This window comes from Ornithinibacter aureus (assembly GCF_009858245.1).
Taxonomy (GTDB): domain Bacteria; phylum Actinomycetota; class Actinomycetes; order Actinomycetales; family Dermatophilaceae; genus Fodinibacter; species Fodinibacter aureus.
Genome location: NZ_VMSB01000001.1, coordinates 1,773,013 through 1,830,366, shown reverse-complemented (window position 1 = coordinate 1,830,366; position 57,354 = coordinate 1,773,013). Strand labels below are relative to the sequence as shown.

The following is a 57,354-nucleotide window of genomic DNA, read 5'->3' as shown; positions in this document are numbered from 1 at the left end:
GTCCGCACCCCTGTTCGTGCACCCCACCTCACCGACCGCTCACCCCAAGGAGGGCTGATGGGACTCGAGGAGAAGCTGCCCGCCGGCTTCGTGCTGACCACGCTCGAGAACGTCGTCGGCTACATGCGCAAGGCCTCGATCTGGCCTGCGACGTTCGGTCTGGCCTGCTGCGCCATCGAGATGATGGCCGTCGGCACCCCTGACTACGACATCGCCCGGTTCGGCATGGAGCGGTTCTCCGCCACCCCCCGTCAGGCCGACCTCATGATCGTCGCCGGACGGGTCTCGCAGAAGATGGCTCCCGTCGTGCGGCAGGTCTACGACCAGATGCCCAACCCCAAGTGGGTCATCTCCATGGGCGTGTGCGCCAGCTCGGGCGGCATGTTCAACAACTACGCGATCGTCCAGGGCGTCGACCACATCATCCCCGTCGACATCTACCTGCCCGGGTGTCCGCCCCGCCCCGAGATGCTCCTGAACGCGATCATCGAGCTGCACGCCCAGATCCAGGGCAGCAAGCTCGGCGTCAACCGCATCGCCGCGGCCCGGGCGGCCGAGGCCGCAGCCCTCGCCGCGACCCCGACGTCGCTGATGGCCCCGACCCACGACCACCTGGCCCACCTCGCGGCTCCGAGCGGGAAGAACCTCCTCGCATGAGCCCCGAGCAGAACTCCGGAGAGGTCGAGGGCACCCTCGACGAGGCAACCCAGGCCCACACCGCCAACATCGCCACCTGGCAGGACATCTCCGACGAGGCTCGCGAGCCCGTGAAGGTCGGCGAGCGCCACGGCATGTTCGGTGCGACCAAGGGCCACGACACCTCCGGCTACGGCGGTCTGGTCACCCCGACCCTGCTGCCCGGCGCGAGCCCGCGGCCCTACGGCTCGTGGTTCGACGAGGTGGCCGACCAGCTCGGCACCGCGCTCACGACCGGCGACGGCCCCGGGTACCACGAGGCCATCGAGCGGGTCGTCGTCGACCGCGGCGAGCTGACCTTCTTCGTCGCCCGCGAGCACCTGCTCGCCGTCGCCCGCGCGATGCGCGACACCCCGCAGCTGCGTTTCGAGATGTGCATGGGCGTCTCCGGGGTGCACTACCCCGAGGAGACCGGCCGCGAGCTGCACGCCGTCTACCCGCTGCTGTCGATCACCAACGGCAGCCGCCGCGTCCGCCTCGAGGTCGCCGCCCCCGACAGCGACCCACACATCCCGTCGATCATCTCGGTCTACCCGGGCAACGACTGGCACGAGCGCGAGACCTGGGACATGTTCGGCATCATCTTCGACGGGCACCCGGCCCTGACCCGCATCCTCATGCCGGATGACTGGCCGGGCCACCCGCAGCGCAAGGACTACCCGCTCGGCGGCATCCCCGTCGAGTACAAGGGCGGCGTCGTACCGCCGCCGGACCAGCGGAGGGCGTTCAACTGATGACGACCCACGACCACGACACCGAGGTCTTCGAGGCCCAGGGCACCCACGAGTCGTTCAGCGACGCCTACGGCGCCTCCGTCGACGAAGGGCTCGACGGCGCACCGGTCTTCAACGTCTCCGGCGGCGACTGGAACGACCTCGTCGACGAGGCGACCGCGCTCCACGAGGAGCGGATCGTCGTCAACATGGGCCCCCAGCACCCGTCGACGCACGGCGTGCTCCGCCTCATCCTCGAGCTCGACGGCGAGACGGTCACCGAGGCCCGCGCCGGCATCGGCTACCTGCACACCGGCATCGAGAAGAACATGGAGTTCCGCACCTGGGTGCAGGGCGTCACGTTCTGCACGCGCATGGACTACCTCACGCCGATGTTCCAGGAGACGGCGTACTGCCTGTCCGTCGAGAAGCTGCTCGGCATCACCGACCAGGTCCCCGAGCGCGCCAACATCATCCGCGTGCTCATGATGGAGCTCACCCGGATCAACTCCCACCTCGTCTGCCTCGGCACCGGCGGTATGGAACTGGGTGCCACGACGGTGATGACCGTCGGGTTCCGTGAGCGTGAGCGGATCCTTCGGGTCTTCGAGGCCGTCACCGGTCTGCGGATGAACAACGCGTACATCCGCCCCGGCGGTGTTGCCCAGGACCTGCCGCACGGCGCGGTCGACATGGTCCGCGAGGTCGTCGGCGAGCTGCGCCAGGGTCTGCACGAGATCGAGCTGCTGATCAACGAGAACCCGCTGCTCAAGGGCCGCACGGTCGGCATCGGCTACCTCGACCTCACCGGTTGCGTGGCGCTCGGCGTCACCGGCCCGGTGCTGCGCTCGACCGGCCTGCCGCACGACCTGCGCAAGTCCGACCCGTACTGCGGGTACGAGACCTACGACTTCGACGTCGTCACCCGCACCGGCTGCGACGCCTACGACCGCATCCGCATCCGCATCGACGAGATGTACCAGTCGCTGAAGATCGTCGAGCAGACCCTCGACCGGCTCCAGCGCACCGAGGGCCAGCCCGTCATGGTGCAGGACAAGAAGATCGCGTGGCCGGCCCAGCTGGCCATCGGTGGCGACGGTCAGGGCAACAGCCTCGACCACATCCGCGAGATCATGGGCACGTCCATGGAGTCGCTCATCCACCACTTCAAGCTCGTCACCGAAGGCTTCCGGGTCCCCCCGGGGCAGGCGTACGCCGCGGTGGAGTCACCCAAGGGCGAGCTCGGCTGCCACACCGTCTCCGACGGCGGCACCCGGCCCTACCGGGCGCACTTCCGCGACCCGAGCTTCAACAACCTGCAGGCCGTGGCCGCGATGTGCGAAGGCGCCCAGGTCGCCGACGTCATCGTCGCGGTGGCCTCCATCGACCCCGTCATGGGAGGTGTCGACCGCTGATGGCTCACGACTTCGGCCTCCAGACCGCATCCGGTCACCTCACGGTCAGTGAGGACTCCAAGGCACCGTACCCCGCCGACGTCGAGGCGCAGTTCCGCGCCGACGCCGCCGAGGTCATCGCCCGCTACCCGCAAAAGCGCTCGGCGCTGCTGCCGCTGCTGCACCTCGTGCAGTCCGTCGACGGCTACGTGACCGGCCGCGGCATCGACCTGTGCGCCGAGCTGCTCGACCTCACGACCGCCGAGGTGTCCGGCGTCGCGACGTTCTACACGCAGTACAAGCGCCACCCCAACGGCGAGTACACGGTCGGCGTGTGCACCAACACCCTGTGCGCCGTCATGGGCGGCGACGAGATCTGGGATGCCGTGTCGGATCACCTCGGCGTGGGTCACGACGAGACCACCGCGGACGGCAAGATCACGCTCGAGCGCGTCGAGTGCAACGCGGCCTGCGACTACGCGCCGGTCGTCATGGCGAACTGGGAGTTCTTCGACAACCAGACGCCCGAGTCCACCATCGCCCTGGTCGACGACCTCACCGCCGGCAAGCCCGTCGCGCCCACCCGCGGGCCGAGCTCGCTGTGCACGTTCAAGCAGGTCAGCCGCGTGCTGGCCGGCTTCCACGACGGGCTCGCCGACGAAGGGGTCGGCGCCGGCCCGGCGTCCCTCGCCGGCCTGAAGCTCGCGCACGAACAAGGCTGGACCGCCCCCGAAGGTGCGTCGGCCACGGCCCCCGCGCCGACGGCATCCGAGTCGGACGTGTCCGAGGCACCCGCCCCGGCCGGCCCGGCCGAGCCCGGCAACACCGAGGTCACCCCCGCGAGCGACGAAGCGGCCGCTGCCAAGGTGGAGCCGGCCGCGACCCGCGACCCCGACGAGCAGGCTCCGGCCGAGGACGACGCCAAGGCCCGCACCGCCGGGTCCGAGAAGGCACCGCGCAAGACCTCCGCCCCGAATAAGAAGGGTTCGTGATGGCCACCACGCTCACCCCGATCCTCAGTGCGTTCTGGGACGACCCGAAGTCCTGGTCCCTGGAGACCTACACCCGCCACAACGGGTACAAGGCGCTGGACAAGGCGCTCGCGATGGAGCCGGCGGCGATCATCGCGGCCGTCAAGGACTCCTCGCTGCGCGGCCGCGGCGGCGCCGGCTTCCCCACCGGCATGAAGTGGTCGTTCATGGCGCCCCCGGACGGCGGTCCGCGCTACCTCGTCGTCAACGCCGACGAGTCCGAGCCGGGCACCTGCAAGGACATCCCGCTCATGATGGCCAACCCGCACGTCCTCATCGAGGGTGTCGCGATCAGCTCGTTCGCCATCGGCTGCGAGCACGCCTTCATCTACCTGCGCGGCGAGGTCGTGCACGTCTACCGCCGCCTGCTGCGCGCCGTGGAGGAGGCCTACGCGGCCGGACACCTCGGCAAGAACGTCCACGGCACGGGGGTCAACCTCGACATCACCGTGCACGCCGGCGCGGGCGCCTACATCTGCGGCGAGGAGACCGCCCTCCTGGACAGCCTCGAGGGTCGGCGCGGCCAGCCGCGCAGCAAGCCGCCGTTCCCCGGCGCCGCCGGGCTCTACGCCCGCCCGACGTCGGTCAACAACGTCGAGTCCATCGCCTCCGTCCCCGGGATCATCCTCGAGGGCGTCGACTGGTTCACGGGCATGGGCACCGAGAAGTCGACCGGTTTCGGCATCTTCAGCCTGTCCGGGCACGTGAAGACCCCCGGCCAGTACGAGGCCCCGCTCGGCATCACGCTGCGCGAGCTGCTCGACATGGCCGGCGGCATGCGCGACCCCGACAGGGCCCTGAAGTTCTGGACCCCCGGAGGCAGCTCCACACCGCTGTTCACCGCCGAGCACCTCGACGTGCCGCTGGACTTCGAGTCCGTCGGCGCCGCGGGCTCGATGCTCGGCACCCGGGCCCTTCAGATCTTCGACGAGACCGTGTGCGTCGTGCGCGCGGTCGACCGCTGGACCGACTTCTACAAGCACGAGTCCTGCGGCAAGTGCACCCCGTGCCGTGAGGGCACCTGGTGGCTCAAGCAGATCACCGGGCGCCTCGAGCGCGGGCAGGGCACCGAGGAGGACCTCGACAAGCTGCTCGACATCTGCGACAACATCCTCGGTCGCAGCTTCTGCGCGCTCGGCGATGGTGCGACCAGCCCGGTCACGAGCTCGATCCAGTACTTCCGTGACGAGTACATCGCGCACATCACCCACGGTGGGTGCCCGTTCGACCCCAAGGCGTCGACCCTGTTCGCCAAGGACGCAAAGGACAGCGTGAACGCATGACCACCACGCCCAAGACCGCGCCCCCCGCGGCCGGCACCCCGGCAGCGGCGGTCGCACCGCCCGCAGCCGACCAGGTGACGCTGACCATCGACGACCGCGAGGTCTCGGTCGCCAAGGGAACGCTCATCATCCGGGCCGCCGAGCAGGCCGGCATCGAGATCCCGCGCTTCTGCGACCACCCCGGGCTCGACCCTGTCGGTGCGTGCCGCCAGTGCCTCGTCGAGGTGTGGATGCCGGGTCGCCCCGGCCCCGACGGCACCCCCGGCGAGCCCACCCAGATGCAGGGCCCTCCCGGTCGGATGAAGCCGCAGGCGTCGTGCACGATGACCGTCGCCCCCGGCATGGTCGTGAAGACCCAGTACACGTCCGAGGGTGCCGACAAGGCGCAGCAGGGCGTCATGGAGCTCCTGCTCATCAACCACCCGCTCGACTGCCCGGTCTGCGACAAGGGTGGCGAGTGCCCCCTGCAGAACCAGGCGATGAGCAGCGGCCGTGCGGTCTCGCGCTTCGAGGACGTCAAGCGCACCTACCCCAAGCCGGTCAACATCTCCTCGCAGGTCCTGCTCGACCGCGAGCGCTGCGTCCTGTGTGCGCGCTGCACCCGCTTCTCCGACCAGATCGCCGGTGACCCGTTCATCGCACTGGTCGAGCGCGGCGCACTCCAGCAGGTCGGCATCTACGAGGAGCAGCCCTTCGAGAGCTACTTCTCCGGCAACACGGTGCAGATCTGCCCCGTGGGTGCCCTCACCGGTGCCGCCTACCGCTTCCGCTCCCGTCCGTTCGACCTCGTGTCGACGCCCAGCGTATGCGAGCACTGCGCCAGCGGGTGCGCCCAGCGCACCGACCACCGCCGTGGCACGGTCCTGCGCCGCATGGCTCAGGCCGACCCGCTGGTGAACGAGGAGTGGAACTGCGACAAGGGTCGCTGGGCCTTCGCCTACACCGGCGTCGGTGACCGCATCGAGTTCCCGATGGTGCGCGGCACCGACGGTGAGCTCAAGGTCGTCTCGTGGCGCGATGCGCTCGCCGCCGCCGCTGCGGGCCTGCGTGGCGCCACGGCATCCGGCGTGCTCGTCGGTGGGCGGGTCAGCGCCGAGGACGCCTACGCCTACGGCAAGTTCGCCCGCACCGTGCTCGGCACGAACGACGTCGACTTCCGCGCCCGTCCGCACTCGGCCGAGGAGGCAGACTTCCTCGCCTCGCACGTCGTCGCGACCTCGCCCGATGGTGGCGCCGTGACCTACGGCGACCTCGAGACGGCCGGCACCGTGGTGCTCGTCGGCCTCGAGCCCGAGGACGAGAGCCCCATGGTGTTCCTGCGGCTGCGCAAGGCCTTCCGCAAGAGTGGCACCACCGTGTATGGCGTGTCGCCGGTCGCGACGCGGGGCCTGGCCAAGGTCGGGGGCACGTTGATCCCGACCGCTCCCGGCACCGAGCCGGAGGTGCTCGCCGCGCTGGCGGCCGGTTCCGGCTCCGACGTCGTCACCGCGGCTTCTGCCGCGCTGCGTGAGAACGCCGTCATCCTCGTCGGCGAGCGGCTCGCCTCGGTGCCCGGTGCGCTGAGTGCGGTCGCGACGCTGGCGCAGACCACCGGTGCCCGGGTGGCGTGGGTGCCTCGTCGGGCCGGTGAGCGCGGCGCGCTCGAGGCCGGTGCGCTGCCCACCCTGCTGCCCGGCGGCCGCCCGGCATCCGATGCCGCCGCCCGCGCCGCGGTCGCGACCGCGTGGGGCGTGCAGTCCCTGCCCGAGGTCGCCGGCCGTGACACGGCGGCGATCCTCGCCGCGGCCGCGTCGGGTGAACTCGGAGCGCTCGTCGTCGGTGGTGTCGACCCCGCGGACATCGGGGATGCCGTCGCCTCCGCCGCGCTGGAGCGCGCGTTCGTCGTCTCCCTCGACCTGCGGCCCTCGGCCGTCACCGCCGTCGCCGACGTCGTGCTGCCCGTCGCGGCGCACGCGGAGAAGGGCGGAACCTTCGTCGACTGGGAGGGTCGCGCCCGCGAGTTCGAGATGGCGATCGAGACCGGCTTCGACAGCGACTACCGCGTCCTGGACATGCTGGCCGACGAGATGGGTGAGTTCCTCGGCACGCGCACGCTGCGTGAGGTCCGCACGGAGATGAGCTCGCTCGGGGCGTGGGACGGCGCTCGCGCCGCTGCGCCGACCGTGCCTGCGGGTGACGTGCCCGTCGTCGAACCCGGCACCCTCGTGCTCGCGACCTGGCGCCACCTGCTCGATGCAGGCTCGCTCCAGGACGGAGAACCGTTCCTCGCCGGCACGGCACCCGCGCCCCGTGCCCGGGTGTCGGCAGCCACGGCCGCCGACCTCGGGGTGGTCGACGGTGACCACCTCACGGTTCGGGCCGGCGACCAGAGCGTCACCGCACCTGTCCTCGTCTCGGAGATGGCCGACCACGTCGTCTGGCTCCCGACGAACAGCGCGGGCTGTGACCTGCGCGGCGCCCTCGAAGGGTCGCCCGGAGCCTTGGTGTCCGTCACGAAGGAGTCTCAGTGATGAGTGCCCTGACCGCCCTGCCCGAGCTGGTCTCGGTGGCCTCGCTGGTCACCGCCAGCGTCGACAACCCGAAGGCCGACTTCAGCGACACGCCGTTCTGGCTCTCGGTCGTCAAGGGGTTGATGATCTTCGTCTACCTCCTCCTCTCGACGCTGCTCGTCATCTGGTTCGAGCGTCGGGTCATCGGCCGGATGCAGCAGCGTCCGGGCCCGAACCGCAACGGCCCCTTCGGCCTGCTCCAGACCCTCGCCGACGGCATGAAGGCCATGCTCAAGGAGGACGTGCGACCCAAGGCGGCTGACGTCTTCGTCTTCACCCTCGCGCCGATCATCACGGCGACGATGTGCTTCGTCTCGTTCTCGATCATGCCGCTGGCCGGCGAGGTGTCGCTGTTCGGGCACCAGACACCGTTGCAGCTCACCGACACCCCCGTCGCCGTGCTGCTCGTGCTCGCCGTCGCGGGCGTCGGCATCTACGGTGTCGTGCTCGCCGGCTGGTCGTCCGGCTCGACCTACCCCCTCATGGGTGGCCTGCGTGCGACCGCGCAGATGATCTCCTACGAGATCGCCATGGGCCTCTCCCTCGTGGCCGTGTTCATGTACGCCGGGTCGATGTCGACCTCGCAGATCGTCTCGGCCCAGTCGGACCTGTGGTTCGCCCTGCCGCTGTTCTTCAGCTTCTTCGTCTTCACCATCACGATGGTCGGTGAGACCAACCGACTGCCCTTCGACCTCGCCGAGGGCGAGGGCGAGCTCACCGGTGGCTTCCACACCGAGTACGGCTCGATGCGCTTCGCGATGTTCTTCCTCGGTGAGTACATCAACATGTTCACCGTCGCCGCGCTGGCCACGACGATGTTCCTCGGTGGCCCCGCGGCCCCTCCCGGCATCGCGGCGATCAACGACGGCATGTTCAACCAGGGATGGTGGGGCCTGCTGTGGTTCACCGCCAAGCTCTGGCTCTTCATGTTCTTCTTCGTCTGGCTGCGTGGCTCGCTGCCGCGCGTGCGCTACGACCAGTTCATGCGCTTCGGCTGGAAGTTCCTCATCCCCGCGACCCTGGGCTGGGTGGTGCTCATCTCGGTGTTCCGGGCCGGGCGCAACGGCTGGTTCGACGAGGTCGGCACCGTGGACTTCGCCAACCGTTCCTTCCCCGTGGTGACCCTGGGCCTCATCGGGCTCATCGCCGTGGCGGCCCTCGTCGGCGTCTGGCTGTGGGACATCCGGGCCGAGGCCAAGGAAGCCGCCGCCCACCCGCCCATCCCCGACGAGGTCGACCCCTACGCGGGCGGACACCCCGTGCCACCCCTGCCCGGCCAGCGCCTGGTCGAGCCCTCGCTCGCCGCCCCCGCGCTGACTGCGGACAGTGAGACCAAGGAGGCCGTTCGTGGCTGACGAGCAGAAGAAGAAGTCCGGCTTCTTCTCCGACCTGTTCGCCCCGGTGGGCGGATTCGGGGTGACCTTCTCGACGATGTTCCGCAAGGTCATCACCGAGGAGTACCCCGAGGAGAAGCGACCCACCCAACCCCGCTTCCACGGACGCCACCAGCTCAACCGGCATCCTGACGGTCTCGAGAAGTGCGTCGGCTGCGAGCTGTGCGCCTGGGCCTGCCCCGCTGACGCGATCCTCGTCGAGGGTGCCGGCAACGACGACTCCGAGGGTGGTTCGGGCCGGTTCAGCCCCGGTGAGCGGTACGGCCGCGTCTACCAGATCAACTACCTGCGCTGCATCTTCTGTGGCCTGTGCATCGAGGCCTGCCCGACGCGCGCGCTGACGATGACCAACGAGTACGAGCTCGCCGACAACAACCGGGCCGACCTGATCTTCACCAAGGACCAGCTGCTGGCCCCGGTGCAGGCGGGCATGCTCACCCCGCCGTTCCCCATGGCCCCGGGCATGGAGGAGCGCGACTACTACCTCGGGAAGGTGTCGGCAGCCACGGACGCGCAGCGTGCCTACGTCGCCGAGCACGCCCACTCCACCGACGCGGAGGTGACCTCGTGACCGGCACCGGTGAGCAGGTGCTCTTCTGGGTGCTCGGGCCCCTCGCGGTCCTGGGCTCCCTCGGCCTGATCTTTGCCAAGAAGGCCGTCCACGCGGCGCTCGGCATGGCCCTGACGATGATCATCCTCGGCATCTTCTACATCGCCCAGGGTGCCGACTTCCTCGGTGTCATCCAGATCTTCGTCTACACCGGCGCGGTCATGATGCTGTTCCTCTTCGTCATCATGCTCGTCGGTGTCGACTCCTCCGACAGCCTCGTGGAGACCCTGCCCGGCCAGCGCTGGGTGACCGCGGTCCTCTGCCTGGGGCTCGGCGGCATCCTCGCCGCTGCCATCGGGCGGGTCGCGTTCCGCGAGCCGGTCGGCGTCGGTGCGATCAACGCCGAGGTCGGCAACGTCACCGGCATGGCGCAGCTGATCTTCGGCCGCTACGTCTGGGTCTTCGAGATGACGAGCGCGCTGCTCATCACCGCAGCCCTCGGTGCCATGGTGCTGGCCCACCGCGAGCGGCTCGGCCGGGCGCCGAACCAGCGCGAGTGGAGCACCCGACGCTTCCGCTCCGGTGAGCACCTCGCCGGTCTGCCCGTTCCCGGTGTCTACGCCCGCCACAACGCGGTTGACACCCCGGCCCTGCTGCCTGACGGCACCCCCTCCGAGCTCTCGGTCTCCCGCGTGCTCACCGCCCGCGACCAGAACCAGTCGCCGACGCCGTTCATCGAGGCCGAGGCCGAACGAGACGCCGAGATCGCCAAGGGGGAGGAGCGATGAACCCCGTCAACTACATCTACCTCGCGACGATCCTGTTCGTCATCGGTGCGGCCGTGGTGCTCACCCGGCGCAACGCGATCATCGTCTTCATGGGGGTCGAGCTCATGCTCAACTCCGCGAACCTCGCCTTCGTGACCTTTGCCCGGATGAACGGCAACCTCGACGGTCAGGTCATCGCCCTGTTCGTCATGGTCGTCGCGGCAGCCGAAGTCGTCGTCGGGTTGGCCATCATCATGGCCATCTTCCGCTCCCGCCGCTCGGCCTCGGTCGACGACGCCAACCTGCTGAAGCTGTAAGGAGCACCAGTGACCTCACTCATCACCGAGGGCAGCGGGCTGGCCCCAGTCGACGCGAGCGGCGCATCCGCGTTCGTGTGGCTGCTCATCGCCCTGCCCCTGCTCGGTGCGGCCGTGCTGCTGCTCGGCGGGCGTCGAACCGACAAGTTCGGGCCGCTGCTCGCGACCGCGCTGTCCTGGGGATCCTTCCTCGTCGGCGTCGCGATCATCGCGCACCTCATCGGCCTTCCCACCGAGGAGCGGGCGCAGCACCTGACACTGTGGAACTGGGTCCCCGCCGGGTCCTTCCAGCTCGACCTCGGGCTGCTCGCCGACCCGCTGTCGCTGACCTTCGTCATGCTCATCACGTTCGTCGGTTCGCTGATCCACGTGTACTCGATCGGGTACATGGAGCACGACCCCGACAAGCGGCGCTTCTTCGCCTACCTCAACCTGTTCATCGCCTCGATGCTCCTGCTGGTGCTCGCGGACTCCTACCTCCTGCTGTTCGTCGGCTGGGAGGGTGTGGGTCTCGCCTCCTACCTGCTCATCGGCTTCTGGAACTGGAACCCGGCGTACGCGAGTGCCGCGAACAAGGCGTTCTTCGTCAACCGCGTCGGTGACCTCGGCCTGTCGATCGCGATCATGGTCATGTTCGTGACCTTCGGCGGGGTCGACTACGCCACGGTCAACGAGGGGGTGGCCACCGCCAACCAGGGGGCGATCACCGCGATCGGCCTGCTGCTGCTCGTCGGTGCCTGCGGCAAGTCCGCCCAGTTCCCCCTGCAGAGCTGGCTCGGCGACGCCATGGCCGGCCCCACGCCGGTCTCCGCCCTCATCCACGCGGCGACGATGGTCACCGCCGGTGTCTACCTCGTCGTGCGCTCCAACGTCATCTACGACGCCACCCCCGATGCCCGCCTGGCCGTCGCCCTCGTCGGTGCGATCACCCTGGTGTTCGGGGCGATCGTCGGCTGTGCGAAGGACGACATCAAGAAGGCCCTGGCCGCCTCGACCATGAGCCAGATCGGCTACATGATGCTCGCGGCCGGCCTCGGCCCCGTCGGCTACGCCTTCGCGATCTTCCACCTACTCACCCACGGCTTCTTCAAGGCCGGCATGTTCCTCGGAGCAGGCTCGGTGATGCACGGGATGAACAACGAGGTGAACATGCGCCGCTTCGGTGGGCTGTCCACGGTCATGAAGATCACCTGGGCGACCTTCGCCCTGGGCTGGTTGGCCATCCTCGGGGTCCCGCCGTTCTCCGGTTTCTGGTCCAAGGACAAGGTCATCGAGGCCGCGTTCGTCGGTGAGGGCTGGCAGCCGTGGGTGCTCGGTGGTGCCGCCATGATCGGCGCCGGCGTCACCGCGTTCTACATGTCCCGCCTGTTCTTCATGACCTTCCACGGCGAGCGCCGCTGGGCCGACGACGTGCACCCGCACGAGTCGCCCCGCACCATGACCATCCCGATGATCGTGCTCGCCGTCGGTTCGGCCTTCCTCGGCCTGGCCCTCGGCCCGACCGGGGTCTTCACCCACTGGCTCGAGCCGGTCGTCGGTGAGCACGGCGAGGAGCACCCGGTGCTGCCCATCCCCGTGATCATGGCGCTGACCCTGGCGCTCGTCGCGGCCGGTGCCTACCTCGCCTGGGTGCGCTACGCCAAGGACGTCGTGCCCGAGGTCGCACCTCGCGGTTCGGTGCTGACGCGGGCCGCTCGTCAGGACCTCTACCAGGACGCCGTCAACGAAGGACTGTTCATGCGCCCCGGCATCCACCTCACCCGCGGACTCGTCTACGCCGACGCCAAGGGCATCGACGGCGCCGTCGGCGGTCTCGCAGCGTTGGTCGGAGGCTTCTCCTCGAGACTGCGACGACTGCAGAACGGGTACGCCCGGTCATACGCCTTGACGATGCTCTCCGGTGTCGTCGCCATCCTCGGCATCCTGTGGGTGATCCAGTGAGCTCCCTGCCCCTGCTGACCCTGATGATGGTCGTGCCGCTGCTCGGCGCGATCATCGTGGCCGCGCTGCCGGGTGACTCGGCCAAGCTCGCCAAGCCGATCGCCCTCGGTGCCTCGCTGGTGACCCTGGTCCTCGCGCTGATGGCGTGGGCCCGCTTCGACACCGGCGCCAGCGAGCAGTTCCAGCTCGCCGAGGTCCACCCCTGGATCCCGCAGTTCGGTGTCTCCTACGCGGTCGGTGTCGACGGCATCGCCCTGTCGCTCATCGTCATGGCGGCCATCCTCACGCCGATCTGCCTGCTCGCCGCGTGGAACGACGTCAGCGACGAGGGCTACTCGCGCGAGAAGCGGTACTTCGCCCTCATGCTCGTCCTCGAGGCGTTCATGGTCGGTGTGTTCGCGGCCACCGACGTGTTCCTGTTCTACGTCTTCTTCGAGGCGATGCTGATCCCGGTGTACTTCCTCATCGGGCTCTTCGGTGGCGCGCGACGTCAGTACGCCGCGGTGAAGTTCCTGCTCTTCTCCCTCGCGGGCGGGCTCATCATGCTCGTCTCGGTCATCGCCGTGTACTTCGCGGGACCGGGTGGGTCAGCCGGCTTCCTCATCGAGAACCTCACGGGCAACCTCGATGCCTCGCCGGAGGCCCTGCGCTGGATGTTCGTAGGCTTCTTCATCGCCTTCGCCGTCAAGGCCCCGATGTGGCCGGTCCACACGTGGCTGCCCGACGCCGCCACCGAGGCACGCCCCGCGACCGCGGTGCTGCTCGTCGGCGTGCTCGACAAGGTCGGCACCTACGGCATGATCCGCTTCTGCCTCCAGCTGTTCCCGGAGGCCTCGCAGTGGGCGACCCCGGTCGTCATCACCCTCGCGGTGATCTCGGTGATCTACGGGGCGCTGCTCGCGATCGGCCAGACCGACATGATGCGGCTCATCGCGTTCACCTCGATCAGCCACTTCGGCTTCATCGTCCTGGGCATCTTCGCCCTGACGAGTGTCGGCGGCGCCGGATCCACGCTGTACATGGTCAACCACGGCTTCTCCACGGCCGGGTTGTTCCTGCTCGCCGGGTTCCTCGTGGCTCGCCGCGGCAGCAAGCGGATCCCCGACTACGGCGGCTGGCAGCGGGTCACCCCGGTGCTCGCCGGCACGTTCCTGATCGTCGGTCTGTCCAGCCTGGCCCTGCCGGGTCTGTCGTCGTTCGTCTCCGAGTTCCTCGTCCTGCAGGGCACGTTCATGGTCTACCCGTGGGCTGCCGTCATCGCAGCCCTGGGCATCGTCCTCGCGGCCCTGTACATCCTGCTCATGTACCAGCGCGTCATGACCGGCCCGAAGCCGACCTTCGCCGAGGGCGAGGCCCCACCGGACCTGTCCTGGCGGGAGAAGGTCGTCGTCGCGCCGATCATCGCCTCGTTCCTCTTCCTCGGCTTCTTCCCGAAGCCGGTGCTGGACCTGGTCAACCCGGCCGTGGACCGGACGCTTCAGATCGTCGGCGTCTCGGATCCGGCCCCCGCCAATGCCTCCGGGAGTGAGAAGTGAACCCCGAGTTCTCGGCAGTCGACATCGACTACGCCGCCGTCGCCCCGATGCTCATCGTCGTCGCGGGAGCCCTCATCGGCGTCGTCGTGGAGGCCTTCGCTCCGCGACGCGCCCGCCACGGCATCCAGGTCGGCCTCACCGTGCTCACCCTCATCGCGGCCTTCGTGGCCCTCGTGGTGTGGTCACGCGACAACCTCACCGTGACCCTCGGTGGCTCCGTCGTCATCGACGGGGTGTCGGTCTTCCTCATGGGTGCACTGCTGCTCATGGCCGCGCTCAGCGTGCTCATCATGGCCGAGCGCTTCGGCGGGGTCGGCTCGGACGCGTTCACCCCGATGGGGGCCTCGACGCCCGGCTCGTCCCAGGAGGACGTCGCCACGCGGGCGGGGTACGCCACCTCCGAGGTCTTCCCGCTCACGTTGTTCGCCGTGCTCGGCATGATGGTGTTCCTCACGGCCAACGACCTCATCACGATGTTCGTCGGCCTCGAGGTGCTCTCCCTGCCGCTGTACGTGCTCACCGGGTTGGCCCGCCGCCGCCGTCTGCTCTCGCAGGAGGCTGCGCTCAAGTACTTCCTGCTCGGTGCCTTCTCGAGCGCGTTCTTCCTCTTCGGGGCGGCGCTGCTCTACGGCTTCGCCGGTTCCTCGGACCTGCGGGTCATCTCCGCGGCGATCTCCACGACGTCCAGTGACTTCGACGGTCTCCTCGTGCCCGGGGTCGTGCTCGTGCTCATCGGCCTGTTGTTCAAGGTCGGCGCCGTGCCGTTCCACTCGTGGACCCCCGACGTCTACCAGGGTGCGCCGACCCCGATCACCGGCTTCATGGCGGCCTGCACCAAGCTCGCCGCGTTCGGGGTGATCCTGCGGGTGACGTACGTGGGTGTCAGCGCGAGCCGTTGGGACTGGTCGGACGGTCTCTGGGCGGTTGCCGCGATCACGATGGTCGTCGGCGCGGTGCTCTCGGTCACCCAGACCGATGTCAAGCGATTGCTCGCCTACTCCTCGATCGCCCACGCGGGGTTCATCCTCGTCGGTGTCCTGGCGTTCTCGCAGGCGGCCATCGGCGGCGTGATGTTCTACCTCGTCGCCTACGGCTTCGCGACGGTGGCCGCGTTCGGCATCGTCGCGATGGTTCGTCAGGGTGGATCGGAGGCCTCTCACCTCTCGCAGTGGGCCGGTCTGGGGCGGCGTCACCCGGTCGTGGCCGGAGCGTTCTCGTTCCTGCTGCTCGCGTTCGCCGGCATCCCGCTGACCTCCGGCTTCACCGCCAAGTTCGCGGCGTTCTCGCCGGCCGTGCAGGCGGGCACCGGAGGCATCATCCTCGTCGTCATCGCCGTGCTGGCCTCGGCGGTCACCGCCTTCGTCTACGTCCGGCTGATCGTCCTGATGTACTTCACCGAGGCCTCCACGGAGGAGGGTGACGAGGTCGTCGCTCTCACGCCGTCGATCCCGTCGACCATCGGCATCACCGTCGGTGTCCTCGTGACGGCCGTGCTCGGCATCGTGCCCGGCTTCCTCCTCGACATCGCGAGCTCGGCCTCCGAGTTCCTCCTGTGACGCCCGTGGCGGCCACCCCTGCCCAGCGCGGCACCCCCTCGGTGCTCGAGCTGCCGGGGGCGACCGCCGATCTCCGGGAGCGCCTCGGCGCGGGGCTCGCCGCGGTGAATGCGCTCATCGAGGAGCGCGTGGACCACGACGACCCGTTCATCGCCGAGGCCGGAGCTCACCTCACGGCGGCCGGAGGCAAACGCTTCCGTCCTCTGCTGACGTTGCTCGCGGCCGAGGTCACGCAGGGCATCAACGAGCAGGTCGTCGCGGCGGCCGCAGGCGTCGAACTCACGCACCTCGCATCGCTGTACCACGACGACGTCATGGACGAGGCCGACGTGCGCCGCGGGGCGCCGAGTGCCAACGCGGCCTACGGCAACTCCACGGCGATCCTCGTGGGTGACCTCCTGTTCGGGACGGCCTCCGACATCGTCGCCGACCTGGGCCCGGATGCCGTGAAGATCCAGGCGCAGACCTTCATCCGGTTGTGCTCGGGGCAGATCCGTGACGATCGGCCTTGCCCCGCGGGCACCGACCCGGTGGAGTACTACCTCGGCGTGCTGGCCGACAAGACGGGGGTGCTCATCGCCACCGCGGCACGGTACGGGGCGATGTTCTCCGGCGGTGACGAGGAGACCATCGAGACCATGCGCGAGTTCGGCGAGCGCCTGGGGATGGCGTTCCAGCTGGCTGACGACCTCATCGACATCGAGTCGGATGCCGACGAGACCGGCAAGACGCCCGGCACCGACCTGCGCGAGGGCAAGCGCACCCTGCCGGTGCTGCACGTCCTCGCCTCGAGCGACCCTACCGATGCCCACCTCCAGGCGCTGCTGACCGGTGACCTGTCCGACGACGACCGGCTGGCCGAGGCGCTGACACTGCTGCGCGCCCACCCGGCGATGGACCGGGCCCGCGAGCACACGTATGCCGTGGCCCGCCGCGCGCAGGACGTGCTGACCGCTCTCCCGGACAGCGACGCCAAGGACGCGCTCAACGCCCTGGCCACCGGGGTCGTCACCCGCGTCGGCTGACCCGCAGGCCCCCAACCCCGTCCCGGAATCGACCAATAGGTCACCATAGCGACATCGGCCGGATGCCTCTGGCGTACCCGGAGTGACCTATTGGTCGTTGTGGGTACGGCTGGGGTGGGTCGCTGGCGTACCTGGAGTGACCTATTGGTCGATGTGGGGACGGCGGGGGATCGACAGCGACAGCGCCACCGCGGCGAAGCACATCGCCGCCGCGATGAGCCACGCCCAGTGGTAGTCACCCTGCTCGGTGCGCACCAGCCCCGCGACGCTGGCCCCGACCCCGGCCCCGATCATGTGCGAGGCGAACACCCACCCGAACACCACTCCCGAGCGTTCGAGACCGAAGTGGGTTCGGCACAGGGCCACGGTCGGGGGGACGGTGGCCACCCAGTCCAGGCCGTAGAAGACGATGAACACCCACATGCCGGGCACGATCCCGGGGGCCAGCACGGCATCCAGCGCCAACAGCGACAGCGCGCGCCCGAAGTAGTAGCCGGCGAGCAGCCACCGGGGGTCGACCCGGTCGGTCAGCCAGCCCGACGCGATCGTGCCGACGATGTCGAACACCCCCACCAGGGCGAGCAGGCCCGCGGCGGTGGTGGACGGCATCCCGTGATCGTGGGCCGCGGGGATGAAGTGGGTCTGGATGATGCCGTTGGTCGACCAGCCACAGATCCAGAACGTCAGGGCCAGTGCCCAGAACACCCAGGTGCGGCTCGCGAACCGCAGCACGCGCAGGGCGACGACCGCGGGTGAGGCGGTCGGTGCCGTCGGCGCATCAACCATCGACCCGGGTGGCAGCCCGTAGGGCAGCACCCCGACGTCGCCGGGTCGGTCGCGCAGGAAGGCCACGACGAGCACCGCGGTGAGGAGGGCCAGGGCGCTGACGATGAGGGCGGCGGCCCGCCACCCGGCATCCGACGCGGTGCGCGCGATGACGGGCAGGAAGATCAGCTGGCCCGTCGCGCTGGCCGCCGAGAACACCCCGGTGACCAGGCCGCGCTGCGTGTGGAACCAGCGGTTCGCGACGATCGCACCGAACACCAGCGCCATGGCCCCGGTGCCGACGCCGATGAACACGCCCCACAGCACCCACAGCTGCCACGGCGCGGTCATCACCGTCGTGAGCCCGCTCGCGACCCCGACGACGACCAGCGCCGTGGTCACCGTTCGCCGCACCCCCCACCGCTCCATCGCGGCGGCGGCGAAGGGTGCACTGATGCCGTAGAGCACGAGGTTGAGGCTGACCGCGCCGGACGTCGTGGCCCGCGACCAGCCGAACTCCCGCTCGATGGGTTCGAGGAGCACCCCGGTCGAGGACCGGAACGCGGCGGCTGCGACGAGGGCCGCGAGCGTCACGCCAGCCACAGCCCATGCGCGGTGCCAGCGCGTGCGGGGCGGGTCCCCCACGTAGGTCTCGACGTCCTCGGTCACCGACGCAGTCTGCCACCGGGCCGGCGGGGCGGGCGCGGTGTGTCCGGCGCTTCGACGGCGGCAGTGGTGCCCCAACCGCCGACGGGCCCGACGTCGCGTTCAGTAGGGTCGGGGGGTGAACCCGTGGGAGAGCGCAACAGCGGCCCTGCCCGCCCCTCTGGTCGCGGTGGATCTCGAGGCGTTCGACGCCAACGCCGACGACCTCGTGCGCCGTGCCGACGGCCTGCCGATCAGGGTCGCCTCGAAGTCGCTGCGGTGTCGTGCCCTGCTCGACCGGGTGCTCGCCCGCCCGGGGTTCGCCGGGGTCATGGCGTATGCCGTGCCCGAGGCGATCTGGCTCGTCACCGCAGGCGTGCGCGACGTGTTCGTCGCGTACCCGAGCGTCGACGTCGAGGCCCTGCGGGCGGTTGCCACCGACGATCTCCTGAGCCGCGAGGTGACCATCACCATCGACTCGGTCGAGCACGTCCGCTGGCTGCGCGACACCCTGGGTGCGGCCGCCCGTGGCCTCGGCGTGGCACTCGACGTCGACGCCTCGCTGCGCGTCGGCCCCGTGCACCTCGGCGTGCGGCGCTCGCCGACCCGTACCCCCGCGCAGGCCCTCGCCGTGGTGCGGGCAGCCCTCGGGGTGGGGCTCGACGTGCGGGGCGTCATGACCTACGACGCCCAGGTCGCCGGGCTGCCGGATGCCGGGCCACACCTTCGCGCCCTGAAGCGCCGTTCGGTCCCCGAGGTCGCCGACCGCCGCCGCGCCGTCGTCGAGGCGCTGCGGGCCGAGACCGACCTGCGGTTCGTCAACGCAGGCGGGACCGGCAGCCTGCACCGCTTCGCGGGCGACCCGGTCGTCACCGAACTGGCTGCCGGGTCAGGCCTGTACGCGCCCACGCTCTTCGACGCCTACGACGACTTCTCCCCACGCCCCGCGATGGCCTTCGCCCTGCCCGTGGTGCGGCGTCCGGCCCCGGGTTTCGCCACGGCCTTCGGTGGCGGCTACGTCGCGAGCGGCGAGCCGGGCTGGGCGCGTGTCCCGTCACCGGTGCGCCGTGGCCTGAAACTGGTGCGCACCGAGGCTGCCGGCGAGGTGCAGACGCCCCTGCACGGGGACGGAGCGGGTGACCTGGCGATCGGTGACCGCGTCTGGCTGCGCGGGGCCAAGGCCGGCGAGCTGCTGGAACGCTTCGACACCGTGCACCTCGTGAGCGCCGGGCAGCTGGTCGACAGCGTGCCGTCCTACCGCGGTGAGGGAAAGAACTTCGGATGACCAGCTGGCGCAACTGGGGCGGCAACGTCGTGGCGTCCCCTGTGCAGGTTCGTCATGCCACCAGCGCCGAGGCAGTCGCGGATGCCGTTCGCGCCGCTGCGCGTGCCGGGCTCGGTGTGCGCGTGGCCGGGTCCGGGCACTCCTTCACCCCGCTGGTCGCGACCGACGGGATGCTGCTGCACGTCGACGGCCTGAGCGGGGTGGTCGGCGTCGACCGGGAGCGCAACCGGGTCAGGGTGCTGGCCGGAACACCGTTGCACGTGCTCAACCCGGCGCTGCAGCGGCTTGGGCTGGCCCTGCCGAACCTCGGCGACATCGACCGGCAGACCATCTCCGGAGCCATCGCCACCGGAACCCATGGCACCGGCACCCGCCGACAGGGCATCGCGGCGGCGGTGACCGGCCTGACCCTCGTGCTGGCCGACGGCAGCACGCTGGAGTGCTCGACCGAGCGCGAGCAAGAGGTGCTCGCCGCCGCGGCCGTCGGGCTGGGCGCCCTCGGGGTCGTCACCGAGGTCGAACTCGCGTGCGTGCCCGCCTACCGGTTGCACGCCAAGGAGTGCAGCGAGGCGCTGAGCGACCTGCTGCCCCGCGTCCAGACCGAGGCCGACACCCACGACCACCTCGACCTGCACTGGTTCCCCCACACCGACCGCGTGCTCGTCAAGCGCAACGACGTCGTCGGCCCGCGGCAGGGCCCGCCGCCGCTCGCCCCGTGGCGGGCTCGGCTCGATGACGACCTCCTCGCGAACCGGGTGTTCGAGGTGATCAACCGCGGGGCCGCAGCGCTCCCGGCATCCGTGCCGGTGGTCAACCGGGCCACGGCGCGCGTGCTCGGGGCGCGCGAGTTCGCCGACGACTCCTGGAAGGTGTTCTGCTCCTCGCGCAAGGTGCGCTTCGTCGAGAGCGAGTACGCCGTGCCGCGCCACGCGGTCGAGGCGGTGCTCGCGGAACTTCGGGCGTGGTTCGACCGCACCCGCGCGCCCGTGCCGTTCCCGGTGGAGGTGCGCTTCATCGGGGCCGATGACGTGTGGCTGTCGACCGCGTACGAACGGGAGAACGCCTACGTCGCCGTGCACCAGTACCACCGGATGGACCCGCGGCCGCTGTTCGAGGCCTTCGAGGCGATCGTGGCCGAGCACGCAGGGCGGCCGCACTGGGGCAAGGTGCACACCCTGCGGGCCGACCGGCTGCGCGAGCTCTACCCGCGGTTCGACGACTTCCGAGCGGTCCGTGACCGCCTCGATCCCGGGCGGCGATTCACCAACGCCCACGTCCGCCACCTCCTCGGGGACTGAGCCGCCGTGCGGGTCACCGAACGCGAGATCACGGCCGAGGTCGAGCTCTGCCGACCCGACGGCACCCTGAACCCGGACGCGGTCGGCTGGACCCGGCATCCGCTCCACGACACGAGCCGGATCGGCCGCGGCCGGCGGGGGTGGGGCCGCACGAAACGGTGGGAGTACTGGGCGGTCACGACCCCGACCCACCTCGTCGGCGTCACCGTCTCGTCACTGGACTACGCCGGCTTTATCGGGTCACCCGATAAGTCCCGACTCTGCTGGACAAGGCTTGTCCGGTTGAGCGAGGGCTTGTCAGGGGGAGTGCTTCGACGCCGAGCCGTCGGGGGAGTGCTTCGACGCCCGAGGAGCCGTCAGGGGCACGGCTCCGGCGGGTCCTCGGGCAGTGCCCGCCGGTCCGCCCGGGCCGTCCTGGCCGCGCGCAGCGAGTCGACGCTCAGCAGGGCCAGCGCCACCCAGACGATCCCGAACCCGAACCACAGGCGGCCGCTCACGTGCTCACCGAGCAGGGTCACCCCGACGAGCAGCTGGAGCATCGGGGTGATGAACTGGATCAGGCCGACGGTGACCAGGGGGATCCGCCGGGCAGCCGCGGCGAACAGCAGCAACGGCACGGCGGTGACCACCCCGGCGAGCACGAGCAGCGTCGTGTGTACGACGCCGTGCCCGGCGAAGGTCGTCGCACCCTGCACCGACAGCACGACGATGACGCCGACGGCCACCGGCGCGAGCACCGCGGTCTCCGCGGCCAACGAGTGCAGCGCCTCCAGGCTCGCACCGACCCGCTTCTTCACCAGCCCGTAGAGACCGAACGTGAACGCCAGGCTGAGGCTGATCCACGGAAGCACGCCGCCGGCCACCGTGAGGTAGACCGCTGCCACCGCGCCCACGGCCACCGCTGCCCACTGCAGGCGCCTGAGCCGTTCCCCGAGCACGAGCACGCCGAGGCCGACGGTGACGATGGGGTTGAGGAAGTAGCCGAGGGCAGCCTCGTACGTGCGACCGGTGAGCACGGCGAGCACGTAGATGATCCAGTTGGCGGCGATGAGCAGGGCCGCCAGCGTGATGCCGGCGACGAGACGCGGTCGCGACAGGAACGGCCGGATCCACCAGAGGTCGCGACGCACGAGCAGCACGAGGGCGACGACGGCCAACGTCCACAGGATGCGGTGGGCCAGGATCTCCCAGGCCCCGGAGGGTTCGAGGGCCGCGAAGTACAGGGGGAACATCCCCCAGATGCCGTAGGCGAGGAAGGCGTATGCCGTGCCACGTCGTAGCTCGGCCTCCCCACCTCCCGTCGGGGCCGCGCCCGACGGAGGCGGGGTCACCCCACGGTCCAGGTGTCGCGTCCGCGCAGCAGGTCGGTGAGGTCGGCGTCGGTGGCGGGGCCCCCAGCGGTGCTGACCGCCGCGTCGACCTGGGCCCGCACGAGGTCGTCGTAGGTGGGCCGGTCGACCTGGCGGAAGATGCCCATGGGCACGTGCGTCATCTCGGGGGAGTCCAGCCGGGAGAGCTGGAAGGCCTGCGACGGGTCGTCGAGCGCCGGGTCGTGCACCACGACGGCACCCTTCTCGCCGGACGCGGCTTCAGCCTCGGCGATGAACTTCATGACGCCCGAGCCCTGCCGGACCAGCACCTTGCGCTCACCCTCCGCACCGACGGTGACGGCCTCGCCGGCGCGCAGCCGCACGATGCGGGCCTCCTGCTGGGTGCGGTCCTTGAGCACCTCGAAGGCGCCGTCGTTGAAGATCGGGCAGTTCTGGTAGATCTCGACCAGGGCGGTGCCTCGGTGCTCGGCGGCCGCCTTGAGGATGCCGGTGAGCTCGGCGCGGTCGGATTCCATCGCCCGCGCGACGAACGTCGCCTCGGCGCCGAGCGCCAGCGACACCGGGTTGAACGGGCTGTCGACCGACCCGACCGGGCTGGACTTCGTGACCTGACCGACCTTCGACGTGGGGGAGTACTGCCCCTTGGTCAGGCCGTAGATCTGGTTGTTGAACAGCAGGATCGTCATGTTGACGTTGCGGCGCAGCGCGTGGATGAGGTGGTTTCCGCCGATCGACAGGGCGTCGCCGTCGCCGGTGACGACCCACACCGACAGGTCCTCACGGCTCGTGGCCAGGCCCGTGGCGATCGCCGGGGCACGCCCGTGGATCGAGTGCATGCCGTAGGTGTCGAGGTAGTACGGGAAGCGGCTCGAGCAGCCGATGCCGGAGACGAAGACGATGTTCTCGCGCTTCAGTCCCAGCTCGGGCAGGAAGGACTGCACCGCGGCGAGGATCACGTAGTCACCGCACCCGGGGCACCAGCGCACCTCCTGGTCGGACGTGAAGTCGCGCTTGGTCTGCTTCCCGGCGTCGTCCGGGAGGTGGGGCACCGAGCGAAGGCCGCTGACCGGCATCCCGAGGTCTGTGGTCGTGGGGGTGCTCACGAGAGCTCCTCGAGGGTGGTGGAGATGACGTCGGCGAGTTCGACGGTGGAGAAGGGCAGCCCGCGTACCGAGGTGTGCGAGCGGATGTCGACGAGGTACTTCGCGCGCAGCAGCATCGAGAGCTGGCCGAGGTTCATCTCGGGGACGATGACCCGGTCGTACGACGTCAGCACCTCGCCCAGGTTCGCGGGGAAGGGGTTGAGGTGGGTCAGGTGGGCCTGCGCCACCGGGTGCCCGGCGTTGCGGACGACCCGGGTCGCGGCCGCGATCGGGCCGAAGGTCGACCCCCAGCCCAGCACGAGCACGCGGGCGTGGCCGCTCGGGTCGTCGATGACGAGATCGGGCACGGTGATGCCGTCGATCTTGGCCTGACGCAGCCGGGTCATCAGGTCGTGGTTGTCGGGGTCGTAGGAGATGTTGCCGGTGACGTCGGCCTTCTCGATGCCGCCGATCCGGTGCTCCAGACCCGCTGTGCCGGGCACGGCCCATGGCCGGGCCAGCGTCTCCTCGTCGCGCAGGAACGGGTGGAACGTGGGCTCGCCCTTCGGGTCGACCCCGTTGGGCTCGCTCGCGAACTCGACGGTGAGGTCGGGCAGGGAGTCGACCTCCGGCACCGACCACGGCTCGGAGCCGTTGGCGAGGTAGCCGTCGGACAGCAGGAACACGGGGGTGCGGTACGTCGTCGCGATGCGCACGGCATCCATCGCGGCGGTGAAGCAGTCGGCCGGGGTCTTCGGCGCGACGATCGGCACCGGGGACTCGCCGTTGCGGCCGAACATCGCCTGCAGCAGGTCGGCCTGTTCGGTCTTGGTCGGCAGGCCGGTGGACGGGCCGCCGCGCTGCACGTCGACGATGATGAGCGGCAGCTCGAGGGAGACGGCCAGGCCGATCGCCTCGGACTTCAGCGCCACCCCCGGCCCCGACGTCGTCGTGACGCCGATGGCGCCACCAAAGCTGGCCCCGAGGGCGATGCCGATGCCGGCGATCTCGTCCTCGGCCTGCATCGTCGTGACGCCGTGGCGCTTGAGCGAGGCGAGCGCGTGGAGGATGTCGGATGCCGGGGTGATGGGGTAGGAGCCGAGCACCAAGGGGATGCCGGCGCGGTGCGCAGCGGCGACCAGGCCCAGGGAGAGGGCGGTGTTGCCGGTGATGTTGCGGTAGGTGCCGACGGGCATCGTCGCGGCGGGCACGATGAAGGAGGAGGCGAAGTCCTCGGTGGTCTCGCCGTAGTTCCAGCCGGCGGTGAGCGCAGCGAGGTTCGCCGCGAGGATCTCGGGGCGCGCGCCGAACTTGCTCTTGAGGAAGGCCTCGGTGCCGGTGGTCGGGCGGGTGTACATCCACGAGAGCAGGCCGAGCGCGAACATGTTCTTCGCGCGCTCCTTCTCCTTGCGGGTGAGCGTCGGGAACTCGGCCAGGGCTTCCACGGTGATGCTCGTGAGGGCCACGGCGTGCACGTGGAAGGAGTCGAGGGTGCCGTCGTCGACGGGGTTGTCGGCGTAGCCGACCTTGGCGAGGTTGCGCTTGGTGAACTCGTCGGTGTTGACGATGATCGTCGCCCCGCGGGGCAGGTCGCCGAGGTTGGCCTTGAGGGCTGCCGGGTTCATCGCGACGAGTACGTCGGGGGCGTCACCGGGGGTGAGCACGTCGTGGTCGGCGAAGTGCAGCTGGAAGCTGGAGACGCCGGGCAGCGTGCCCTGGGGGGCGCGGATCTCGGCCGGGAAGTTGGGCAGCGTCGACAGGTCGTTGCCCAGGGCAGCGGTGTCGCTGGTGAACCGGTCGCCGGTCAGCTGCATGCCGTCGCCGGAGTCCCCGGCGAAGCGGATGACGACGCGGTCGAGCGTCTGGACGGTCTTGCTGCTCACGGGGCACCCTGTGGTCAAGTCGGCGACGGAAACTCACGTGCTGTGCCGCCGGTTCTGCCGCGGGCGCAGCGTTCTCCATGGTACGTCGCGATGAGGGTAGCCTCACCGCTGTCCACGAGGTGTCGGTCAGACGTACCCCGGGCGACCAATAGGACGCTCCTATGGGTTGTCAAGCCGTTGATGGGTGATGTTCGAGGATTCGGTAGAGGTCGCGGGCGATGTAGCGCTTGAGGCAGCGGCGGATCTCGCGTGGGGTCTTGCCCTGTGTGGTGCGCCGGTCGGTGTAGGCCTTGGTGGGTTCGTGGTAGCGCTGGCGGACCAGCACGATGGTGTGCAGCGCCCGGTTGAGCTGGCGGTCACCGTGGCGGTTGAGCCGGTACCGGGTGGTGACCTGACCGCTGTTGGCGGGGATCGGGGCGACGCCGGCGAGCATCGCGAATCCGGCCTCGGTGTGGATCCGCCCAGGGTGGGACCACGCGCACAGCACTGTCGCGGCGACGATCGGGCCGATACCGGGCTGGTCGAGCAAGTCCGGGCGCCAGGAGCGGACGATGGCCAGGATCTGCTTCTCCAGGTCGGCGGCCTCGATGGTCAGGGCCTGGGTGCGTCGGGCCAGGGTCCGCAGCGTGGTCGCGGTCGCGGCGGACTCGCGGTCCCAGTTGCTCTGGATGCGCAGCCGAGCGGCGACCCGCACCATCTCGGGCAGCTTGCGCCCGCGCAGCTTGGTACGCAGGTGCTCGGGGGCGGCGATGACCAACGAGAACAGCTGCCGTTGCGCCACAGTGGAGGCGTCCACGGCGGAGCGGCGGGCGGCCAGCAGCACCGACAGTGCCTGACGGTCCCCACCAGCGCGCGGGGTACCCAGCTTCGGGCGGGCCAGCGCCTCGCGGGCGGCGCGGACCGCGTCCAACAGGTCGGACTTGGCACCGTGGCGCCGCTTGGTGCGTTCGGGCCGGTCCAGCTCGACGACCACTTCCTCGGCGCGGCCCAGGTGTCGGACCAGGCCGGCGCCGTGACCACCGGTGCCCTCGATGGCCCATACCCGCAACGCGCTGTGCGCGTCAGCGAGGTCGACCAGGTCCTGGTAACCCTGCGGGGTGGTGTGCACGGTCAGCTCATCGAGCACCGCACCAGTTCTGGCGTCGACGACCGCGGCGGTGTGGGTCTCGACGTGGGTGTCGACGCCGATGACGACCTCGACGATCTCGGACAAACTGTTCATTGCGTTCCTCCCGATGCTCTGGAGCGGACGAAGGGTCCGGTCCGGGAGGAGTCACGGCAGGACTGTGACGGGACACGCCGACGCTGCGAACGCCGGCGGTCAAGCTCCTGATCAGGCCAGTCAAACTCCGACCGGGCCGGGGCCGACCACCCCGAGCGGACAAGTCCGGTCAAAGGCACAAAGCCAGTCAGGCCAAGAGTCACACCCGAAGCAGTCGACCACAGCCCAGCACGATCAGGCTGCGCTGTCGATCCTCACAGTCAGTGCAGGTACGGGCGCCGGGTGGTCGGTGGTGTACCCCGAGTGACCTATTGGTCGGTGCAGGTACGGGCGGGCGAGGCTCGCTCACCAGGGTGGGGGCGCACTAGGCTCGCTCACCATGGAGGGCTACGCGGCAGCAGCGGCAGTGGTGCTCGCCGGCGTGCTGCTCGTCACCGCCGCGATGGTCGCCCGCCGACTGCTCGCGCCCCGGGCCGTCACCGAGGCCGGGCTGCGCACCTACGAGAGCGGCGTCGACCCCGTCGGCACGGGCTGGGCGCAGAGCCAGATCCGCTACATCGCCTTCGCGTTCCTCTACGTCATCTTCGCCGTGGATGCCGTGTACCTCTTCCCGTGGGCCTTGGTGCTGCGTGACCCCGAGCTCGGCGTCGCCTCCCTGGCCGAGGTTGTGGTCTTCGTCGGAGTCATCCTCGTCGGGCTGCTGCACGCCGGTCGGCGCGGCCTGCTGCGGTGGGTCTGAAGCGGCATACGCTCTCCCCATGAGCGTCGACCTGCCCATGCCACGCGTCGGTCCGCTCGCCGAGCACGCGCCGAAGCCGATCCGCGTGGTGCTGAACTGGGGTCGCCGGTACTCGCTGTGGGTGTTCAACTTCGGCCTGGCGTGCTGCGCGATCGAGTTCATCGCGACCTCGATGGGCCGCCACGACTTCATCCGCCTCGGCGTCATCCCCTTCGCGCCGGGCCCGCGCCAGGCCGACCTCATGGTCGTCTCGGGCACGGTCACCGACAAGATGGCACCGGCCATCCGCCGGCTCTACGACCAGATGCCCGAGCCGAAGTACGTCATCTCGTTCGGGGCGTGCTCCAACTCCGGTGGGCCGTACTGGGACTCGTACTCCGTGACCAAGGGCGTCGACCAACTCATCCCGGTCGACGTGTACGTACCCGGGTGCCCTCCCCGACCGGAGGCGTTGCTCCAGGGCATCATCCGGCTCCAGGAGAAGATCGCCGACGAGCGGGTGAGTGGGGCCGCCATCGCAGCCCGCCAGCCCGGCCGTGCGGCAGTGGCCCCGCGGTTCGCCGGGCACCGCACCGCCGAGGCGGGCGAGGTCACCCGCGGCCTCGTGACCAAGCCATGAGCAGCGAGGGCCGAGCCCCCCGGCCGACCCCCGGCCACGGGCCCGAACTGTTCTCGACCCCGAGCCTGCTCGCCCTCGCGGTGGTCGCCTTCGTCGTCGAGCTGGCCCTGTTCGGCGGCGCCGGGGCGATCGCGCACCACGCGGTCGGTGGCGGGCTGGTCGGCTGGGTGGCAGCGGTGGTCGCGGTCGCGGCGGTGCTCATCCTGTGGGGGTTGTTCATGGCCCCCAAGGGCCGGTTCCGGTTGCAGCCCGGCGCCCGGGTCGTCGTGGCCGCCCTGTTGTGCCTGGCCACGGCCTACGGCCTCGTGGATGCCGGGTGGTCGGCCTGGGGATGGTTCGTCGGCATCGCGGGCATCGCCGTCGTCGCAGCGCAGCTGGTCCTGCCGACGGCTGAACGACCGGATGGCCGCTGAGCAGATCTGTCCGCTGGGCAGGCACGGTCGGGGGTGGGGTGTAAGGGGCGCGGCCAATCGCGCGTTTGGCATCTCGTGTGCGGGGTGGCATGTCCGGAGGTGGGGTGTCAGGGGCGCGGCCAATCGCGCGTTTGGCACCCCACAGCCATTCGTGCGGCCGGTCGGGGGCGCCCCGGCAGCCCGGTCGCTAGGCTGCCGACGTGGCGGATCAGACGCGGGTGGTTCAGGCCGGGCAGTGGCGTGACGCCCTGGCCGCCGCCCGCGACGAGGGCTTCACCTTCTTCGACTGGCTGAGTGCCGTCGACCGCACCTACGACGAGGCCGCACCGGGCTTCGACGTCACCGCCCACCTGCTCGACGTGCGCACCCCGGGTGCGCTCGACGGCATCCTCATCGTGGCCAGGGTCCCCGACGGCGAGCCCGTCGACTCGGCCACCGACCTCTTCGCCGGCGCCGCCTGGCACGAACGCGAGACCCACGAGATGTTCGGCATCGAGTTCACCGGGTTCGACGACGGCAGCGGCGAGGGCCTGCGCCCGCTGCTGCTGCCCGACGGCTTCGAGGGCACACCGCTGCGCAAGTCCTTCCAGCTCGCCGCCCGGGCCTCGAAACCCTGGCCCGGGGGCAAGGAACCCGGCGAGGGTCACGACTCCGCCAAGTCGCCGAGCCGCCGCCGTGTCCAGGCACCCGGCGTCCCTCCACCCGAGTGGGGCCCGCGGTGAGCCTGCTCGAGGCGGCCCTGCGCGCGGCCTCCGTGCTCGCCGCCTTCCTCGTGCTGCCGCTGCTCGTCGGGCAGGCCGAGCACAAGGTCATGGCCCACATGCAGGGTCGGCTCGGACCGATGTATGCCGGTGGCTTCCACGGGTGGGCCCAGCTCGTCGCCGACGGGGTGAAGTTCGTCCAGAAGGAGGACATCACCCCGCGCGCGGCCGACCGGTGGGTGTTCCGCCTGGCCCCGGCCGTCGCGCTCATCCCGTACCTGCTCGCGATGGCAACCATTCCGATCCATCCCGGGGTTGCTGCAGTCGACGTGCCAGGCTCGCTCGTGCTCGTGCTCGCCGCCACGTCGGTCGGGGCCCTCGGCACCCTCATGGCCGGATGGGCCAGCGCCAACAAGTACGCCCTGCTCGGGGGCCTGCGCGCCGCCGCGCAGCTCGTGTCCTACGAGCTGCCGATCGTGCTTGCGCTGGCCTCGATCGCCATGGCCGGCGGGTCGCTCTCGCTCATGGCCCTCACGCAGGCCTGGTCGCCGTGGTGGCTGCTGTGGCAGCTGCCGGGCGGGCTGGTCTTCCTCGTCGCGGCGTGCGCCGAGCTGCAGCGCCCCCCGTTCGACATGCCCGTCGCCGACGCCGAGCTCGTCATGGGCGCCTGGACCGAGTACACCGGGCTGCGCTTCGCGTTCTTCCTGCTCGCCGAGTACGCCGGCATCGTCGTCATGTCCCTGCTGTTCGCCGTGCTGTGGCTCGGCGGCTGGCACGGGCCGTTCGAGGGCACGCTCGGGTGGCTGTGGACCCTGCTGAAGGGATTCGGTGTGGCCGTTCTCGTCATCTGGGTGCGCGTCGCCTGGCCGCGACTGCGCGAGGACCAGCTCCAGCGCCTCGCGTGGCTCTGGCTCGTCCCGATCGCGCTCGCTCAGCTGCTGCTGACCGGCGCCGGGGTGGTGATGGGCTGGTGAGGCCGCTGCCCGGCATCCTCAAGGGCCTGATCACGACGGCCCGCACGGCGCTGCGCCCGACGCACACCGCCGAGTACCCCGACGTCGCACCCGAGCTGCCCCCGCGCAGTCGTGGCGTCATCGCGCTGCTCGAGGAGAACTGCACCTCGTGCATGCTCTGTGCGCGCGAGTGCCCCGACTGGTGCATCTACATCGACTCGCACAAGGAGACGATCCCCGCCACGACCGAGGGCGGGCGCGATCGCCAGCGCAACGTCCTCGACCGCTTCGCCATCGACTTCAGCCTGTGCATGTACTGCGGCATCTGCATCGAGGTCTGCCCGTTCGACGCGCTGCACTGGAGCCCCCAGTTCGAGTACGCCGAGGTCGACCTGCTCGACCTGCTCCACGAGAAGGACCGCCTCGGCGGGTGGATGGCGAGCGTGCCGCCGCCGCCGGCCCTGGACGAGAAAGCGGCCGAGCCGGCGGAGATCGCGGCGGCCAACCGCCCGGCGCGCGGCGCCGGCCTCGCGGGCGGGGCCGGGGGCGCCGGGGGAAGTGGGCCGCGGATGCCGCGTACCGTGCGTCCGCGCGCGGCGGGTTCACCGCGACCGGATGCCGGGTCGCCACCTCCGGATGCAGGATCACCGCCCCCGGATGCCGGCGAGGCCTCCCCGTGACGGCCCTGGACACGGCGTTCGCCGCGACGGCCCTCCTCGCCGTCATCGGTGGCCTGTTCGCCGTGACGACCCGCCACGTCGTGCACGCGGCGCTCTGGCTCGTCGTCGCCCTGCTCGGCGTGGCCGGCTCGCTGCTCGTGCTCGGAGCAGAACTCGTCGCGCTCGTGCTGGTGCTCGTCTACGTCGGCGCCGTCGTCGTGCTGGTGCTCTTCGCGCTCATGCTGACCAGGGCCCCGATCGGCCCCGACCTGGCCCACCGCGTCGGCCCGGCGCGCACCGGCGGGGCCGCGCTGCTCGGTGGCGCCGTCGCCGTGCTGCTCGGCTCGGTGCTGGTGCCCCTGGCCGGCGACCCGGTGCAGCGCGCCGACGTCACGAGCACCCAGGTCGCCGGGCAGCTGTTCGCCACGTGGGTCTGGCCCTTCGAGCTGCTCTCCGTGCTGCTGCTCATCGCGCTGGTCGCGGCCCTGGCCGTGTCGCGCATCCCCCGCGAGGGGCGGCCGTCGTGATCCACCTCGCCGGCCCCTACCTGCTCGCCAGCGCCCTCGTCGGGCTCGGCGTCTTCGGCATCGCCGTACGCCGCAACGCCGTGCTCGTGCTCGTCGGGGTCGAGCTGGTGCTGAGCGGGTCGCTCGTCCTGCTCGTCACGACCCAGGCAGCCGCGGCCGACCGGTGGGCGGCGGGCAGCATCCTGCCCCTGTTCGTCATCACCATCGCGGCGGCCGAGGTCGTCGTCGCCCTCGCGGTCATCCTCGCGGCCTTCCGGCAGCGCGAGCGCATCGACCTCGACGAGCGCAGCGGGGAGGCCCCGTGAACCCGTGGCCGGTGGTGGCCCTTCCCGCCCTCGCATCGCTGATCGGTCTGTTCGCCGGGCAGAACCTGCGCGACCAGCGGCTGGCCAAGGGGCTCGCGGTGGGCGCGAGCGCGGCATCCCTCGTGCTCGTTCTCGTGGCCTGGGCCGCTGGTGCCGAGGCCCTCGAGGCGGCCGGGCCGGGAGTCGCCGCCGGTGAGCTGAGCGTGCCGCTCGCCCTGCTCAGCGACCCGACCCGTCTGGCCGTCGGCGCCGTCGTCGCCCTCGTCGCGCTGTGCGTGCAGGCCTACTCGGCGATCTACCTGCGCACCGACGACCGCTACCCCCGGTTCGCCGCCACCGTGTCGTTGTTCACCGCGGCCATGCTCCTCGTCGTGTTCTCCGGCGACCTCGTGCTGACGGTCATCGGGTGGGAGGTCATGGGCTGGTGCTCCTACCTGCTCATCGGGCACTGGTCGCGTCGGCACAGCGCCCGCCGGGCCGCCCACAAGGCGTTCCTCGTCACTCGCGTCGCCGACATCGGGTTCGTCCTCGGGATGGTCGGCCTCGCCGCCGGAGCCGGCACGACCAGCCTGACCGGCGTCGTCGACGCCTGGTCCAGCGAGGGCGCCGACGGTGCCGATGGCGCCGCGCGGGCCGTCGCGATGACGCTCGTCGTCATCGGTGTGCTCGGCAAGTCCGCGCAGGTGCCCTTCCAGGACTGGCTCGCCGACGCCATGGAGGGCCCGACCCCCGCCAGTGCCCTCATCCACGCGGCCACGATGGTCGCGGCCGGCACCGTGGTGCTCGCCGGGCTCTTCCCCGTCCTCGCCCTGAGCCACCCGGCGCGCTGGGTGCTCGGCCTCTCGGTCGCCGTGACGATGGTGCTCGCCGCGGTGCTCGCCTTCGCCCAGAGCGACCTCAAGCGCCTGCTCGCGTGGTCGACGGTCAGCCAGGTGGGGGTCATGCTGTCGGCCCTGGCCGCCGCGCCGTTGGCCGAAGGGCCGGATGCCGGTCTGTTCCACCTGTGGTCGCACGCCATCTTCAAGGCCCTGCTGTTCCTCGCGATCGGGTGGGCGTCGGTCATCGCCGGTGGCACGGCGGTCACGACCCTGCGCGGCAGCGCCGCCGCGATCCCGATCCTGCGGGTCTCCTTCCTCTTCGGGTTGTTGTCGCTCGCCGGGGTGCCCTTCGTCGTCGGTGGCCTGTCCAAGGAACACGTGATCGCCGCGGCGTGGCACGGTGCCGTCGAGTCCGGGCCGGGGCTGGTCGTCCTCGTCGCCCTGCTGGTCACGGTCGCCGTCACCGCCGCCTACTGCACCCGTGCCTACCTCCTGCTCACCGCCCACGTCCGCAGCAGCGAGGTGGGGGAGCGGGTCGGGGCGACGCCGGTGCCACCCGTGGTCCGGGTCGTGCTCGGGGGGCTCGTCGTGCTGAGTGCGATCGGCGGCCTCGTCCTGTTCACCGACGCCTTCGACGTCGGGTCGGCCTCGCTCGCCTGGATCGCGATCACCGCGCTCATCATCGCCGTCGGTGTCGCCGCGGCCCTGCGTGGCGGCCTCGACAAGGACCCGGCGCAGGTGCTCGCGGCCCGCCTGGTTCCCCACGCGGATGCCGGGCTGGGCGCCGACGCGTTCTACCGCGCCGTCGCCGTCACACCGGTGCTCGGGCTCGCCCGCGTCGTCGCGTTCCTCGACACCGAGGTCGTCGACCTCTACGTGCGGGGTGCGGCCGTCGCCACCCGGGCCGCCGGGTGGCTCGGAGCCCGGGCCCACCACGGGGAGCGGCCGAGTTCGGCCATCGGGCTCGTCCTCGGGGCCGTCGTCGTGCTCGCGATGGTCGGGGTGCTCGCCTCATGATCAGCCTGCTGCTCGCCCTGCCCGCAGCCGTCGGGTTGTGGCTCGTGACCGCGGGACGCGACGTGTCGGTGGCGCTCGCCCGGATCGTCACCGCGGTGTCCGCCGTGCTCACGCTCGGGGTCGCAGTCGTCGTCAGTGCTGCCGGGTCCAGCGTCGACCGCGCGTGGCTGCCCGACCTCGGGGTGCGCTGGTCCTTTGGCGTCGACGGCATCGCCGTCCCGCTCGTGCTCCTCACCGCCGCCATCGGGGTGCTCGTGGCCGCCCACGCCTGGGTCGACCTGCCGGCCGGAGGCAGTCCCGCAGCGTTCCTCGGGTGCCTCCTGCTCGTCGAGGCCGGTGCGCTCGCGACCTTCACCGCCCGCGACGCCGTGCTGTTCTTCGTCGCCTTCGAACTCGTCCTCGTGCCGATGTGGGTGCTGATCAGCCGGTACGGCGACCCGCACGACGCCGCCGCCCGCACCGAGGCGGGCTACCGGTTCGTGCTCTACACGGCGGTCGGCTCCACCCTGATGCTCGTCGGCATCCTCACCCTCGTCACCTCGGCCGGCACCTCCGACCTGTGGGCCCTGGCCGACGGTGCGAGCCGGGCGCTCACCGCGGATCGCCAGCTGCTCGTCGCAGGCCTGCTCGTCGCCGGGCTCGCCGTCAAGGTGCCCGTTGTCCCCCTGCACACCTGGCTGCCGTCGGCGCACACCACCGCCCCCACCGCCGGGTCGGTGCTGCTGGCCGCCGTGCTGCTGAAGATGGGTACCTACGGCCTGGTCCGCCTCCCCGTGGCCACCGTGCCCGACGGGTTCGCCCGGCTCGCCCCGGTCCTCGCGGTCCTCGGTGTCGTCGGGATCATCTGGGGTGGTCTGATCTGCCTCGTCGAGCGCGACCTCAAGCGCCTCATCGCCTACTCCTCCGTCGCCCACATGGGATTCGTCGTGCTGGCCCTCGCAGCCGGCTCCGAGACCGGTCTGCAGGCGGCCCTGTTCGCGAACATCGCCCACGGCGTCATCTCGGCCCTGCTGTTCTTCCTCGTCGGCGGCCTCAAGGCACGGTGGGGCGGCGTCGACCTCACGGTGTCGCGACCAGCTCTTCGGGAGTCGTCGCCGCGGCTGGGCTTCCTGCTCGTGCTCGGCCTCGCCGCGAGCCTGGGGCTGCCCGGCCTGGCCGGGTTCTGGGGTGAGTTCTTCGCCGTGTATGCCGCGTGGTCGCCGGCCGACGGTCGCCCCCGTGCGCAGTTCATCGTCTGCGCGGTCCTCGCGGCCGTGGGAGCCGCACTCGCTGCCGCCTACTCCCTCCGGGTGGCCCGCACCATCTGGGTCGGTGACGCCCTGAGGGAGGGGGAGCGGGTGACCCCCGACGCCCACGGAACCGAACTCGGCATCCTCGGGGTGCTCGCGGCATCCGTCATCGTCCTCGGAGTCTTCCCGGGGATCGTGCTCGACCGCACCGCCGGTGCGGTCAGCCAGCTGATCGCGTGGTGGCCATGATGACGGCCCTGAGCACGGCATCCCTCGTGAGCATCGACGCCATTGCGCTGGCGCCGGCGCTGCTGCCCGCCATCGGGGGCGTGCTCGTGCTCCTCGGTGACGCGCTTCTGCCCGGGCGCCGCGACTGGCAGGTCGGTCTGGGGCTGACCGTGCTCGTCGTCGGAGTCGTCGGTGCCCTGATCTCGGCGGTGCAGGCCGCGGACGATGCGGTGCGCACGCTGTGCCTCCCGGCGCCCGAGGGGGCCTGCCTGTGGACCGGGAGCCCGATGACCGGCACCCTCCAGGTCGGCATCCTCGCAGCGACGGCCGCGGCGCTCGCCCTGCTGCACGACCGGGACGGCGGCCCGCGCGACACGACGGTGACGACCGCCCTGCTGCTCGCCGCTGCGACGGGCGGTGCCGGCGTCGCGGCCTCGCGCGATCTCGGCACCTGGCTGGTCACGCTCGAGCTCGCCACGATCCCCCTGGTCGCGCTCGTGGCGCTTCGTGGCACCCGCTCCGCCGCCCACGGCGCGCTCACGCTGCTCGTCACCTCGGTGACGTCGTTCGCGCTGCTCGTCCTCGGGGTGGCCCTGTGGATGACCGCGACGGGTGATGCCGCGTTCGGCACCGACACCGTGGCGCTCGCCTGGGCGGACCTGAACCGACGCGGCGTGCTCGTGCTCGCGGCGGTCGTGCTGCTCGCCGGGCTCGGGTTCAAACTCTCGCTCGTGCCGTTCCACGCCTGGACACCGCAGGCGTACTCCACCGCCGACCTCGGCACCGCCACCGCCCTCGCGGCGGCCTCGAAGATCTCTGCCGCGGCAGCCCTCCTCGTCGTCGTGCAGGCCTTCGTCGGGGTGCCCGGGGACCTGCGGCAGGTGAGCATCGTGCTCGGCACGCTCGCCGCGGCATCCATGCTGCTCGGCAACGTCATGGCCCTGCGTCAGGACGACGTGACCCGACTGCTCGCGTGGTCCACCGTCGCGCAGGCTGGATGGGTGGTGCTGCCGCTGGCGGCGCTGACGACCGCCGGCATGAACGCTGCCGCCGTGTACGTGCTGACGTATGCCGTGGCCACCGTCGTGGCGTTCGCCGCCGTCGCCGCGGTGGGGGCGGGGCCGCTGTCCCGGATGCGTGGGCTGCTGCGGCGTGACCGGATGACCGGGGGTGCGCTCGCGTTCGCGCTGCTCGTGCTCGCCGGGCTGCCGCCGGGCGTCATCGGCCTCGTCGCCAAGGTCGTCGCGCTCCGCCCGGCCGTGGAGCAGGGGCTGTGGCCGCTGGTGTTCGTGGCCGTCGTGGCGGTGGTGCTCGGCATCGCCGTGTACCTGCGCTGGTTCGCGGTGCTGATCGGCGACGCGGGCGCACGCGGGGATGCCGACGAGGGCAGCGAACCGGGCGCCGCGACGCACGAGGTGAGCACCCCGGCATCCGGTGGTGGGGCGAGGGTGGTCCTCGTGGCGGGAACGGTGCTGCTCGTGCTGCTCAGTGCCCTACCGGGATTGCTCCTCGGTCTGGTGTCATGACGGAACGAACCGGCCTGCTCGCTGCGTTGGAGGAAACATGCACAGGCACCACAACGGACTGAAGACCGCCGCGTTGTTCGGCGGCATGTGGGCGATCCTGCTCGCCATCGGCTGGATGGTCGCCCAGATGACCGGCAGCAGCATCTTCCTCCTCGTCTTCGCGTTCATCGGCGTGGCGACGACGTTCTACGGCTACTGGAACTCCGACAAGCTCGCCATCAAGGCGATGCACGCCCAACCGGTCAGCGAGGCCGAGGCCCCGCAGATGTACCGGATCGTGCGCGAGCTGTCGACCAAGGCCGGCAAGCCGATGCCCCGCCTCTACATCTCACCGACCCAGGCGCCCAACGCCTTCGCCACCGGCCGCAACCCCGAGAACGCCGCGGTGTGCTGCACCCAGGGCATCCTCGCCCTGCTCGACGAGCGTGAGCTGCGCGGGGTGCTCGGGCACGAGCTCATGCACGTGTACAACCGCGACATCCTCACGAGCTCGGTGGCCGCGGCGATCGCCGGTGTCATCTCCACGATCGCCCAGTTCCTGTCGTGGGGGATGATCTTCGGCGGTGGCGGCTCGGACAACGAGAACCGCAACCCCATCGCGGGTCTCGCGCTCGCCATCCTCGCTCCGTTCGCGGCCATGGTCGTCCAGCTGGCGATCTCGCGCACCCGTGAGTACGACGCCGACCAGGACGGCGCCGAACTCACCGGCGACCCGCTGGCGCTCGCGTCGGCGCTGCGCAAGCTCGAGCTCGGCGTGGCCCGCGCGCCACTGGCCCCGACCCAGGACCTCGTCAACGCCAGCCACATGATGATCGCGAACCCCTTCCGGGCGCAGGACATCTCCCGCCTCACCGCGACCCACCCGCCGATGGCCGAGCGCATCGCGCGGCTCGAGCAGATGGCGTACGGCCACCGCATCAACCCCTGATCGGCACTCGCGGTACCGAAGTCACCTTGCCGGTGCCGAGCTGGTAGACGTAGGGGCCGAGCAGGTTGGTCTCGTTGGCGACACCGCCGGCATCCTGGAGCAGCTTGATCTGGGTGACGACGCGCACGTCCCAGATGAGCTGGAGCAGCATGACGATGGAGAGCATCCCCCGTTCCGCGGTGAGTGCGGAAGTGGTCGCCAGGGCCACCACTTCCGCACTCACTGCCGGGCGTCGTCTGGTTGGGTGGGGGGATGCCGTCGCTCACCAGGTCAGAGGCGCTCACCCGCGCCGCCCTCGTCGCCGTCGACTCCATGGAGGTCGATCTCGACCTCGACCGGGGGCCGGAGGTGTTCGGCTCCCGCACGACGATCCACTTCTCGTGCCGCGAACCCGGCGCCGACACATTCGTCGACCTGCGCGCCCACGAGGTGCACGCGGTCTCCCTCAACGGAACCGACGTCGACCCGGCATCCGTCACCGACGGCCGGCTCACTCTCACCGGCCTGGCGCAGACCAACGTCCTCGAGGTCGACTCGACGATGGCCTACAGCCATGACGGCCAGGGGCTGCACCGCAGCACCGACCCCGCCGACGGCGCGGACTACGTCTACGGCCACCTCTTCCTCGACGCCGCGCCGACGGTGTTCGCCTGCTTCGACCAGCCCGACCTCAAGGCGCCGTACACGGTGTCCGTCACCGCCCCGGCGGCCTGGACCGTCCTCGGCAACGGCGCCGCCACCCTGCTCGCCCCCGGTCGCACCTCCTTGGCGACCGCGAGGCCGCTCGCCTCGTACTTCGTCACGGTCTGCGCCGGGCCGTGGGTGTCCGTGCGGGCCGAGCACGACGGCATCCCCCTCGGCATCCACGCCCGACGCTCGCTCGAGCCGCACCTGCGAGAGCAGGCCCAGCAGATGATCGACGTAACGGCGGCGAGCTTCGACGAGTACCACCGGCTGTTCGGCATCCGCTACCCGTTCGGGGAGTACCACCAGGTGTTCGTGCCGGAGTTCAACGCGGGCGCGATGGAGAACCCGGGCTGCGTGACCTTCCGCGACCAGATGATCTTTCGTGGAGCAGCCACCCCGGACCAGGTGTTCCAGCGCAGCAACACCATCGCCCACGAGATGGCCCACATGTGGTTCGGCGACCTCGTGACGATGCGCTGGTGGGACGACCTGTGGCTCAACGAGTCGTTCGCCGAGTACATGGCCTACCGGGTGACCTCCGCCGTCGGCGGGTTCGACGAGCCCTGGGTGGAGTTCGGCGTCATGCGCAAGCTGTGGGGGTATGCCGCCGAGCGGGCTCCCAGCACCCACCCCGTGGCGGGGTCGCCCGCTCCGGACGCACTGTCGGCCCTGGGCAACTTCGACGGCATCTCCTACGCCAAGGGGGCCTCGGTGCTGCGCCAGCTGATCGCGCACATCGGTGACGACGCGTTCGTCGTGGGGGTGGGGGAGTACCTGCGCTCGCACGCGTTCGGCAACGGCGAGCTCGCGGAGTTCATCGCCGCCATCGAGGGCGCGGCCGGGCGATCGCTCACCGCATGGAGCGCTGCCTGGCTGCAGACCGCGGGTGCCGACCGCGTCGGCCTCGAGGGTGACGTGCTCACCCGGGTCGCGCCCGAGGCGCACCCGGCCGACCGGGCGCACACGCTCGACGTCGCCGCGTTCGTGGGTGGCCGCGAGGTCGCGCGGGTCGAGCTCGTCGTCGACGGTGAGCGAACCCCTGTGCCGGGCCTGGCCGACGTGCCGACCGGGGCGCTCGTCGTGCCGAACGCCTCGGACCTCACCTGGGCCGAGGTCGCGCTCGACGCCGCCACGATCGAGGGGCTGCCCGGCAACCTCGCCGACCTGCCGGACGCCTCCGCCCGCTCGGTGCTGTGGGTCTCGCTGCTCGGGTCGGTGGCCCGCGGCGAGGTCGACCCACGCACCGTGCTCTCGGTGTTCGTCACGGCCTGGCCGCGGGAGGACTCGGCGGCCGTGCTCTCGCGGGTCTCGCTGCTCATGACGAACCAGGTCGTGCCGCTCTTCCTGCCCCCGGGAGAGCAGGAAGGAGCACGTGCCCGGGTCGCGGATTCCGCCGATGCCCTCCTCGAGCGCTCGGCCGGTGTCGAGGGGGTGTCCGGCGATGCGCTGGCCGTGCTGGCTGCGCGGGTCTGGGCGCGAACCGGCGTCGACGAGGACCGGCTGCGACGCTGGGCGGCGGGCGACGGCATCCCCGCGGTGCTGGTCGGTGACGAGGACTTCCGCTGGTCGGTGCTGCGCCGGCTCGCGACCCTCGGTGTGCTCGGTGATGACGAGATCGAGGCAGCCGAGGCCGCAGACCGTTCGCTGGCCGGATCGCTGGCTGCCCTCGGGGTGCGCGCCGTGCGGCCGAGCGCGCAGGCCAAGGAGTGGGCGTGGGGGCGCCTGCGCGATGATGCCGAGCTGTCGAACTACGCGGCGCTCGCCATCGCCGGAGGGTTCTGGACGGCGCCGGATGCCGCGCTGCTGCGTCCGTACGTCGCGCAGGTCGGTGACCTGCTCGTCGGGCTGTCCGGGCGGATGGGCGATGACGCCGTGTCCCGGGTGGTCAGTGCCATGCACCCGACGTCGCTGGTCGAGGACGGCACGCTCGAGGCGTCGAACGCCATGCTGGCCCGGGGTGACCTGACGCCCGGGGTGCGGCGCGCGCTGGTCGACGCGAACCACGAGCTGCGCGAGGCGCTGGCCAGCCGCCGCCGCTTCGACTGAGGCCCTGACCCCACCCCACCCCTCACCCCTCGCGCGAACGTGGGTGATTATCGTCGGCTGGACGACGATAATCACCCACGTTCGCGCGAGGGGCGCCGGCTCAGCGGCGGTTGGTGAAGCTCAGCGCGATGTCGAGGTCGGCGGCCTTGAGCAGGCGCTGCACCTCCTGGAGGTCATCGCGCGACTTGCTCGTCACCCGCACCTCGTCACCCTGGATCTGGGTCTTCACGCTCTTGGGCCCCTCGTCGCGGATGATCTTCGTGATCTTCTTCGCGTTCTCGGAGGTGATGCCCTCCTTCAGCGGCACGTCGAGCTTGTACTCCTTGCCCGACAGGCGGGGGCCGGCCTCGGGGATGTCGAGGTGCTTGAGCGAGACGCCACGCTTGATCAGCCAGGTCTCGACGACGTCGAGGACGGCCTTGCAGCGCTCGTCGCTGTTCGCCTCGATCTTGATGACCTCGCCGGCCAGCTCGACGGTGGCCCCCACGCCCTTGAAGTCGTAGCGGTTCGAGATCTCCTTGGCCGCGGTGTTCACGGCGTTGGCGACCTCCTGCTTGTCGAACTTGCTGACGATGTCGAACGAGCTGTCCGCCACGGGTCCTCCTGGAGTCGATTCGGTGTGCCGGGTTGCGGCTTGCTATCCTTCCATGCGCACCACGGCAGGTTGCCCGAGCGGCCAATGGGAGCGGACTGTAAATCCGTCGCGAAAGCTTCGAAGGTTCGAATCCTTCACCTGCCACCAGTGCGAAAGGCCCCTTGACCTGCGGAAACGCGGTGCCAAGGGGTCCTTCATTTGCCTCGCGTGCCAGATACGTGCCAGATCGTTGGCCGCGATCGCAGGCCCTGAGGCGGTGAACCCAGCTCGGCGGTTACTGCCGCGACGTGTCCGCGCGCTGAGATGGGGCGGGTCCCGCATGGATCCGGTGGGTCGTCACCGTCCAGTCCTCAGGACCCGACGACGGGTTGGCGCCCCCGCCTGTCGTGTAAGGGCGTTGCACGGACCAGTCGACGGTCGGTCGACGAGGGGCGAGAGCTCGATGCGGGCCTGGGAGGCAGGCGACCACCTGCCGAGTCGAGGTGACTGCAGCGGACGGACCCCGCTCGGCGGCCCGGTGGCAGCCCAGCCGGTGACTCCCTCATTAGGAGGTATCGTGTCACAATGCCCGCTTACACCTCATGAACAGCAAGTATTCACATTCATCGATGCTCAAGCATGCGCCGCGTGCCACATACGTGCCACAAGGATTCAGTTGGCCCGGCCTTCACCGGCTACCGATCGGGCTCTTCCGGCATTTGAGGTTGGAGGGCAACCACGCTGTACGAGCATCGGCGCTCGGCACCCACGGGCCGTGGGCCTACCGGCGCACTTTGACGCCCCATCGGTCCACTGGCCGGATCTTGGCTACACAGCCGAAGACTTGCATGAACCCCAAACGGACGCTCGAATCGCGGCTAACGTGGTCCACTTCCCGAGGCACTTACCCCGCGCACCTTTCTCGTCGAGTGACGCTCTTGGACCGATCGGATTTGCCTCGAACCAAGGCTTTGCGCCGACGCTGGAAGGACCGTCGGCGGGCTGGCTCAAGTTCGCATGAAGGTCTGATGCCGGAATACTCGCAAGGACACGAGCCTGGCCCGGCTACAGTGACGCAATCGCCGCCTGGCTGAGTTGCGGCGCTCTTGCGACGCGAGGGGGTGGGGCTGTGGATGTGAGCGAGATACGGCGGCGACTGAACATCGCCCCCCAAGAGGGTGTCGCCTGGTTCGCCGTCGACGAGTCGGCCGTGCCTTTCGCGCAGCACAAGCACGGCCTGCGTCGGGTCATCCTGCGCGAGTGGCTCGACAACAGTCCGATCGCGTGCGTCTTCGCCCGCTCAGCCTCCAGCTCGACGGGACTTTCACAGCGACCGCACGGTCACCAAGTCGAGTACCCAAGGTGCCGCATCGACGTCGACGGTCGTATCGTCATCGCCGTCCCCGTCCCAGCGAAGAAGCGGGATCTGGACCACACCACCGCAATGTGTGACGAGCCAGACGCAGGCATCACGGCCGCCGTGATGGGCGCCGAATCCTTGCGCCCGGGGTCGCGATGACGACGTGGGAGGACCTGCGCGACGAGTATGAGGAGTGGATCATCGGACCACTTTGGCTCGCCGAGATCGAGCGAGCCGTCGCGTCCACGGTCCGCCGGTACAACCCCGACACCTACAGCGAGACGGGCGTGTGGGACGACGCGGCCCGGGAGAACCTAGTTCAGGAGGTCACGGCCACCCAGCTGCTGGAGGCCCTGCAGCTGAAGTACATCGTCGACACTGTCGCCAACCTCTCCCACGCCCGAGCACTCCTGCATCTATCCGTGAGACGGCAGATCAGCTTGACCCGCCGGCGCACCATCGTGGACAACCTCCTCGACCGCATCGAGAAGATCCGCCCGTTCCCGACCACTCCGCGCGGACCTACCGTCGCCGACTCTGTCCTGTTCGCGGCCGCTGCAGCGGTGATGAACCTGCCCCGAGTGCGGATCATCAATAGCGACCGCGCACCCATAGTGTTCGACGCCTCCACTCTCGAGCGTGTCGTGGGGATCGTCGTCGACCTGGTCGGGACATCATGCTCGCGGAACGACATGTCTCGAGTTCTTGAGCGTGCGTTGACAGATTACGTCCCAACCATCCTTGTACTAGATGACGGGGGCCACGACGAACCCGATCGCTCCTTTACCCCTGCTGAGGAGACGATAGTGAACGATGTGATGACGTACCTTAGAACTCTGCCGGAGGCGACGATGCAGCTGCTCGCGCTGAAGATGGCCGACCACTCCGACACGGTGGTCGCGCGGCACTTCTCGATCTCGCGACCGACCGCGGCGAAACGGTTCAAGGAGGCGTCCGCGACCCTCAATGCAGCGCTTCGCCCTCTGGACGACCGGCTGCAGAATGAGGTCGTGACGCAGCTCGGCGCCTTCTTGCTCAACAAGCACCTCCCCGAGATCTCCGACGGGAGCGCTCCGTGAGCGACCAGCGGCCTGCTTGGCTTCGTGAGGTTCTTTCACAGCACCGAACAGCCCCGACACCTGTCGACGACAGTGTTGTGGCTGCCGGCCAAATTCGACGGCTCGAGCCGATGGACCCAGGAACGCCGCCTCGTCTGGTCCTCATCACCGCTGTAAGCAACTGGTCCGCGTCTGCAACCGTGGTCTTGCTCTCCCCCGAGCTTGAGCAGGGCACGTCGACGGATCGGCTACTTCGCGGAGCCGACACCGGGCTGGGCTACGACGTCATCGCGCTACCCGACATCACCGGCCTCGCCTGGCTCGTTCAGGTCGGCCCAGTGCTGGGGCATGCCGCCACCGACCTCGATGAGGCCACGGTCGCTGGTGTTGCGCTCCGCGATGAGCTGGACGGACGATGGCGTTGGAAAGAGAACGAGCTCGACGCACTTGTCGCCCTTACCTCCGAATGCCGTTACCAGCTCGTTGACGGCACCGAGGACGTGGCCCGGGTCATCGACCCCATGGCGTTCGACTCCGCCCAGGTGCCGCTCGCTGCGCGTGCCCAGCTGGCCCGGGTCGCCACTCGGCTGCTGGCCTGCGACCAGGTGCGGTTGCCGGCGCAGGTCCTACCCGCCCTGCCGGTTCCACACCGAGACGTCTCCTTTGCCCTGTGGGCCGCAGTGCGCGACCAGGTCCACCGCCGACACAAGTTGCTCCTACGCCCTCATGCGCTGCGCGATGGGGCGGCCGAGCAAGTAGGGGCACTTCGGGACGTTCGAGACGACACGTTGGTGGCGGTCCTGTGGGACCTTGCCGCCGAGCTCCCGGCACATGTCCGCTGCATCACGGTGGAGTCGGTATCGACCTTGTGGGGATCCAGTCCCCATGGACCAGAAGTCTGGTACCAGTCAGTGGTGATTGGTGGCCGCCGGCACCAAGTGGTCGTCTCCGAAGCTGACCGAGGGAAGGCAGCCCATGTCTGAGTCCGAATGGCACGAGGGGCTGTCACTGCGAAGCTGGCGCCTGCGCAACTTCAAGTCAGTAGCCAACGCGGAGGTCCACCTTGCGCCGCTGACTGTGGTGGTTGGGGCGAACTCAGCAGGGAAGAGCACACTGCTGCAGTCGATTCGCGTCGCTGCGCAGGCGGCGAACTCCAGCGGCGACGCGTTTCCGCTCAACGGCGAGCAGATCCGGTTGGGGACCTTCGAAGAGACGCGCTTCAGCGCCGCCGCCCCGGACGAGCCCATCGAGATCGGCGGATGCTTCCACCTCGGCTCGCCCGAGTTCTACGCCTCAACTGACTCCTACCTGCCTTTTGCCGCATCCGCCAGGCGCCGGGCACGGCGGCGGCTCGAGCTGGCCGATGACACCCGCCTGGAGTGGGACGTCACCTTGAAGGGCTCACCGAAAGGTCAGAGCGCAGCAAGCAACATCGTCGGAGTCAAGGTAAGGGCGCTCGTCGAGGGTATGGAGCACGCAAGCCTGTCGGCGACGCAGGCCAAACGGAAACGGCCCACGCACTCGTTCGGACACCAAGTGCAATACGAAGGGGCCGTCCGCGAGTACGACGAGCAGGTCGCGTCCTTCATCGACGCCAACATCCTCGGCGGCTTTCCCATGTCCTACCTGTTCACCCTCCCCTTGGCGGACATGCTCTTTCAGATCTGGTTCGACGTGCGCTCCGAGGCGGTTCGGGCCAACCTGCCCAAACGCGGGACCGGCCCCCACGACCCTCGAGGAAGGGAACTCCGCACGGCCACCAACCGCGAGCGAACAGACCCTCAAGCAGCCGCACAGAGGATTACTGGGGCATTGCAGTCGATCATCGACGAGGCGCCAGACACCATGCTTGAAAGCATCCATGCTGAACGGCTGATCCGGGCACACATCCGCGAGCTCGAACGGTCGAACCCGACGCTGGCACAGGGGGACTGGACCTCGTCCCAGCTAGTCCATGTGTACGACATGGTGACCACGGCGTTACGCGTTGGCGACCGAAGCGCCCCCCGGATCGAGACCCCGCCGGAGATCCTGCGCGACGCCATCGCCGACGCCCGCGACTTCCTCAGCACCCGCGTGCAACATCTGGGACCGCTGCGAATGGATCCTGCCGTGGTCTACCGGTCCTCGCCCGCCGTCCACCCCGGCTTCATCGGCGACAAAGGCGAGTACACCGCCTCCGTGCTCGACACGAACGGTCGCCAGCCGGTGCACTCCTTCCCCCCTATCCCGGGCAGGTCCATCAGACCGCACAGCCTGTCGGAGGCGGTTAACGCGTGGGCTGCTCACCTGGGAATCGCTGACGCGTTTACCACCGAGGACCGTGGGCGTCTCGGGCTGCAGCTGTCCGTTAGACAGCCGGACGTCGACGCAGAGCTGGACCTGACCAGCGTCGGTACGGGGGTCAGCCAACTGCTGCCGGTTCTAGTGATGTGCCTCCAGGCACCGCCGGGGTCCCTGCTGCTCATCGAGCAACCCGAGCTCCACCTCAACCCCGGGGTTCAGCAGCGACTGGCCGACTTCCTCCTGGCTGTGGCGGGCAGCGGCCGCCAGCTCATCGTGGAGACCCACAGCGACTACTTGGTGACGCGACTTCGTCGGCGCACTGCCGAGGACCGCACCGGTCGGGTGCAGCGCCGGGTGGGGCTGGTCTTTGCCGAACGGCATAAGGGAGCGACTCGCTACATCGCGGTCCAGCCCGAGCTCGACGGGTCCATGTCGAACTGGCCCGAGGGGTTCTTCGACGAGTCGGCCGAGGACTCGGCGGCGTTGCTGGAGTCCCTTCTGGGGCACCTCAAGCCCTGACCGACCCTCGATCCTCCGAGCGACCACGACCACGGGTTCCGGCCCGGTGAATGCCAACGGTGGCATTTACCGGGCCGGACCTTTTGACATCCGGTCGGCGAACCTGCCCTTGGACTGGTCGAGGCCCGTGCAACCGGCAGGCCTCCCAGGACAACCGACGGAGGCAAGCCCACGATGCAGGTCGAAGAGTGCGTGATCGCCAACGAGACGATCACCACCGCATCCGCTGATGACAGCCCTTGGTCCGGCATCGTTATGGATGACGCCATAAAGGACCAGATCCGCAACCACGCGCTGCTCGCACTCACGCTGCGCCAGCAGATGCCGTTTGCGTCTACCGGCCTGCACGGCCAGATCGTGCTCCACGGACCACCGGGCACGGGCAAGACTTCGCTCGCCCGGGGACTGCCCTTCCAGCTTGCCCCGTACGTCACGGGACGGCGGGTGCGGCGGATCGAGATCAACCCGCATGGGCTGATGTCCGGCGAGCACGGGAAGTCCCAGCAGCAGGTCCACGAGCTGCTCAGCGACTACATCCCAGGCCTGGCCGACGACGGCCAGCCGACTGTGGTCGTCCTCGATGAGGTCGAGTCGATGGTCGTCGCCCGGTCCGAGGCATCACTGGGTGCGAACCCCGCCGACGTCCACCGCGCCACCGGCGCCGTCCTGACCGCGCTCGACACCAACACGCGCAAGTGTCCACACCTGCTCTTCGTCGCCACCAGCAACTTCATGGCCGGCCTCGACGAGGCCTTCATGTCCCGGGCGGACGCCGCCATACTCGTCCCCGCCCCCAACCAGCAGGCGCTGGCCGCCATCATTCGGTCTACCTTGCACGAACTCGGCGCTCTCTACCCCGCACTGCGTACCCTGGCGGAAGACCCGGCCTTGCCCGAGGTCGCCGCACGGCTAGACGGCCTCGACGGGCGCATGGCGCGCAAGTTTGTCATCGGCTCCCTGGCCTCGGCGACGGCCACAACCGTGGACCCGGCGAAGTTGACCATGAGGCAGCTGCTGGCTGCCGCGGACGTCGTGGACGCCGCGGGGGCCGCATCATGAAGCGCCGTCGGACCCTGAACGCCTCCCCAGCACGCAGCACCTCGCAGACGGTGACGGCGATCACCGACCTGATAGCCACCACCTTGGCGACGGCCAAACGCGTCGACACCCAGGCGGTGGACTTCGCGCTGTCCGCCGCGCGCCCCGCCCTGCTGCTCCTCGTGTCCTCCCGACACCTCAAGACCGTGCCCGTCGTGCTCGTGGCCGGCCAGGCCGTGTGCGAGATCCTGTGTCGCTACGACGAAGACGCCATCGACGGTGAGGAGAACCTCCAAGCGGTCTCGGGCGTCAGCGCCGCGAACAGTTTCACGCTCCACCTGCCCACTCCCGACCAACTGGGGACGACCATCGAGACCGTCGCTGCGAGCAACCAGCACCTAACCACCGATCCCGCGCCCGACCACGCACCGAAGGCGACCTTGTCGGCATCCGCCCCACTCGTTAACGCCGATGCCCTCAGGGGGCTGCGGTGAGTACCTGGACGTCGACGAACAGCTACGTCGCCACCTGGACCCAGGTCGCGACGCACCTAACGAGCAACATCTTGGGCACGCTCGCCGAAGCGATCGCCCAGCTCGGCCTGGCGCCGAACGTGGTCACCGATGACTGGGAGAACAACGAGGCGGCGGTGACCCAGTGGATCAGCGAACGGTCGCTGAAGGCGGTCAGCGTCGAGTTCACCTCTCCCGCAGGGAGGCTGCTCACCGTCGTCGAGTTTCCGGTCACTTACCACGCCGGCGGCGTCGACGACGTGGTATTCGCCGCCTCCAAGGACAGGATCCGGCGCTTCCTGACGAAGCTGCCCCGCCTACCAGCCGGTACAAAGACACGCTTGTTCGTCCAGTTCCACGGCCCACGAAGCATCATGCCCGGTTGGAGCCCCGGCACTTCTGCGGACCGCAAGGGGCTGCGCTCCACCAGTGCCGGCACGCTCGCATCCGCGCCGGGCGCATCCGCCTCCATGACCATCTACGACTGAGGAGAACGAGACCGATGAGTGTGATCGCCGAGGCGTTCAAGAATCTGAGCAGTAACCTGGAGATCACTGCCACCGAGCAGGCGACCGCCATCCGGCGCCACCACCGCATCCGGGACCATGTGCGGACCCAGTGGGACCTGATCGAGGACTTCCTCACCGGTTCCTACCGGCGCCACACCAAGACCAAGCCGATGTCCGATGTCGACGTCTTCGTTGTGATTGACCCCGACGGGCCCCAGGGCCAGCTGCGCTACAAGGAGCCCCACGTCGTCCTGGACGAGCTGAAGGCGGTCGTGAACGACAAGTGGCCCGACGCGGTCCTCGACGGGATGGCTGTCGTCATTCCCTTCGGCACCGACTCCGTTGTCACCTCGATCGAGGTGGTCCCCGCGTTCGAGCGCAGCGAGGGCGGCTGGGTCATCCCCGACCCTGACCGCAGTCGTTGGCTGGCGACCAACCCCAAGGACCACCACAAGCTCACCACCTCGAAAAACCAAGAGTGTGACGGCAATTTCGTGCCCTTCGTGAAGATGGTTAAGGCCGCGAACCGCGAGCTCGGCGGCACGGTCACACCCTCATTCCTGCTCGAGGTGATGGCTCACGACATCGTGCGCTCCCCCTATGGGCTGCACTCCGACGAGCTCGTCTTCTTCTTCGCAAACGCCGCCGACCGCGTCCACGAGGTGTTCGACGACCCGGCGGGGTTGGGTGGGGACGTCAACACGATGACCGCCGCGCAGCGGGCGGAGGCTCAGCAGGCGCTGGGCGACGCTCGTCGCATCGCGGAGAGGGCCGTCGACCTGGCCGACGCCGGGTCCGAGCGTGCCGCGGTCAAGGAGTGGCAAAAGCTGTTCGGGACCAGAATGTCCAACCCATGAGCTCTCCCTACCTGGTCAATCTCAGCCAGCCGACGGGCATTCCGCCGGCGCCCCTGCACTTGCGCCAACTCGAGACAGATGAGGTCAGCTTGCAGCGAGCGGCAGCCGTTGTGCACCGGCGCACGCAGTGGTTCGCCACTGCTCAGGAGACCGGCGCGGTGGTCCTTGCGATCGTGGGCATGGTCTCGGCATACACCGGGAAATGGCAAGGGCCGGTGACCCTTTCGGGGTTCGCGTGGTTTCTGGTGTCCGCGTTCGTACTGGGCGCTCTGGCGAAGGCCTCGACCGAGGAGGCGGCAACGATCCAGGAGGTCTTCGACTGTCGGCTCTTCGCGCTGCCGTGGAACGAGACTTTGGGGTCATCCCAGCGCGTCACCCCCGACCGGATGCTGCAACTGGCCGGTTCTCTGAAGCCGACCTCGGGCGCCGAGCAGCGCATCCAGGAAGGGTGGTACGACAACACCGACCGAGTGCACTACCCCCTGGATGTGTTCATCTCTCAGGAGCAGAACCTGAACTGGGACGTGCGCCTTCGTCGGCGCTTCCGGCGTTTCCTCATCCTCACCGGCCTGTGCTGGGTATCGCTCGGAGTGCTCGTCGCCGTCCTGGCTGATGCCAAAGTGGCGCAGACACTGATGGTGGCGTTCGTTCCTGCAGCAGCGGCCTTCGACCTTGGTCGGGAGCGGTGGAGGGTGCAGCAGCAGGTGATGGACGAGCGCTCCCGACTGGTCCTCCTCGTCACCGACGTCCTGGCGCATGCCCAGAGTGGTGCCATCCACCAGGCCGAGCTCACCCGCCTGATGGTTCTGGCGCGACAAGTGCAGGACGGGATCTTCCGGACGCGCTCCCAGTTCGGGCGAGTGCCGGGGCCGGTCTACGCCATGTTCAAGAACCGGGACGAAGCCCAGATGCAGGACCTGGCTGAGGAGCACCGCGCCCGTCTGGCAGCACCTGCGGCACCGTTGTCTCCAACAGGTGCTTCGAACCCGTAACCCCTGTGCTCACGGGTTCCGCAGCACAAGCTCCAACCGTGGAGGCTCCTGCGCTCCGGGATGAGCGAGAACAGCTCGGTGTGTCTCTTGGGTGTGTCTCTTCGTCGCGAGTAGGGCTACTCCAGCCGGGCTTCGCGGGCGGCCTTGCGGTCTTCCAACGGCAGACTGCCCATCGGGTCGCGTAGCTGGTGTGGGCTCAGTGTCGGCGACGCTCAGTTGACTACCTCCTGTGACGAAAGACGGTCAGGAGGTGCGTCTTCCCGCTCGTGATCAGCGGCGGAACGCTTCGAGTCCCTCCACATCCACCACCACACACGGCCCCTGAACTGCGGAAACGCGGCTCAGGGGCCGTGTCGCTTGTCCGGCGTGTCGGATACGTGTCGGATCGGTGGCACTTCTTGGCCTCAAATCGGACCCGACGTGATGTCCGCAGGCGGGGACGCCAGGCGCGACCTGGGGCACGCGGAGCGCACGGTCCGCGGCGGAGTCCGCAAAATCGGTTGGTCGAAAGTGGCCCCCAAGGGCTGGTTCTCGTGCGTAGGGATAGTAGGAGGTGCCCACATGAACCCGACGATTCACCACCGGTCCTACGAGTCCCTCGCCCATGCTGCCGACCGCACGGGCGTCAGCATCCGCACGTTGCGACGGCGCATCGCGTGCGGTCAGCTGGCGGCCTACCGCACTGGGCGACTGATCCGGGTTGATCCCGGGGACGTCGACCGGCTCCTGGCGCCCATCCCGACCGGCTTCTCGCGACTGTGAAGGGCAGCAGCATGGGCGGGCACGGGCGCATGCCGGGCGCCCGCCAGAGCGCGTTGTCCGGGTGGGTTGCCCACAGGGCCACCGCGGGCGCCTCGGTTTTCCACAGGGCCTCTTTCAACAGGAAATTCTCCGGGACGCGTGCCACCGTGGTTGCAGCCCGCGGGCCTGGCGGGTGGGTGGAATCCGTTTCGGAGGTTCTCATGCGCGATCGGGCAGCTGACGCACTGAGGCGGTTCCCGGCGGCCGCCGGCATGGCCGTCCTGATGGCCACGGCCTGCAACGGGGCAGACACGCCCGACCCGACAGCGACCACGTCGCAGGCGACGGTGACGACCTCGACGGCCACGCCGACGGCGTCCCCGTCGGAGACCAAGGTCGAGACCCCTGCCGAGCGAGACGCCCGCCTCGCAGGGGAGGCGGTCGTGAAGTACTGGGCCGTCGTTGACGACCTCGCTGCCAACCCGACGAAGAGCCTCAATCTGCTTGACCCCGTGGCTCGGGACCAAGCTCGAGCTCAGATGCAGACGCTGTTGGGTACCTACGCTGCGAAGGGCTTGACCCAGACGGGGAGGTCTTCCCTCACTGACTTGCAAGCGACCACCGACGACGGGAAGTCATTCGCCGTGTCCGCGTGCGTTGATGTCAGCGGCGTCGACCTCGTCAACGAGCAAGGCGTGTCTCAGGTGAACCCGGATAGGCCTGAGCAACAGTCATTCAGCTACACCGTTGTCAAGGCTGATGGCGGCTTCTTCGTCACTCGTGACTCGCTCAAGGGGTCGTCGTGCTGATGAGGACCGCAGCTCTCGTTGCGGCTGCGCTCTTCATGCTTGTTGTCGGTGTGCCCACCGTTTCGGCGGCCGAGCCGATCGTGTGTCCCCCCGGGTCGGAGCCCGACGCGAGGGGCGGCATTTGCATCATCACCGTGACCACCCCAGAGCCTGTGTCGAGCGGAGGGAGTGGTGGTGGTGCAACCAAGCCAGCTGCGCAGCGGACGTGCACGTTCACCCTGCTTGGTTCGTCGAGGGAGATGCCGTGCTCGAGCGATGGCGGTTGGTGGTCTCAGTCGCAGCAGGCGTACTGCGAGGCGGCGTCTCCGCAGCCGCCGTTGAGCGATCCGGTGTGGGGTGGCCGAACGGAGGGGCAGGTCTATGAGTGCACCCGCCCGGGCGCCGCGTTCGGGGTCGTCGCGCCGGTCTTCCTGATCTGGTTGGCGCAACCACCGGCTGGGGCGCCACCGGACCCGCGGGTGCTGGCCCAGCAAGCGGTGGCGACGATGAACCTCAAAGCGGTGTCCATCGGCATCGTCCCTGAGCCGGCGCCCGGGCGTGTCGGCCTGGTGGGGATGCCGGTGTGGATGTGGGACGCCAACCCTGGCCCGTCGACGTGGGGCCCGATGACCAAGACTGCGTCGGCTGGCGGGTACACGGTGACCGCGACCGCGAAGGCGACCAAGGTGGTGTGGTCGATGGGCGACGGCGAGGTCGTGGTCTGCCGCACCCCGGGCACCCCCTACGAGGATTCCTACGGCCGTCAGGACAGCCCGGACTGCGGGTACACCTACTCCCGCCAGGGCGTGTACCGGGTGTGGGCCCGTTCGTACTGGTCCGTGGATTGGTCTGGCCTGGGCCAGAGCGGGTCCATCCCGTTGCAGTTCGCCAACTCCGTGCGCATCACCGTGGGTGAGGCGCAGGTGCTCACCCAGTAGCCGGTCCACGAACGAGGGGATCCAGATGACGACGACGACCAACCCCAATGGGGCGACGCAGGCCGGTGTCGCGCCGTCGCGCGCGGAGGCGGCGGTGCGTGTGGCGCCTGCGCCCAAGCTGCGTCGCCGCCCGGCGTTGATCGCGGCCTCGGTCGCGGCGATTTGTCTGGGGGGGCTGCTGGCGGCGTTCGCGTGGACCGCGACCAGCAACACCCAGTCCGTGCTCGCCATGCGGGTCGCGGTCGAACGCGGCGCCGTGATCGGGCCGGACGACGTGATGACTGTTCAGGTCAGCACCGACCCGGCCCTTCGGCCGGTGCCCGCGTCCGAGGCGTCGACGGTGGTCGGTCAGCAGGCCGCGACCGACATCGCCGCCGGCACCCTCGTGACCAGTGAGCAGGTCAGCGATGCGGTCCTGCCCGCGGCGGGCATGTCGATCGTGGGTGTGGGACTGCCGGCGTCCCAGATGCCCGGAGAACCTCTTCTGGTCGGTGACCGGGTGCGCGTCGTCGCCACCCCCGGCCAGTCCGGCGAGGTCACCGCGGGGGAGCAGGTGACAATCGCCGCCACGGTCGTCGGGGTCCGCGTGAACAACGAGAACGGGCAGAACGTCGTCAGCGTCCAAGTTCCCGAGCAGGACGCGGCCGAGCTCGCCGCACGCGCCGCCACCGGGAACGTGGCCCTGGTCCTGGACTCCCGGGAGCGCTGATGGCGCTGATCGTGCTGACGTCCGCCTCCGGGTCGCCGGGGGTGACCACAACCGCGCTCGGGCTGGCCCTGACCTGGGTCCGCCCCGTCCTTCTCGTGGAGGCGGACCCGACTGGCGGGTCCGGCCTGTTGGCTGGGTACTTCCGTGGACAGGCCGCCCCCACGCAGTCCCTGATCGACCTCGCGTTCGCGCACCGCGCCGGCGGCCTGGGGCAGGCGATCCCGGCGGTGTCGATGCAGGTCCCGGACACCAGCGTGACCATGATCGCGGGCACCACCGCCCACGGGCAGGCCCGGTCCCTGGAGTCCCTGTGGGAGCCGCTCGCGACCGTGTTGAAGAGCCTGGACACATTGGGGCAGGACGTGATCGTCGACGCCGGCCGGCTCGGCCTGGCCGGCACCCCCGAACCGTTGCTGTTCGCCTCCGACCTGTGCCTGCTGGTGACCCGCACCGACCTGGTCGCGTTGTCCGGGGCCCGGTCGTGGGCGCAGACCCTGCGCGGCGGGTTCGAACAGCGCGGCGCCGGGCCATCACTGGCCCTGCTCACCGTGGGGGAGGGCCGCCCCTACCGTGCCCGAGAAGTGAGCAAGGTCCTCCAACTGCCGATCCTGGCGTCCCTGGCGTGGGACGAGGAGCCCGCCGCGGTGTTCTCCCACGGCGGCACCGCACCCCGCGGGTTCGACCGGTCCCCGCTGCTGAGGTCGCTGCGCACCACCGCGGACGCAGCCCGCTCCCGCATCAGCAGTGCCCGAGACCAGCTCACCGGGACCACCGAGGCCTCACCACCGGCCGCGGGAGACCAGCATGCGGGTCAGCGCCGGATGGGGACACGCTCATGAGCACCGACAGGGTCGACACCACGGCAGGCCCGGACCCCAGCGACCTGCCGCTGTTCGCGACCCTGCCCGCGCAGCGCCCCGGCCGGGTCCGCGGGTCGTTCTCCATGAACCCAACCCCGACAACGTCCGCTTCCACGAGCCACACCAACGGCCATGGCAGCGGCCACGTGAATGGCCACGCGGGGCTGGTTGCGCGGCCGCTGCCGCGCCCGTTCGTGGGGGAGCTGGACTGGCCCCTGGTCGCGGCCTTGCGGCAGCAGGCCTCGGACCGGCTCTCCGCGGCGCTGGGGGAGGACCGCACCCGCACCACCAGCACGGACCAGCGCTCCCGGGGGAGGGCGATCATCGTCGACCTGCTCGAGGCCGAGGCTGCGGAACGCATCGGTGCCGGGGTGCCGACCTGGTCGGCCACTGAGCAGGACGCGCTGGTGGCCGCCGTCGACAACGCCCTGTTCGGGCTCGGCCGGCTCCAACCGCTGGTGGACGACGAGATGGTGGAGAACATCATCATCACCGGCCACGACCAGGTCACCCTCGAGCTGAGCGACGGACGGCTGATCCCCGGGCCGCCCGTGGCAGACAGCGACGCCGAGCTCATCGACTTCCTCGTCTTCCTGGCCTCGCGCAGCGAGGTCAACGCCCGACCCTTCTCCCAGGCCCAGCCGCGGCTGCACCTGCGGCTGGACGGCGGGGCCCGCCTGGCCGCGGCGGCGTGGGTGACGCCCCGCCCGTCCGTGGTGATCCGCCGTCACCGGCTGCGCCGCATCACCTTGGAGGACCTGGTCGGGCTCGGCACCCTGACCGACGTCGCCGCGTCGTTCCTGTCCGCCGCGGTCAAGGCCCGCAAGTCCATCGTCGTCGCCCAGGGCGCCGGCAAGACCACCCTGGTGCGGGCGCTGTGCGCGGAGATCCCCCCGCACGAGGCGATCGGCACCTTCGAGACCGAGTACGAGCTGCACCTGCACGAGCTGCGCGACCAGCACCCGATCGTGTTCGCGTGGGAGGCACGCCCCGGCTCGGGCGAGCGCGGCCCGGACGGCTCTCAGGCAGGGGAGTTCACCCTGTCCCAGGCCTTGTTCGACTCCTTCCGGTTCAACCTGTCCCGACAGATCGTCGGCGAGGTCCGCGGCCACGAGATCCTGGCCATGCTCAAGGCGATGGAGTCCGGGGCCGGGTCCATCTCCACCACCCACGCCCCGACCGCCGAGGGTGCCATCGCCAAGCTCGTCACCTGCGCGATGGAGGCCGGGCCACACGTCACCCACGACTACGCGGTGCGGGCGATCGCCGCCGCCATCGACGTCGTCGTGCACGTCCACCTGGAGACCGCGCCCACCTCCGAGGGGGTGTGGCAGCGCAACCGGTGGGTCGCCGAGATCATCACCGTCGCCCCCGGGGAGAAGGACAAGGGGTACGCGATCCAGCACGTGTTCCGCACCGCCCCCGGTGAGCAGGCGGCGACCCCGCACGTCTTGGACGACTCCTACCGGGACCTGACCCGGTACGGGTTCGACCTGCAAGGCTTCTTCGCCGCCACCCGCGGGCCCACGTCATGACCCCGCTGGTGCCCGCCGTCGCCGGGGCCTTGGTCGTCGCCGGCCTGATCGGCCTGACCCTCGGGCTGCGACGCACCCCACCCACACCGCGGCGTGCCCGCCCCGGCCTGGCCCGGATCGCAGCGGTCACCCCGCGCACCCGGGCGCTGCTGCTGACCGGGCTCACCGCCGGGGTGGTCGTCGCGGTGCTGACCGGGTGGTGGGTCGCCGCCCTCGTCCTGCCCGCGGCCGCGGCGGGGCTGCCGGTGCTGCTGTCGGCGCCGCCGTCCACCGCCCGGATCGACCGGCTCGAGGCGATGGAGGAGTGGACCCGCGCCCTGTCCGGGGTCCTGACCGTCGGTGTCGGACTGGAGCAGGCGCTGCTGTCCACGCTGCGCTCCACCCCGCAGGCGATCCGACCCGAGGTGACCCGTCTGGTGTCCCGGCTGCGGGCCCGGTGGGCCACCGAGGACGCGCTGCGGGCGTTCGCCGACGACCTTGACGACGCCACCGGTGACGTCATCGCCGCCAACCTCATCCTCGGCGCCCGCCGCCGCGGGAGCGGCCTGGCCGCCGTCCTGGAGTCCCTGGCCGAGTCGGTCGCCGCCGACGTTCGCGCCCGACGGGAGATCGAGGCCGACCGGGCCAAACCGCGCGCCACCGCCCGCTGGGTCACCATCATCACCGTCACCGTACTGGCCTTCCTGGCGCTCTCCGGGGACTACGTCGCCCCCTTCGGCACCCCGATCGGGCAGCTCATCCTCACCGCCCTCCTCGCGCTGTACGTGGCCACCCTGGTGTGGATGCGGCGGATGGCCACCGGCGCACCCCTTCCCCGGTTCATCGGCAACACCGTCACGCAGGGCGCGTCATGACCGCCCCAACCAGCGTCCAGCTCGCCATCGCCGCCGGCTCCCTCATCGGGCTCGGCGTCGCCCTGCTGACGTGGCGGCTGGTGCCGGCGCAGCCGGACCTGCGCGACGCCCTGGAACGGCTTTCGCCAGAGCATGCCCGCCGCCACGCCAGCGCACCGGTGGCGGGGGAGCCCACGCAGCGTCTCGGGGCGTGGGGGCTGCGTGTTCTGCCACCAGCGGTGTGGGGGCGCGCCCCGACAGCGGAGCTGGCGATCCTGCGCAAACCGGTGACCAGGTTCTACGGGGAGAAAGTCAGCTTCGCCCTGCTCGGGCTGGTCATCCCGCCGGTGCTGACCGTGCTGTTCACCATCTTCGGCGCCAACCTGCCGCTGCCCGTCCCGCTCGCCGGCAGTGTGGTGCTGGCTGGGGTGCTGTTCATGGTCCCGGACTACAACGCCCGCGACGACGCCAAACGCGCCCGCGCCGAGTTCAGCCGGGCCCTGGGCGCCTACATCGACCTCGTCGCCCTCGAACGGCACAACGGCTCCGGCCCCCGCCAGGCCATGGAGGCCGCCGCAGCCGTCGGCGACTCGTGGGTGTTCGCCCGCCTGAGCGAGGAGCTGGCCCGCACCCGCTGGTCCGGGCTCACCCCGTGGGAGTCCCTGCGAGCCCTGGGCGCCGAGCTCGGCCTGCCCGAGCTAGACGACCTCGCCGACATCATGCGCCTGTCCGGGGAAGAAGGCGCGCAGGTGTACGCCTCCCTGCGGGCACGCTCCGCCGGGATGCGCGCCGCGATGCTCAACCACGAGAAGGCCAAGGCCAACGAGGTCGCCGAACGAATGACCATCCCGATGAGCCTGCTCGGCGTCATCTTCCTGGCCATCCTCGTCACCCCCGCCCTCCTGCGCGTCATGGCAGGCACACCATGACCCGCTCAGCCGCACCCCACCCACCAACCACAGGCACGACCTCGCGCCCTGGCCGCCCGGCCGGGGCCACCACACCGGAAGGAACAGCGCCCATGCACCACCTCGCAGCCGCCCTGCACACCCTCGGCATCCGCCTCCGAGACAAGGCCGTCACCCGCCCCGAGCGGGGGTCGGTGACCATCGAACAGGTCCTGTGGGCCGTGGCCGTCATCGCCATCGTCGGGATCGTCGTGCTCGCCGTCACCAACTACGTCACCAGCGAGGCCGCCAAGATCACCTGAGGACCCCCACCATGAGCCACCACCCCGACAACCGTCACCCACCCGCTACCGCGCGGGCGAGGGCGGGCGAGCGCGGGTCGACCTCGATCCAGATGGTCATCCTCATGCCGGCCCTGTTCGCCGTGATGTTCCTGGGGATGCAGGCCGCGCTGATCTACCACGCCCGCACTCTCGCGATCGCCTCCGCCCAGGAAGGGGCGCGCGCCGCCGGCGCCGAGAACGGCACCACCGCCGCCGGGATCAGCACCGCCCGCACCTACCTGGCGGAGACCGCCGGGGACGCCCTGACCTCCTCCACCGTCACCGGCACGCGCACCGCCACCACCGCCACGGTCACGGTGCGCGGGGTCGCGCTCAGCGTCCTGCCCGGGTGGCGCC

At 70.1% G+C, this 57,354-nt stretch carries 54 protein-coding genes, 1 tRNA gene and 1 pseudogene (1 of these 56 only partly in view); 49 read left to right on the top strand and 7 right to left on the bottom strand.

Features of this window, described 5'->3' with window-relative positions; translation table 11 throughout:
* Nucleotides 1–57 precede the first annotated feature (57 nt).
* Genes C8E84_RS08650 through C8E84_RS08585 form a run of 14 tightly spaced genes read left to right on the top strand, consistent with a single transcriptional unit; the run spans nt 58 to nt 16,751 of the window.
* Nucleotides 58–657 carry a NuoB/complex I 20 kDa subunit family protein gene (locus C8E84_RS08650; protein ID WP_159901291.1) on the top strand — a complete coding sequence of 200 codons (600 nt, stop codon included), beginning with the start codon at nt 58–60 and terminating at the stop codon, nt 655–657.
* Nucleotides 654–1,430 (top strand): NADH-quinone oxidoreductase subunit C, encoded by a 777-nt coding sequence (locus C8E84_RS08645; RefSeq protein WP_159901289.1) that lies wholly within the window; start codon nt 654–656, stop codon nt 1,428–1,430. The genes C8E84_RS08650 and C8E84_RS08645 overlap by 4 nt, the downstream gene beginning before the upstream one ends.
* Nucleotides 1,430–2,824 carry an NADH-quinone oxidoreductase subunit D gene (locus C8E84_RS08640; protein WP_159901287.1) on the top strand — a complete coding sequence of 465 codons (1,395 nt, stop codon included), beginning with the start codon at nt 1,430–1,432 and terminating at the stop codon, nt 2,822–2,824. Before C8E84_RS08645 ends, C8E84_RS08640 begins: the two co-directional genes overlap by 1 nt.
* Entirely contained in the window at nt 2,824–3,795 is a 972-nt protein-coding gene (nuoE, locus tag C8E84_RS08635) for an NADH-quinone oxidoreductase subunit NuoE (protein ID WP_159901285.1), read from the top strand. The genes C8E84_RS08640 and nuoE overlap by 1 nt, the downstream gene beginning before the upstream one ends.
* The gene (gene nuoF / locus C8E84_RS08630; RefSeq protein ID WP_159901283.1) at nt 3,795–5,117 is read left to right on the top strand and encodes an NADH-quinone oxidoreductase subunit NuoF; all 1,323 of its coding nucleotides are present in this window, start codon (nt 3,795–3,797) and stop codon (nt 5,115–5,117) included. The genes nuoE and nuoF overlap by 1 nt, the downstream gene beginning before the upstream one ends.
* Nucleotides 5,114–7,627, top strand: coding sequence for an NADH-quinone oxidoreductase subunit G (locus C8E84_RS08625; RefSeq protein WP_159901281.1), 2,514 nt, complete (start codon nt 5,114–5,116; stop codon nt 7,625–7,627). The genes nuoF and C8E84_RS08625 overlap by 4 nt, the downstream gene beginning before the upstream one ends.
* Entirely contained in the window at nt 7,627–9,021 is a 1,395-nt protein-coding gene (nuoH, locus tag C8E84_RS08620) for an NADH-quinone oxidoreductase subunit NuoH (protein ID WP_159901279.1), read from the top strand. Before C8E84_RS08625 ends, nuoH begins: the two co-directional genes overlap by 1 nt.
* Nucleotides 9,014–9,631: an NADH-quinone oxidoreductase subunit NuoI gene (nuoI, locus tag C8E84_RS08615; protein WP_159901277.1), complete on the top strand. Its 618-nt coding sequence runs from the start codon at nt 9,014–9,016 to the stop codon at nt 9,629–9,631. The genes nuoH and nuoI overlap by 8 nt, the downstream gene beginning before the upstream one ends.
* Complete coding sequence (locus C8E84_RS08610) at nt 9,628–10,398, top strand: NADH-quinone oxidoreductase subunit J (protein WP_159901275.1); 771 nt, start codon at nt 9,628–9,630, stop codon at nt 10,396–10,398. The genes nuoI and C8E84_RS08610 overlap by 4 nt, the downstream gene beginning before the upstream one ends.
* Nucleotides 10,395–10,694 carry an NADH-quinone oxidoreductase subunit NuoK gene (gene nuoK / locus C8E84_RS08605; RefSeq protein WP_159901273.1) on the top strand — a complete coding sequence of 100 codons (300 nt, stop codon included), beginning with the start codon at nt 10,395–10,397 and terminating at the stop codon, nt 10,692–10,694. The genes C8E84_RS08610 and nuoK (C8E84_RS08605) overlap by 4 nt, the downstream gene beginning before the upstream one ends.
* A gap of 9 nt (nt 10,695–10,703) precedes the next feature.
* Complete coding sequence (nuoL, locus tag C8E84_RS08600; protein WP_159901271.1) at nt 10,704–12,635, top strand: NADH-quinone oxidoreductase subunit L; 1,932 nt, start codon at nt 10,704–10,706, stop codon at nt 12,633–12,635.
* On the top strand, nt 12,632–14,170 hold the full coding sequence (locus tag C8E84_RS08595) for an NADH-quinone oxidoreductase subunit M (protein ID WP_159901269.1): 1,539 nt from the start codon (nt 12,632–12,634) through the stop codon (nt 14,168–14,170). Before nuoL ends, C8E84_RS08595 begins: the two co-directional genes overlap by 4 nt.
* A complete protein-coding gene (nuoN, locus tag C8E84_RS08590; protein WP_281348927.1) occupies nt 14,167–15,726 on the top strand; it encodes an NADH-quinone oxidoreductase subunit NuoN in 1,560 nt (519 codons plus the stop codon). The genes C8E84_RS08595 and nuoN overlap by 4 nt, the downstream gene beginning before the upstream one ends.
* A gap of 5 nt (nt 15,727–15,731) precedes the next feature.
* Nucleotides 15,732–16,751, top strand: a complete 1,020-nt coding sequence (locus tag C8E84_RS08585; protein WP_159901267.1) for a polyprenyl synthetase family protein — start codon at nt 15,732–15,734, stop codon at nt 16,749–16,751.
* Between the two features lie 141 nt (nt 16,752–16,892).
* On the opposite strand, the gene C8E84_RS08580 is transcribed toward C8E84_RS08585, so the two are convergent.
* Nucleotides 16,893–18,185, bottom strand: a complete 1,293-nt coding sequence (locus C8E84_RS08580) for an MFS transporter (protein ID WP_159901265.1) — start codon at nt 18,183–18,185, stop codon at nt 16,893–16,895.
* Nucleotides 18,186–18,300: 115 nt separating this feature from the next.
* Here C8E84_RS08580 and C8E84_RS08575 point away from each other — a divergent pair, with 115 nt between their 5' ends.
* The 3 genes and pseudogenes from C8E84_RS08575 to C8E84_RS08565 form a co-directional block, all read left to right on the top strand.
* A complete protein-coding gene (locus C8E84_RS08575; RefSeq protein ID WP_159901263.1) occupies nt 18,301–19,446 on the top strand; it encodes an alanine racemase in 1,146 nt (381 codons plus the stop codon).
* A complete protein-coding gene (locus C8E84_RS08570; RefSeq protein WP_159901261.1) occupies nt 19,443–20,744 on the top strand; it encodes a D-arabinono-1,4-lactone oxidase in 1,302 nt (433 codons plus the stop codon). Before C8E84_RS08575 ends, C8E84_RS08570 begins: the two co-directional genes overlap by 4 nt.
* A 6-nt stretch (nt 20,745–20,750) precedes the next feature.
* Nucleotides 20,751–20,969, top strand: a pseudogene (locus C8E84_RS08565) (DUF2804 family protein); the annotation flags it as partial.
* Between the two features lie 131 nt (nt 20,970–21,100).
* Here the strand turns inward: C8E84_RS08565 and rarD are convergent.
* From rarD to C8E84_RS08545, 4 genes are all read right to left on the bottom strand, one after another.
* Complete coding sequence (gene rarD / locus C8E84_RS08560) at nt 21,101–22,075, bottom strand: EamA family transporter RarD (RefSeq protein ID WP_159901259.1); 975 nt, start codon at nt 22,073–22,075, stop codon at nt 21,101–21,103.
* A complete protein-coding gene (locus C8E84_RS08555) occupies nt 22,072–23,148 on the bottom strand; it encodes a 2-oxoacid:ferredoxin oxidoreductase subunit beta (protein ID WP_159904645.1) in 1,077 nt (358 codons plus the stop codon). Before C8E84_RS08555 ends, rarD begins: the two co-directional genes overlap by 4 nt.
* A gap of 26 nt (nt 23,149–23,174) precedes the next feature.
* A complete protein-coding gene (locus tag C8E84_RS08550) occupies nt 23,175–25,040 on the bottom strand; it encodes a 2-oxoacid:acceptor oxidoreductase subunit alpha (protein ID WP_159901257.1) in 1,866 nt (621 codons plus the stop codon).
* 169 nt (nt 25,041–25,209) lie between these two features.
* Nucleotides 25,210–26,262, bottom strand: a complete 1,053-nt coding sequence (locus tag C8E84_RS08545; protein ID WP_159901255.1) for an IS110 family RNA-guided transposase — start codon at nt 26,260–26,262, stop codon at nt 25,210–25,212.
* A 379-nt stretch (nt 26,263–26,641) separates the two neighbouring features.
* Between C8E84_RS08545 and C8E84_RS08540 the strand changes: the two genes are divergently transcribed.
* The 12 genes from C8E84_RS08540 (at nt 26,642) to htpX (ending at nt 36,924) form a co-directional block, all read left to right on the top strand.
* Complete coding sequence (locus tag C8E84_RS08540; protein ID WP_159901253.1) at nt 26,642–27,001, top strand: NADH-quinone oxidoreductase subunit A; 360 nt, start codon at nt 26,642–26,644, stop codon at nt 26,999–27,001.
* A 19-nt stretch (nt 27,002–27,020) separates the two neighbouring features.
* Nucleotides 27,021–27,620, top strand: a complete 600-nt coding sequence (locus C8E84_RS08535) for an NADH-quinone oxidoreductase subunit B (RefSeq protein WP_159901251.1) — start codon at nt 27,021–27,023, stop codon at nt 27,618–27,620.
* Nucleotides 27,617–28,033, top strand: a complete 417-nt coding sequence (locus tag C8E84_RS08530; RefSeq protein WP_159901249.1) for a YrdB family protein — start codon at nt 27,617–27,619, stop codon at nt 28,031–28,033. The genes C8E84_RS08535 and C8E84_RS08530 overlap by 4 nt, the downstream gene beginning before the upstream one ends.
* A gap of 200 nt (nt 28,034–28,233) precedes the next feature.
* The gene (locus C8E84_RS08525; protein ID WP_159901247.1) at nt 28,234–28,755 is read left to right on the top strand and encodes an NADH-quinone oxidoreductase subunit C; all 522 of its coding nucleotides are present in this window, start codon (nt 28,234–28,236) and stop codon (nt 28,753–28,755) included.
* Complete coding sequence (locus tag C8E84_RS08520; protein WP_159901245.1) at nt 28,752–29,708, top strand: complex I subunit 1/NuoH family protein; 957 nt, start codon at nt 28,752–28,754, stop codon at nt 29,706–29,708. Before C8E84_RS08525 ends, C8E84_RS08520 begins: the two co-directional genes overlap by 4 nt.
* Nucleotides 29,705–30,367, top strand: coding sequence for a 4Fe-4S binding protein (locus C8E84_RS08515; protein ID WP_159901243.1), 663 nt, complete (start codon nt 29,705–29,707; stop codon nt 30,365–30,367). The genes C8E84_RS08520 and C8E84_RS08515 overlap by 4 nt, the downstream gene beginning before the upstream one ends.
* Nucleotides 30,364–30,873, top strand: a complete 510-nt coding sequence (locus C8E84_RS08510; RefSeq protein ID WP_159901241.1) for an NADH-quinone oxidoreductase subunit J family protein — start codon at nt 30,364–30,366, stop codon at nt 30,871–30,873. The genes C8E84_RS08515 and C8E84_RS08510 overlap by 4 nt, the downstream gene beginning before the upstream one ends.
* A complete protein-coding gene (nuoK, locus tag C8E84_RS08505; protein ID WP_159901239.1) occupies nt 30,870–31,178 on the top strand; it encodes an NADH-quinone oxidoreductase subunit NuoK in 309 nt (102 codons plus the stop codon). The genes C8E84_RS08510 and nuoK (C8E84_RS08505) overlap by 4 nt, the downstream gene beginning before the upstream one ends.
* Nucleotides 31,175–33,013: an NADH-quinone oxidoreductase subunit 5 family protein gene (locus C8E84_RS08500; protein WP_211675453.1), complete on the top strand. Its 1,839-nt coding sequence runs from the start codon at nt 31,175–31,177 to the stop codon at nt 33,011–33,013. The genes nuoK (C8E84_RS08505) and C8E84_RS08500 overlap by 4 nt, the downstream gene beginning before the upstream one ends.
* Nucleotides 33,010–34,491, top strand: coding sequence for a complex I subunit 4 family protein (locus C8E84_RS08495; RefSeq protein ID WP_159901237.1), 1,482 nt, complete (start codon nt 33,010–33,012; stop codon nt 34,489–34,491). Before C8E84_RS08500 ends, C8E84_RS08495 begins: the two co-directional genes overlap by 4 nt.
* Entirely contained in the window at nt 34,488–35,996 is a 1,509-nt protein-coding gene (locus C8E84_RS08490; RefSeq protein ID WP_246196854.1) for a proton-conducting transporter transmembrane domain-containing protein, read from the top strand. Before C8E84_RS08495 ends, C8E84_RS08490 begins: the two co-directional genes overlap by 4 nt.
* Nucleotides 35,997–36,033: 37 nt before the next feature.
* A complete protein-coding gene (htpX, locus tag C8E84_RS08485; RefSeq protein WP_159901235.1) occupies nt 36,034–36,924 on the top strand; it encodes a zinc metalloprotease HtpX in 891 nt (296 codons plus the stop codon).
* Here htpX and C8E84_RS08480 read toward each other — a convergent pair.
* On the bottom strand, nt 36,914–37,147 hold the full coding sequence (locus tag C8E84_RS08480) for a hypothetical protein (RefSeq protein WP_211675452.1): 234 nt from the start codon (nt 37,145–37,147) through the stop codon (nt 36,914–36,916). The genes htpX and C8E84_RS08480 overlap by 11 nt on opposite strands.
* Before the next feature lie 29 nt (nt 37,148–37,176).
* Here C8E84_RS08480 and pepN point away from each other — a divergent pair, with 29 nt between their 5' ends.
* Nucleotides 37,177–39,657, top strand: a complete 2,481-nt coding sequence (gene pepN, locus C8E84_RS08475; RefSeq protein WP_159901233.1) for an aminopeptidase N — start codon at nt 37,177–37,179, stop codon at nt 39,655–39,657.
* Between the two features lie 100 nt (nt 39,658–39,757).
* Here the strand turns inward: pepN and C8E84_RS08470 are convergent, their stop codons facing one another.
* Nucleotides 39,758–40,252, bottom strand: a complete 495-nt coding sequence (locus tag C8E84_RS08470) for a YajQ family cyclic di-GMP-binding protein (protein ID WP_159901231.1) — start codon at nt 40,250–40,252, stop codon at nt 39,758–39,760.
* A 63-nt stretch (nt 40,253–40,315) separates the two neighbouring features.
* Between C8E84_RS08470 and C8E84_RS08465 the strand changes: the two genes are divergently transcribed.
* The 19 genes from C8E84_RS08465 to C8E84_RS18375 all read left to right on the top strand — a co-directional run.
* Nucleotides 40,316–40,399: transfer RNA gene (locus tag C8E84_RS08465), tRNA-Tyr, on the top strand.
* A gap of 1,347 nt (nt 40,400–41,746) precedes the next feature.
* Nucleotides 41,747–42,670, top strand: coding sequence for a hypothetical protein (locus tag C8E84_RS08460; protein ID WP_159901229.1), 924 nt, complete (start codon nt 41,747–41,749; stop codon nt 42,668–42,670).
* Nucleotides 42,667–43,632, top strand: a complete 966-nt coding sequence (locus C8E84_RS08455; protein ID WP_159901227.1) for a hypothetical protein — start codon at nt 42,667–42,669, stop codon at nt 43,630–43,632. The genes C8E84_RS08460 and C8E84_RS08455 overlap by 4 nt, the downstream gene beginning before the upstream one ends.
* On the top strand, nt 43,625–45,454 hold the full coding sequence (locus tag C8E84_RS08450) for an AAA family ATPase (protein ID WP_159901225.1): 1,830 nt from the start codon (nt 43,625–43,627) through the stop codon (nt 45,452–45,454). The genes C8E84_RS08455 and C8E84_RS08450 overlap by 8 nt, the downstream gene beginning before the upstream one ends.
* 174 nt (nt 45,455–45,628) lie before the next feature.
* Nucleotides 45,629–46,513, top strand: a complete 885-nt coding sequence (locus tag C8E84_RS08445) for an AAA family ATPase (protein WP_159901223.1) — start codon at nt 45,629–45,631, stop codon at nt 46,511–46,513.
* Nucleotides 46,510–46,986 (top strand): hypothetical protein, encoded by a 477-nt coding sequence (locus tag C8E84_RS08440; RefSeq protein WP_159901221.1) that lies wholly within the window; start codon nt 46,510–46,512, stop codon nt 46,984–46,986. The genes C8E84_RS08445 and C8E84_RS08440 overlap by 4 nt, the downstream gene beginning before the upstream one ends.
* Nucleotides 46,983–47,492, top strand: a complete 510-nt coding sequence (locus tag C8E84_RS08435) for a hypothetical protein (protein ID WP_159901219.1) — start codon at nt 46,983–46,985, stop codon at nt 47,490–47,492. The genes C8E84_RS08440 and C8E84_RS08435 overlap by 4 nt, the downstream gene beginning before the upstream one ends.
* Before the next feature lie 14 nt (nt 47,493–47,506).
* Nucleotides 47,507–48,370 carry a CBASS oligonucleotide cyclase gene (locus C8E84_RS08430; protein ID WP_159901217.1) on the top strand — a complete coding sequence of 288 codons (864 nt, stop codon included), beginning with the start codon at nt 47,507–47,509 and terminating at the stop codon, nt 48,368–48,370.
* On the top strand, nt 48,367–49,362 hold the full coding sequence (locus tag C8E84_RS08425) for an S-4TM family putative pore-forming effector (protein WP_159901215.1): 996 nt from the start codon (nt 48,367–48,369) through the stop codon (nt 49,360–49,362). The genes C8E84_RS08430 and C8E84_RS08425 overlap by 4 nt, the downstream gene beginning before the upstream one ends.
* A 561-nt stretch (nt 49,363–49,923) precedes the next feature.
* Complete coding sequence (locus C8E84_RS08420) at nt 49,924–50,124, top strand: excisionase family DNA-binding protein (protein ID WP_159901213.1); 201 nt, start codon at nt 49,924–49,926, stop codon at nt 50,122–50,124.
* Between the two features lie 200 nt (nt 50,125–50,324).
* Complete coding sequence (locus tag C8E84_RS08415) at nt 50,325–50,912, top strand: hypothetical protein (RefSeq protein WP_159901211.1); 588 nt, start codon at nt 50,325–50,327, stop codon at nt 50,910–50,912.
* Nucleotides 50,913–51,229: 317 nt separating this feature from the next.
* The gene (locus tag C8E84_RS08410) at nt 51,230–51,829 is read left to right on the top strand and encodes a hypothetical protein (RefSeq protein ID WP_159901209.1); all 600 of its coding nucleotides are present in this window, start codon (nt 51,230–51,232) and stop codon (nt 51,827–51,829) included.
* Between the two features lie 25 nt (nt 51,830–51,854).
* Entirely contained in the window at nt 51,855–52,538 is a 684-nt protein-coding gene (locus tag C8E84_RS08405) for an SAF domain-containing protein (protein ID WP_246196853.1), read from the top strand.
* Nucleotides 52,538–53,377: a P-loop NTPase family protein gene (locus tag C8E84_RS08400; protein ID WP_211675450.1), complete on the top strand. Its 840-nt coding sequence runs from the start codon at nt 52,538–52,540 to the stop codon at nt 53,375–53,377. Before C8E84_RS08405 ends, C8E84_RS08400 begins: the two co-directional genes overlap by 1 nt.
* Nucleotides 53,374–54,933 carry a TadA family conjugal transfer-associated ATPase gene (locus tag C8E84_RS08395; protein WP_246196852.1) on the top strand — a complete coding sequence of 520 codons (1,560 nt, stop codon included), beginning with the start codon at nt 53,374–53,376 and terminating at the stop codon, nt 54,931–54,933. The genes C8E84_RS08400 and C8E84_RS08395 overlap by 4 nt, the downstream gene beginning before the upstream one ends.
* Complete coding sequence (locus C8E84_RS08390; RefSeq protein WP_159901207.1) at nt 54,930–55,787, top strand: type II secretion system F family protein; 858 nt, start codon at nt 54,930–54,932, stop codon at nt 55,785–55,787. Before C8E84_RS08395 ends, C8E84_RS08390 begins: the two co-directional genes overlap by 4 nt.
* Nucleotides 55,784–56,695 (top strand): type II secretion system F family protein, encoded by a 912-nt coding sequence (locus C8E84_RS08385; RefSeq protein ID WP_159901205.1) that lies wholly within the window; start codon nt 55,784–55,786, stop codon nt 56,693–56,695. Before C8E84_RS08390 ends, C8E84_RS08385 begins: the two co-directional genes overlap by 4 nt.
* A 92-nt stretch (nt 56,696–56,787) precedes the next feature.
* Nucleotides 56,788–56,976 (top strand): hypothetical protein, encoded by a 189-nt coding sequence (locus C8E84_RS08380; protein WP_159901203.1) that lies wholly within the window; start codon nt 56,788–56,790, stop codon nt 56,974–56,976.
* Nucleotides 56,977–56,987: 11 nt separating this feature from the next.
* Nucleotides 56,988–57,354 carry the 5' portion of a TadE family protein gene (locus C8E84_RS18375; RefSeq protein ID WP_159901201.1) on the top strand. Its footprint extends 104 nt past the window's final position, so the window shows 367 of its 471 coding nt (coding positions 1–367); the start codon lies at nt 56,988–56,990; its stop codon lies off the right edge, out of view.

Bases quoted from the DNA above. Each gene is read 5' to 3' on its own strand.
- C8E84_RS08440 (WP_159901221.1), top strand. From the start codon at position 46,510: ATGAAGCGCCGTCGGACCCTGAACGCCTCCCCAGCACGCAGCACCTCG.
- C8E84_RS08380 (WP_159901203.1), top strand. From the start codon at position 56,788: ATGCACCACCTCGCAGCCGCCCTGCACACCCTCGGCATCCGCCTCCGA.
- nuoE (WP_159901285.1), top strand. From the start codon at position 2,824: ATGGCTCACGACTTCGGCCTCCAGACCGCATCCGGTCACCTCACGGTC.
- C8E84_RS08405 (WP_246196853.1), top strand. From the start codon at position 51,855: ATGACGACGACGACCAACCCCAATGGGGCGACGCAGGCCGGTGTCGCG.
- C8E84_RS08495 (WP_159901237.1), top strand. From the start codon at position 33,010: ATGATCAGCCTGCTGCTCGCCCTGCCCGCAGCCGTCGGGTTGTGGCTC.
- C8E84_RS08540 (WP_159901253.1), top strand. From the start codon at position 26,642: ATGGAGGGCTACGCGGCAGCAGCGGCAGTGGTGCTCGCCGGCGTGCTG.
- C8E84_RS08535 (WP_159901251.1), top strand. From the start codon at position 27,021: ATGAGCGTCGACCTGCCCATGCCACGCGTCGGTCCGCTCGCCGAGCAC.
- C8E84_RS08415 (WP_159901211.1), top strand. From the start codon at position 50,325: ATGCGCGATCGGGCAGCTGACGCACTGAGGCGGTTCCCGGCGGCCGCC.
- C8E84_RS08545 (WP_159901255.1), bottom strand. From the start codon at position 26,262: ATGAACAGTTTGTCCGAGATCGTCGAGGTCGTCATCGGCGTCGACACC.
- C8E84_RS08530 (WP_159901249.1), top strand. From the start codon at position 27,617: ATGAGCAGCGAGGGCCGAGCCCCCCGGCCGACCCCCGGCCACGGGCCC.
- C8E84_RS08430 (WP_159901217.1), top strand. From the start codon at position 47,507: ATGAGTGTGATCGCCGAGGCGTTCAAGAATCTGAGCAGTAACCTGGAG.
- C8E84_RS08395 (WP_246196852.1), top strand. From the start codon at position 53,374: ATGAGCACCGACAGGGTCGACACCACGGCAGGCCCGGACCCCAGCGAC.
- nuoH (WP_159901279.1), top strand. From the start codon at position 7,627: ATGAGTGCCCTGACCGCCCTGCCCGAGCTGGTCTCGGTGGCCTCGCTG.
- pepN (WP_159901233.1), top strand. From the start codon at position 37,177: ATGCCGTCGCTCACCAGGTCAGAGGCGCTCACCCGCGCCGCCCTCGTC.
- C8E84_RS08555 (WP_159904645.1), bottom strand. From the start codon at position 23,148: ATGCCGGTCAGCGGCCTTCGCTCGGTGCCCCACCTCCCGGACGACGCC.
- C8E84_RS08445 (WP_159901223.1), top strand. From the start codon at position 45,629: ATGCAGGTCGAAGAGTGCGTGATCGCCAACGAGACGATCACCACCGCA.
- C8E84_RS08425 (WP_159901215.1), top strand. From the start codon at position 48,367: ATGAGCTCTCCCTACCTGGTCAATCTCAGCCAGCCGACGGGCATTCCG.
- nuoK (WP_159901273.1), top strand. From the start codon at position 10,395: ATGAACCCCGTCAACTACATCTACCTCGCGACGATCCTGTTCGTCATC.
- C8E84_RS08625 (WP_159901281.1), top strand. From the start codon at position 5,114: ATGACCACCACGCCCAAGACCGCGCCCCCCGCGGCCGGCACCCCGGCA.
- C8E84_RS08390 (WP_159901207.1), top strand. From the start codon at position 54,930: ATGACCCCGCTGGTGCCCGCCGTCGCCGGGGCCTTGGTCGTCGCCGGC.
- C8E84_RS08645 (WP_159901289.1), top strand. From the start codon at position 654: ATGAGCCCCGAGCAGAACTCCGGAGAGGTCGAGGGCACCCTCGACGAG.
- C8E84_RS08650 (WP_159901291.1), top strand. From the start codon at position 58: ATGGGACTCGAGGAGAAGCTGCCCGCCGGCTTCGTGCTGACCACGCTC.
- C8E84_RS08640 (WP_159901287.1), top strand. From the start codon at position 1,430: ATGACGACCCACGACCACGACACCGAGGTCTTCGAGGCCCAGGGCACC.
- htpX (WP_159901235.1), top strand. From the start codon at position 36,034: ATGCACAGGCACCACAACGGACTGAAGACCGCCGCGTTGTTCGGCGGC.
- C8E84_RS08490 (WP_246196854.1), top strand. From the start codon at position 34,488: ATGATGACGGCCCTGAGCACGGCATCCCTCGTGAGCATCGACGCCATT.
- C8E84_RS08385 (WP_159901205.1), top strand. From the start codon at position 55,784: ATGACCGCCCCAACCAGCGTCCAGCTCGCCATCGCCGCCGGCTCCCTC.
- C8E84_RS08420 (WP_159901213.1), top strand. From the start codon at position 49,924: ATGAACCCGACGATTCACCACCGGTCCTACGAGTCCCTCGCCCATGCT.
- C8E84_RS08570 (WP_159901261.1), top strand. From the start codon at position 19,443: ATGACCAGCTGGCGCAACTGGGGCGGCAACGTCGTGGCGTCCCCTGTG.
- C8E84_RS08400 (WP_211675450.1), top strand. From the start codon at position 52,538: ATGGCGCTGATCGTGCTGACGTCCGCCTCCGGGTCGCCGGGGGTGACC.
- C8E84_RS08460 (WP_159901229.1), top strand. From the start codon at position 41,747: ATGACGACGTGGGAGGACCTGCGCGACGAGTATGAGGAGTGGATCATC.
- nuoF (WP_159901283.1), top strand. From the start codon at position 3,795: ATGGCCACCACGCTCACCCCGATCCTCAGTGCGTTCTGGGACGACCCG.
- C8E84_RS08450 (WP_159901225.1), top strand. From the start codon at position 43,625: ATGTCTGAGTCCGAATGGCACGAGGGGCTGTCACTGCGAAGCTGGCGC.